Origin of the sequence: Chryseobacterium sp. MA9 (assembly GCF_024399315.1) — a bacterium.
Lineage (GTDB): Bacteria > Bacteroidota > Bacteroidia > Flavobacteriales > Weeksellaceae > Chryseobacterium.
The window spans coordinates 3,979,334-4,037,004 of the sequence record NZ_CP075170.1 but is presented as its reverse complement, the minus strand read 5'-3'; the positions used below and the strand labels follow the sequence as shown (position 1 = coordinate 4,037,004).

General features: G+C 36.1%; 57 protein-coding genes (2 of these 57 running past the window's edge). 27 read left to right on the top strand and 30 right to left on the bottom strand.

The window, feature by feature from the left end; all coding sequences use genetic code 11:
- From KIK00_RS18430 to KIK00_RS18355, 16 genes are all read right to left on the bottom strand, one after another.
- Nucleotides 1-114: the beginning of a transferase hexapeptide repeat family protein gene (locus KIK00_RS18430; RefSeq protein WP_255813778.1), read on the bottom strand. 480 nt of this gene lie to the left of the window's left edge; 114 of the gene's 594 nt are visible here — the first part of the coding sequence; it begins with the start codon at nucleotides 112-114; its stop codon lies off the left edge, out of view.
- A gap of 159 nt (nucleotides 115-273) precedes the next feature.
- Nucleotides 274-1,479 (bottom strand): 3-oxoadipyl-CoA thiolase, encoded by a 1,206-nt coding sequence (pcaF, locus tag KIK00_RS18425; RefSeq protein ID WP_255813777.1) that lies wholly within the window; start codon nucleotides 1,477-1,479, stop codon nucleotides 274-276.
- A 51-nt stretch (nucleotides 1,480-1,530) separates the two neighbouring features.
- Nucleotides 1,531-2,226: a DUF6624 domain-containing protein gene (locus tag KIK00_RS18420; RefSeq protein ID WP_255813776.1), complete on the bottom strand. Its 696-nt coding sequence runs from the start codon at nucleotides 2,224-2,226 to the stop codon at nucleotides 1,531-1,533.
- A 30-nt stretch (nucleotides 2,227-2,256) separates the two neighbouring features.
- Complete coding sequence (locus tag KIK00_RS18415; protein ID WP_255813775.1) at nucleotides 2,257-2,670, bottom strand: PaaI family thioesterase; 414 nt, start codon at nucleotides 2,668-2,670, stop codon at nucleotides 2,257-2,259.
- A 9-nt stretch (nucleotides 2,671-2,679) separates the two neighbouring features.
- Entirely contained in the window at nucleotides 2,680-2,988 is a 309-nt protein-coding gene (locus KIK00_RS18410; protein WP_255813774.1) for a hypothetical protein, read from the bottom strand.
- A 64-nt stretch (nucleotides 2,989-3,052) separates the two neighbouring features.
- Nucleotides 3,053-4,186, bottom strand: coding sequence for a 3-hydroxyacyl-CoA dehydrogenase NAD-binding domain-containing protein (locus tag KIK00_RS18405; RefSeq protein WP_255813773.1), 1,134 nt, complete (start codon nucleotides 4,184-4,186; stop codon nucleotides 3,053-3,055).
- A gap of 189 nt (nucleotides 4,187-4,375) precedes the next feature.
- On the bottom strand, nucleotides 4,376-5,176 hold the full coding sequence (locus KIK00_RS18400) for an enoyl-CoA hydratase/isomerase family protein (protein ID WP_255813772.1): 801 nt from the start codon (nucleotides 5,174-5,176) through the stop codon (nucleotides 4,376-4,378).
- 142 nt (nucleotides 5,177-5,318) lie between these two features.
- Nucleotides 5,319-5,783, bottom strand: a complete 465-nt coding sequence (gene paaD / locus KIK00_RS18395) for a 1,2-phenylacetyl-CoA epoxidase subunit PaaD (RefSeq protein ID WP_047373936.1) — start codon at nucleotides 5,781-5,783, stop codon at nucleotides 5,319-5,321.
- 3 nt (nucleotides 5,784-5,786) lie between these two features.
- Nucleotides 5,787-6,596, bottom strand: coding sequence for an alpha/beta hydrolase (locus KIK00_RS18390; RefSeq protein WP_255813770.1), 810 nt, complete (start codon nucleotides 6,594-6,596; stop codon nucleotides 5,787-5,789).
- A 6-nt stretch (nucleotides 6,597-6,602) separates the two neighbouring features.
- The gene (gene paaC, locus KIK00_RS18385; protein ID WP_255813768.1) at nucleotides 6,603-7,352 is read right to left on the bottom strand and encodes a 1,2-phenylacetyl-CoA epoxidase subunit PaaC; all 750 of its coding nucleotides are present in this window, start codon (nucleotides 7,350-7,352) and stop codon (nucleotides 6,603-6,605) included.
- A 101-nt stretch (nucleotides 7,353-7,453) separates the two neighbouring features.
- The gene (paaB, locus tag KIK00_RS18380; protein WP_034712733.1) at nucleotides 7,454-7,735 is read right to left on the bottom strand and encodes a 1,2-phenylacetyl-CoA epoxidase subunit PaaB; all 282 of its coding nucleotides are present in this window, start codon (nucleotides 7,733-7,735) and stop codon (nucleotides 7,454-7,456) included.
- Between the two features lie 12 nt (nucleotides 7,736-7,747).
- The gene (locus KIK00_RS18375; protein WP_255813767.1) at nucleotides 7,748-8,350 is read right to left on the bottom strand and encodes a hypothetical protein; all 603 of its coding nucleotides are present in this window, start codon (nucleotides 8,348-8,350) and stop codon (nucleotides 7,748-7,750) included.
- A gap of 7 nt (nucleotides 8,351-8,357) precedes the next feature.
- Nucleotides 8,358-9,296, bottom strand: a complete 939-nt coding sequence (gene paaA, locus KIK00_RS18370) for a 1,2-phenylacetyl-CoA epoxidase subunit PaaA (RefSeq protein ID WP_255813766.1) — start codon at nucleotides 9,294-9,296, stop codon at nucleotides 8,358-8,360.
- 85 nt (nucleotides 9,297-9,381) lie between these two features.
- Nucleotides 9,382-10,467, bottom strand: a complete 1,086-nt coding sequence (locus KIK00_RS18365; protein WP_255813765.1) for a 2Fe-2S iron-sulfur cluster-binding protein — start codon at nucleotides 10,465-10,467, stop codon at nucleotides 9,382-9,384.
- Nucleotides 10,467-11,783: a phenylacetate--CoA ligase family protein gene (locus KIK00_RS18360; protein ID WP_255813764.1), complete on the bottom strand. Its 1,317-nt coding sequence runs from the start codon at nucleotides 11,781-11,783 to the stop codon at nucleotides 10,467-10,469. The genes KIK00_RS18365 and KIK00_RS18360 overlap by 1 nt, the downstream gene beginning before the upstream one ends.
- 173 nt (nucleotides 11,784-11,956) lie before the next feature.
- Nucleotides 11,957-12,535 carry a TetR/AcrR family transcriptional regulator gene (locus KIK00_RS18355; protein ID WP_255813763.1) on the bottom strand — a complete coding sequence of 193 codons (579 nt, stop codon included), beginning with the start codon at nucleotides 12,533-12,535 and terminating at the stop codon, nucleotides 11,957-11,959.
- A gap of 372 nt (nucleotides 12,536-12,907) precedes the next feature.
- Between KIK00_RS18355 and clpB the strand changes: the two genes are divergently transcribed.
- From clpB to KIK00_RS18310, 9 genes are all read left to right on the top strand, one after another.
- Nucleotides 12,908-15,502, top strand: a complete 2,595-nt coding sequence (gene clpB / locus KIK00_RS18350; RefSeq protein ID WP_255813761.1) for an ATP-dependent chaperone ClpB — start codon at nucleotides 12,908-12,910, stop codon at nucleotides 15,500-15,502.
- Between the two features lie 136 nt (nucleotides 15,503-15,638).
- Entirely contained in the window at nucleotides 15,639-15,791 is a 153-nt protein-coding gene (locus KIK00_RS18345) for a hypothetical protein (RefSeq protein WP_255813760.1), read from the top strand.
- 210 nt (nucleotides 15,792-16,001) lie between these two features.
- Complete coding sequence (locus KIK00_RS18340; RefSeq protein WP_255813759.1) at nucleotides 16,002-16,559, top strand: hypothetical protein; 558 nt, start codon at nucleotides 16,002-16,004, stop codon at nucleotides 16,557-16,559.
- A 25-nt stretch (nucleotides 16,560-16,584) separates the two neighbouring features.
- Nucleotides 16,585-17,229, top strand: a complete 645-nt coding sequence (locus KIK00_RS18335; protein ID WP_255813758.1) for a hypothetical protein — start codon at nucleotides 16,585-16,587, stop codon at nucleotides 17,227-17,229.
- Nucleotides 17,230-17,261: 32 nt separating this feature from the next.
- Nucleotides 17,262-17,993 (top strand): sensor histidine kinase, encoded by a 732-nt coding sequence (locus KIK00_RS18330; protein ID WP_255813757.1) that lies wholly within the window; start codon nucleotides 17,262-17,264, stop codon nucleotides 17,991-17,993.
- Entirely contained in the window at nucleotides 17,990-18,631 is a 642-nt protein-coding gene (locus tag KIK00_RS18325; protein WP_255813756.1) for a response regulator transcription factor, read from the top strand. The genes KIK00_RS18330 and KIK00_RS18325 overlap by 4 nt, the downstream gene beginning before the upstream one ends.
- A 246-nt stretch (nucleotides 18,632-18,877) precedes the next feature.
- On the top strand, nucleotides 18,878-19,882 hold the full coding sequence (locus KIK00_RS18320) for a zinc metalloprotease (RefSeq protein ID WP_255813755.1): 1,005 nt from the start codon (nucleotides 18,878-18,880) through the stop codon (nucleotides 19,880-19,882).
- A gap of 523 nt (nucleotides 19,883-20,405) precedes the next feature.
- Complete coding sequence (locus KIK00_RS18315; protein WP_255813754.1) at nucleotides 20,406-21,419, top strand: zinc metalloprotease; 1,014 nt, start codon at nucleotides 20,406-20,408, stop codon at nucleotides 21,417-21,419.
- Between the two features lie 107 nt (nucleotides 21,420-21,526).
- A complete protein-coding gene (locus tag KIK00_RS18310) occupies nucleotides 21,527-22,936 on the top strand; it encodes a phosphatase PAP2 family protein (RefSeq protein WP_255813753.1) in 1,410 nt (469 codons plus the stop codon).
- Nucleotides 22,937-22,972: 36 nt separating this feature from the next.
- Here KIK00_RS18310 and KIK00_RS18305 read toward each other — a convergent pair whose 3' ends face one another.
- The 3 genes from KIK00_RS18305 to KIK00_RS18295 all read right to left on the bottom strand — a co-directional run bounded on the left by KIK00_RS18305 (nucleotide 22,973) and on the right by KIK00_RS18295 (nucleotide 28,322).
- Nucleotides 22,973-24,838 carry a M1 family metallopeptidase gene (locus KIK00_RS18305; protein ID WP_255813752.1) on the bottom strand — a complete coding sequence of 622 codons (1,866 nt, stop codon included), beginning with the start codon at nucleotides 24,836-24,838 and terminating at the stop codon, nucleotides 22,973-22,975.
- Between the two features lie 106 nt (nucleotides 24,839-24,944).
- The gene (locus KIK00_RS18300; RefSeq protein ID WP_255813751.1) at nucleotides 24,945-27,314 is read right to left on the bottom strand and encodes an outer membrane beta-barrel family protein; all 2,370 of its coding nucleotides are present in this window, start codon (nucleotides 27,312-27,314) and stop codon (nucleotides 24,945-24,947) included.
- A gap of 174 nt (nucleotides 27,315-27,488) precedes the next feature.
- Nucleotides 27,489-28,322, bottom strand: a complete 834-nt coding sequence (locus tag KIK00_RS18295; protein WP_255813750.1) for a GLPGLI family protein — start codon at nucleotides 28,320-28,322, stop codon at nucleotides 27,489-27,491.
- Between the two features lie 116 nt (nucleotides 28,323-28,438).
- Between KIK00_RS18295 and KIK00_RS18290 the strand changes: the two genes are divergently transcribed.
- A complete protein-coding gene (locus KIK00_RS18290; RefSeq protein WP_255813749.1) occupies nucleotides 28,439-29,761 on the top strand; it encodes a sensor histidine kinase KdpD in 1,323 nt (440 codons plus the stop codon).
- Nucleotides 29,751-30,437 (top strand): response regulator transcription factor, encoded by a 687-nt coding sequence (locus tag KIK00_RS18285; RefSeq protein ID WP_255813748.1) that lies wholly within the window; start codon nucleotides 29,751-29,753, stop codon nucleotides 30,435-30,437. The genes KIK00_RS18290 and KIK00_RS18285 overlap by 11 nt, the downstream gene beginning before the upstream one ends.
- A 4-nt stretch (nucleotides 30,438-30,441) precedes the next feature.
- Here the strand turns inward: KIK00_RS18285 and KIK00_RS18280 are convergent, their stop codons facing one another.
- The 9 genes from KIK00_RS18280 to KIK00_RS18240 form a co-directional block, all read right to left on the bottom strand.
- Nucleotides 30,442-31,269: an endonuclease/exonuclease/phosphatase family protein gene (locus KIK00_RS18280; protein ID WP_255813747.1), complete on the bottom strand. Its 828-nt coding sequence runs from the start codon at nucleotides 31,267-31,269 to the stop codon at nucleotides 30,442-30,444.
- A 66-nt stretch (nucleotides 31,270-31,335) separates the two neighbouring features.
- Entirely contained in the window at nucleotides 31,336-31,539 is a 204-nt protein-coding gene (locus tag KIK00_RS18275) for a hypothetical protein (protein ID WP_255813746.1), read from the bottom strand.
- On the bottom strand, nucleotides 31,536-32,798 hold the full coding sequence (locus KIK00_RS18270) for a S8 family serine peptidase (protein WP_255813745.1): 1,263 nt from the start codon (nucleotides 32,796-32,798) through the stop codon (nucleotides 31,536-31,538). Before KIK00_RS18270 ends, KIK00_RS18275 begins: the two co-directional genes overlap by 4 nt.
- Before the next feature lie 12 nt (nucleotides 32,799-32,810).
- On the bottom strand, nucleotides 32,811-33,389 hold the full coding sequence (locus tag KIK00_RS18265; RefSeq protein WP_255813744.1) for a hypothetical protein: 579 nt from the start codon (nucleotides 33,387-33,389) through the stop codon (nucleotides 32,811-32,813).
- Complete coding sequence (locus KIK00_RS18260; protein ID WP_255813743.1) at nucleotides 33,389-34,084, bottom strand: hypothetical protein; 696 nt, start codon at nucleotides 34,082-34,084, stop codon at nucleotides 33,389-33,391. The genes KIK00_RS18265 and KIK00_RS18260 overlap by 1 nt, the downstream gene beginning before the upstream one ends.
- A gap of 15 nt (nucleotides 34,085-34,099) precedes the next feature.
- Nucleotides 34,100-34,987 carry a DUF2589 domain-containing protein gene (locus KIK00_RS18255; RefSeq protein ID WP_255813742.1) on the bottom strand — a complete coding sequence of 296 codons (888 nt, stop codon included), beginning with the start codon at nucleotides 34,985-34,987 and terminating at the stop codon, nucleotides 34,100-34,102.
- A gap of 354 nt (nucleotides 34,988-35,341) precedes the next feature.
- Nucleotides 35,342-37,282, bottom strand: a complete 1,941-nt coding sequence (locus KIK00_RS18250) for a M1 family metallopeptidase (RefSeq protein WP_255813741.1) — start codon at nucleotides 37,280-37,282, stop codon at nucleotides 35,342-35,344.
- 82 nt (nucleotides 37,283-37,364) lie between these two features.
- Nucleotides 37,365-38,246, bottom strand: a complete 882-nt coding sequence (locus KIK00_RS18245; RefSeq protein WP_047373979.1) for an SDR family oxidoreductase — start codon at nucleotides 38,244-38,246, stop codon at nucleotides 37,365-37,367.
- Between the two features lie 176 nt (nucleotides 38,247-38,422).
- Entirely contained in the window at nucleotides 38,423-38,833 is a 411-nt protein-coding gene (locus KIK00_RS18240) for a DUF1573 domain-containing protein (protein ID WP_255813740.1), read from the bottom strand.
- A 158-nt stretch (nucleotides 38,834-38,991) separates the two neighbouring features.
- On the opposite strand from KIK00_RS18240, the gene KIK00_RS18235 reads away from it, so the two are divergent.
- The 3 genes from KIK00_RS18235 to KIK00_RS18225 all read left to right on the top strand — a co-directional run bounded on the left by KIK00_RS18235 (nucleotide 38,992) and on the right by KIK00_RS18225 (nucleotide 43,315).
- Nucleotides 38,992-40,254 carry a sensor histidine kinase KdpD gene (locus KIK00_RS18235; protein WP_255813739.1) on the top strand — a complete coding sequence of 421 codons (1,263 nt, stop codon included), beginning with the start codon at nucleotides 38,992-38,994 and terminating at the stop codon, nucleotides 40,252-40,254.
- 2 nt (nucleotides 40,255-40,256) lie between these two features.
- Nucleotides 40,257-40,940 (top strand): response regulator transcription factor, encoded by a 684-nt coding sequence (locus KIK00_RS18230; protein ID WP_255813738.1) that lies wholly within the window; start codon nucleotides 40,257-40,259, stop codon nucleotides 40,938-40,940.
- A gap of 77 nt (nucleotides 40,941-41,017) precedes the next feature.
- Nucleotides 41,018-43,315: a GH92 family glycosyl hydrolase gene (locus KIK00_RS18225; protein WP_255813737.1), complete on the top strand. Its 2,298-nt coding sequence runs from the start codon at nucleotides 41,018-41,020 to the stop codon at nucleotides 43,313-43,315.
- 192 nt (nucleotides 43,316-43,507) lie between these two features.
- Here KIK00_RS18225 and KIK00_RS18220 read toward each other — a convergent pair whose 3' ends face one another.
- Nucleotides 43,508-44,845, bottom strand: coding sequence for a dihydroorotase (locus KIK00_RS18220; RefSeq protein ID WP_255813736.1), 1,338 nt, complete (start codon nucleotides 44,843-44,845; stop codon nucleotides 43,508-43,510).
- A gap of 100 nt (nucleotides 44,846-44,945) precedes the next feature.
- Here KIK00_RS18220 and KIK00_RS18215 point away from each other — a divergent pair, with 100 nt between their 5' ends.
- From KIK00_RS18215 to ribA, 8 genes are all read left to right on the top strand, one after another.
- Nucleotides 44,946-46,373 carry an oligosaccharide flippase family protein gene (locus tag KIK00_RS18215; RefSeq protein WP_255813735.1) on the top strand — a complete coding sequence of 476 codons (1,428 nt, stop codon included), beginning with the start codon at nucleotides 44,946-44,948 and terminating at the stop codon, nucleotides 46,371-46,373.
- A gap of 135 nt (nucleotides 46,374-46,508) precedes the next feature.
- Nucleotides 46,509-47,525, top strand: a complete 1,017-nt coding sequence (locus tag KIK00_RS18210; protein ID WP_142719680.1) for a sugar phosphate nucleotidyltransferase — start codon at nucleotides 46,509-46,511, stop codon at nucleotides 47,523-47,525.
- A gap of 107 nt (nucleotides 47,526-47,632) precedes the next feature.
- Entirely contained in the window at nucleotides 47,633-48,484 is an 852-nt protein-coding gene (locus KIK00_RS18205) for a DUF4292 domain-containing protein (RefSeq protein WP_255813734.1), read from the top strand.
- Complete coding sequence (locus KIK00_RS18200) at nucleotides 48,481-50,043, top strand: peptidoglycan DD-metalloendopeptidase family protein (protein WP_255813733.1); 1,563 nt, start codon at nucleotides 48,481-48,483, stop codon at nucleotides 50,041-50,043. The genes KIK00_RS18205 and KIK00_RS18200 overlap by 4 nt, the downstream gene beginning before the upstream one ends.
- 31 nt (nucleotides 50,044-50,074) lie before the next feature.
- Nucleotides 50,075-50,287: a twin-arginine translocase TatA/TatE family subunit gene (locus KIK00_RS18195; RefSeq protein ID WP_047373994.1), complete on the top strand. Its 213-nt coding sequence runs from the start codon at nucleotides 50,075-50,077 to the stop codon at nucleotides 50,285-50,287.
- A gap of 15 nt (nucleotides 50,288-50,302) precedes the next feature.
- Nucleotides 50,303-50,917 carry a DUF4254 domain-containing protein gene (locus tag KIK00_RS18190; RefSeq protein WP_255813732.1) on the top strand — a complete coding sequence of 205 codons (615 nt, stop codon included), beginning with the start codon at nucleotides 50,303-50,305 and terminating at the stop codon, nucleotides 50,915-50,917.
- A complete protein-coding gene (locus KIK00_RS18185) occupies nucleotides 50,914-51,372 on the top strand; it encodes a hypothetical protein (RefSeq protein ID WP_255813731.1) in 459 nt (152 codons plus the stop codon). The genes KIK00_RS18190 and KIK00_RS18185 overlap by 4 nt, the downstream gene beginning before the upstream one ends.
- Before the next feature lie 18 nt (nucleotides 51,373-51,390).
- Nucleotides 51,391-51,987 carry a GTP cyclohydrolase II gene (gene ribA / locus KIK00_RS18180; RefSeq protein WP_034695719.1) on the top strand — a complete coding sequence of 199 codons (597 nt, stop codon included), beginning with the start codon at nucleotides 51,391-51,393 and terminating at the stop codon, nucleotides 51,985-51,987.
- A 279-nt stretch (nucleotides 51,988-52,266) separates the two neighbouring features.
- On the opposite strand, the gene KIK00_RS18175 is transcribed toward ribA, so the two are convergent.
- Nucleotides 52,267-52,812, bottom strand: a complete 546-nt coding sequence (locus tag KIK00_RS18175; protein ID WP_255813730.1) for a hypothetical protein — start codon at nucleotides 52,810-52,812, stop codon at nucleotides 52,267-52,269.
- Between the two features lie 116 nt (nucleotides 52,813-52,928).
- Between KIK00_RS18175 and KIK00_RS18170 the strand changes: the two genes are divergently transcribed.
- From KIK00_RS18170 to KIK00_RS18150, 5 genes are all read left to right on the top strand, one after another.
- Nucleotides 52,929-54,647, top strand: coding sequence for a glycoside hydrolase family 3 protein (locus KIK00_RS18170; RefSeq protein ID WP_255813729.1), 1,719 nt, complete (start codon nucleotides 52,929-52,931; stop codon nucleotides 54,645-54,647).
- A gap of 4 nt (nucleotides 54,648-54,651) precedes the next feature.
- Complete coding sequence (gene bshA / locus KIK00_RS18165) at nucleotides 54,652-55,800, top strand: N-acetyl-alpha-D-glucosaminyl L-malate synthase BshA (protein WP_047374001.1); 1,149 nt, start codon at nucleotides 54,652-54,654, stop codon at nucleotides 55,798-55,800.
- Nucleotides 55,801-55,828: 28 nt separating this feature from the next.
- Nucleotides 55,829-57,085 (top strand): DUF2851 family protein, encoded by a 1,257-nt coding sequence (locus KIK00_RS18160; RefSeq protein ID WP_255813728.1) that lies wholly within the window; start codon nucleotides 55,829-55,831, stop codon nucleotides 57,083-57,085.
- Between the two features lie 92 nt (nucleotides 57,086-57,177).
- The gene (locus KIK00_RS18155) at nucleotides 57,178-57,399 is read left to right on the top strand and encodes a PspC family transcriptional regulator (RefSeq protein ID WP_255813727.1); all 222 of its coding nucleotides are present in this window, start codon (nucleotides 57,178-57,180) and stop codon (nucleotides 57,397-57,399) included.
- Between the two features lie 3 nt (nucleotides 57,400-57,402).
- On the top strand, nucleotides 57,403-57,671 hold the 5' portion of the coding sequence (locus KIK00_RS18150) for a GNAT family N-acetyltransferase (RefSeq protein ID WP_255813726.1). It continues 244 nt past the right edge of the window; 269 of the gene's 513 nt are visible here — the first part of the coding sequence; its start codon is at nucleotides 57,403-57,405; the stop codon falls past the right edge of the window.

The following is a 57,671-nucleotide window of genomic DNA, read 5'->3' as shown; positions in this document are numbered from 1 at the left end:
ACCAATATATACTTCTTCACCTATTTCTACATTCCCTATAATGACTGCCTGCGGATGAATGTAAGCAGAAGGTTTTATAACAGGACGAATCCCGTGGTATGAGTAGATGTTCATAAAATTTTTGTTAAAAATTTAATTTAACAATGTATCAATTTAACAGTTTACCAATGAGATTCTTCATGAACCATGTTCGTAAACCTACAGTGTATGTTCAGAATGACAAATCACAGAATTGTTACACTAATACATTGTTATATCATTACATTGAAAAAATTATACTTTTTCGATTACCATCGCATATCCCTGTCCGACACCGATACAAAGGGTACACAATGCATATTTTTTATCCTGTTTCTGAAGTTCCATTGCAGCAGAACCTACAATTCTTGCTCCGGAAACTCCCAGCGGGTGGCCAATCGCAATAGCACCTCCGTTCGGGTTTATTCTTGCGTCATCATCTTTTAAACCTAAACTTCTTGTTACAGCCAGCGCCTGCGCTGCGAATGCCTCATTTAATTCAATAATGTCCATATCTTCAAGAGAAAGGTTTAATCTCTTCAATAGTTTTTGAGCTGCTTCTACAGGCCCAATTCCCATAATTCTTGGCTCAACACCTGCTACGGAAGATCCCAGGATTTTTGCTTTTGGTTTTAAACCATATTTTTTAACGGCTTCTTCACTTGCTAAAATCAAAGCTGCGGCACCATCATTCATTCCTGAAGCGTTTCCTGCAGTTACCGTTCCTTCTTTTCTAAAAGCCGGACGAAGTTTTGCCAACCCTTCCATTGAAGAAGTAGGTTTAATGAATTCATCTTTTTCAAAAATGATTGGATCACCTTTTCTCTGAGGAATTTCAACTTTTACGATTTCTTCTGCCAGTCTTCCGTTTTCCTGAGCTTTTGTTGCTTTCTGCTGAGACCAAAGGGCAAATTTATCCTGATCTTCCCTATTGATCTGATGGATATCTGCTAAATTTTCTGCAGTTTCTCCCATTCCGTCAACCCCGTATAATTCTTTCATTTTAGGGTTAATGAAACGCCATCCGAAAGTAGTATCAAACATCTGGCTGTCTCTTCCGAAAGCAGCACTTGGTTTTGACATTACATAAGGGGAACGTGTCATATGCTCTACTCCTCCTGCAATATAAATTTCTCCTTCTCCTGCAGCAATGGAACGGAATGCATTTGCTACAGCAGACATCCCTGAAGCACATAGTCTGTTAACAGTCTCTCCACCGATTTTGTAAGGAAGACCTGCCAGTAAAAGTCCCATTCTTGCAACGTTTCTGTTATCTTCTCCCGCCTGATTGGCACATCCGAAAATAACATCTTCAATTTCCTCCACAGGAACTTCAGGATTCCTTGCTACTACTTCTTTGATTACAATAGCAGCCAAATCATCAGCTCTTACTTCTGATAATCCTCCCTGCAGTTTTGAGATGGGAGTTCTGACATAGTCTATGATGTATACGTTGTTCATAAATATTTTAATGTAATAATCCAGTAATGTAACCGTGTAACAATTCCAGATTTATTTGTTTTTATTTCTTAGTTCTAAAACCTGTTTTAAAGTATAGGGTTCATATTTGAAGTCCTTCCCATACATTCTTTGGATACTTTCTTCAAAGGTGGAATCAAACCCCGCTTCTTTTCTTCTTTTATTAACATTTTTAAGATCTTTTACAGGCCATACAAAATTGACAAAGATTTGTTTTCCGTCTTTATCTTTTGTCATTTCTCCTTTTCCCTGTGTTCCGTAGATCTGTTCTTTATTTTCATTCATCAGGTATCGGTCTTCCATCATAGCAACCAAAGTGAAGGGAATCTCTTTCTTTTTTCCGGCTTCTTTAATGAGTGGCAGATATTTTTTAATTTTGGTTGAATGCTGAATCACATACCAGGCAGCATGATTTGTAGGTTCTCCTACAAGTGTTTTTCCCGGATAGCCATATTCTGAAATAATACTTTCAATTGTCTGTATATTCAGACTATCGTGTTCTGCCACCAACTGCCAGCTTTTCTTTTTGAATTCTTCTTTGTCAATATTCAGATCTTTTAATAGCTGTTCTTTTTTCTCCGGAGTTATCTCGGTATCAAAAAGCATTCTGTATCCCTGATCCACCTTCATGATTTCATCAAGTTCTTTTTTCAAAGTTTCGTTCACTTTCTGCTGAGCATTGATCAGAAGAGTTGAAATCCCGAAAAACAGTGCAATTATTTTTCTCATTTTGTTTAATTTAGTATTTGGTTTTAGTTTTTATAGGTCGGTTACTTTTTTGCCGATTTTGTAGACTGTTCCGACAAATTTTGCAATCAGCTCCTGATTTTGATTGGTAATCTGAATGTCATAAACAGCTGTTTTTCTTGTATCATTTACCAACACACTTTCTGCTCTGAAAACATCGCCCTCTTTCCCTGCTTTGGTAAAATTGATGATACAATTCAATGCTACAGCAGCATCACCGGTATTGTTGGAAGAAAATGCCAGCGCTGAGTCTGCAAATGCAAAGGTAACTCCGCCATGAACCGTCTTAAGCCCGTTAATCATATCTTTCTTGATCGGCATTTCTATTAAACAGTAATTTTCTTTTACTTCAATCATCCTGATATTCATCCACTGGGAAAAATAATCCTGATTGAACATATAATCTGCTACTTGTCTTGGATTCATTTCTGTTAATTATATGTTTGTTATTTCCTCATACAGCTCATCTGATAATCTGTCGTAAACGCTCATCGTTTTCCCCAGAATGATTTGCTCGTATGAAAGGTTTTCTGAATCTGATGAATATTCAGAGGGATATGATTCGTTTAAATCAATTCCGTTTTCGTTGGCTAATCTTTTGATCAGCTCTTTATATTTTTCATTAAACTTTCCGAGTAACTCAAGTCTTTCCTGCTCATCAACTGAGGAAGCTTCCTCAGCTAAATACTGTTTCTCAATTAAAAGTCTGGTCTCCAGCTCAGCTCTAAATTCATCTATATTCATAATATTAATTTGAAAATAAAAATCTGTTATAATCTATTTTCAAATTGGTACATTTTCAAATTATCTAATTCATTTTACGAAGTAATGGACTTTGTCTGTATCTTTCTTCCTGATATTCTTCATAAAGATTCTGAAGGGTTTCGGAGATTTTTGCATACCCGATTTCTTTGCCCCAGCTTAATAATCCTTTCGGATAGTTTACACCTTTTTGCATTGCCAGCTCTAGATCTTCGTCATTCGCAATGCCTAATCTTTTGGCTTCAACGGCTTCGTTGATCAGCATGGAAATGATTCTTAAAAAGATCTGCTGATATAAGGCATCATCTTTCTGGGCAACAGGTTTTTCTGCTCCTTCACTGTAATTGTAGAACCCTTTTCCTGTTTTTCTGCCGTGAAGTTTTGCTTCAGACATTCTTTGCTGTAATAAAGATGGCTTGTATTTCGGATCGTAGAAATAATCTTTGTAAACTGTAGTTGTTACCGCAAAATTCACATCCACTCCGATAAGATCCATCAACTCGAAAGGTCCCATTTTGAAGTTCCCAAGTGTTTTCATTGCATCATCCACCTGTTCCGGTGTTGCGATGTTTTCTTCAACAATTCTTAGGCCTTCTCCATAATAAGGTCTGGCAATTCTGTTAACAATAAACCCGGGAATATCTTTCGCAATAACAGGAGTCTTTCCCCATTCTTTCATGAGGTTGTATATTTTTTCTGCTAGTGTATTTTCTGTTAATAAGGATGGAATAATCTCCACTAAAGGCATCAATGGAGCCGGATTGAAGAAGTGAATTCCAATGAAACGCTCCGGCTTCTTTAGTTCTGCACCCAGAGAGGTGATAGAAATAGATGAGGTATTGGAACTCAGAATACAGCTTTCTGAAACATAGTTTTCAAGTTCTGTAAACACTTTGGTTTTGATTTCTTTGTTTTCAATGATGGCTTCAATGATGAGTTCACAGTCTTTGAAATCCTTTAATTCTGTAGCAATGGAAATATTAGCTAAAATTTCAGTCATTTTCTCTGCCGAAATTTTTTGTTTATCAACCAATTTGGTTAATGTTTTTTCCAAACCTACAGTTGCCGTTTCTACTTGTTTTGCGTTGGCGTCATACACCCAAACTTTGCATCCGTTCGAAGCGGCTACTTGTGCAATGCCGATTCCCATCGTTCCGGCACCGATAATTCCTACATTCATATTTTAAATTTGAAAATTTGAAAATGAGTTAATTTGAAAATTTAATTTGCCAAAGGAAATTTTTTAGCTTCGTATAAATCTTCTGAAAATTCAATAATATGTAGTGCAAAATCAAAAGTCTTATTCACAATAATATTTTCTTTGCCATTTCTCATTTTCAAATTCTCAAATTAACTTATTTCAAATTAATTATTTTCCTTTATAATTAGGTTTTCTTTTCTGTAAAAAGGCATTTACTCCTTCAAAGAAGTCTTCTGTGCCTGCAGCTTCCTGCTGAAGATCTCCTTCCAGCTCAAGCTGTTCTTTCAATGTGTTGGTATAAGAACTGGCAAAAGCTTTTTTTGTAAGCTTAAGAGCTGCTGTCGGCATATTCGCCATTCTTTCAAGAATTTCCATTGACTTTGGAACGAATTCATCTTCAGTGAAAACTTCAGCTACAAGACCATGGGCTTTAGATTCTTCAGCAGATAATTTTTTACCTGTAAATGCTAAATAGTTGGCCAATTGTCTACCTAAAAGCTTCGGTAAGAAGTAAGTTCCTCCTGTATCAGGAATTAAACCGATATTTGAAAATGCCTGAGCAAAATATGCTTTCTCATTAGCCAAAACGAAGTCAGAGATTAAAGCCAACATCGCCCCAGCTCCTACTGCAGGACCGTTTACTAAAGCAATAACCGGTTTTTTGCAACGGGTAACTTCTAACACTAAAGGGTTATAATAGTCTACCACAATTTTTCTGATGATGTCATGATCATGGTGTTCTTTGCCTACCACAAAAGCTTCATCCAGATTCTGACCTGAGCAAAACGCTCTTCCTCTTCCGGAAATAGCAACACATCTTACCGTTTCGTCTTCGCTGCATTCTTTAACAAAATCTCTAAGGTCTGATAAAGCCGGCTTGGTAAGGGCGTTCATTGTTTCCGGCTGATTAAGATATGCGATTTTAAGCTTCCCGTCAAAATGCGTTTCAATATCAAGTTGTGTATACATAGTTTTTATTAATTTATTATTTAACAACGCACTAATTTAACAATATAAATTAATGTAACAGTCTAATAATTTAACATTCTAACAATTCCTTCGTTATGCTTTGCATAGCCGTAAAGTTTATTGCAGATTGCCAGATAACTCATCAATGACATTTAAAATAATCAAATGGCTCCAGGCAGTCTAAGCATTGATAAGAAGCCTTACACAAGGTAGATCCAAATCTGCTGATCTGCTTGGTATGTTCGGAACCGCAACGCGGACATTTTTTCGGTTTTCCGATGTGGTGTTCGTCTGCTCCTTTTTCGGGAGGTGTTATTCCGTAAACACGGAGTTTTTCTCTCGCTTCATCCGTTAACCAGTCTGTTGTCCAGATTGGAAACATCTTGGTCACTACTTTCGCATCCCATCCGTTTTCTTTCATCATTTTGATAATATCCTCTTCAATGGTAAACATAGCAGGACAGGCAGAATAAGTAGGTGTAATGATCACTTCACAGGTATTTTCACCCGTAACCTGTGCATCTCTTACAATTCCTAATTCCACAATATCAATAACCGGAATTTCCGGATCGGGAATTGTTTTTAATAAATCTAAAAGCTGATTCATATTTTATTTTTTATCAAAATCAAGAATTACTCTCATTCCGTTCTGATAATCCAAATTATCTGTTATTCCGTTGTGAGCCTGATTTTTTAATACAATCAGGCTATCACCTTTTTTTAAATTATTTTTAAGTTTTAAAGATGCTTTATAATGAATAACCTCATCTTTATTACCATGAAAAATAACTACTGGCGACTTAACGGTTTTTAAATATTCACCAGTTTCAAAATTATATTTCAGTAAAAACTTCGGAAGAAATGAAAATTTCTGGCTCATTTCATCTTCTATACTGTAATAAGGTGCCTGTAAAATCAATAATCTTGCGTTATGCATTGATGCTAATTTTGCAGCCAACCCTGTTCCTACAGAATATCCTAAAATAATAATTTTGTTCTCCGGATATCTTTTCAAAAGCTCTTTGTAAGCACTTTCAACGTCCGAAAAAAGCTGATCTTTACTATTAATTTTATCTTCACTTTTTCCGTAGCCCCGATAATCAAGTATAAATGTATCATAATTCATACTGCGATATAACTGTGCTACCTCTGCCCAGCCTTTTATTGATCCCCCATTGCCATGAAGGTAAAAGATGACTCCTTTCGGTTTTTGAGCTTTAAATAATACAGAGTTCAAATGCTTATCATCCTGTGTTCTGATTGTTACTTCTTCAAAATCACCATCAAATGTAAACTTATAGTTTTCCGGTAATTTTTCAGGATAAAAAATGATTTTCTCCTGATAGAAATAAATCCCAACACATAATATCACATATGCTGCAAGAAAAAAAGCCAATATCCGCAGAAGCATCTTCTTCATAACTTATTACCAGGTACACCCAGGATACGCTCTCTGCATATACTGAAGCTCACAAAGAATAAATCCGAAATACTCTGTATGATATCCCGTTCTTGATTTTGGCTGCATGAAAGGATTTACAGGATATTCTAAACCGAAATCTGCAAAATCTTTCTTGGTAATGGCAAGGAATTCTTCGTAAAGAGCATCTGCATTGGGAGCAATGTTCAAAGAAATAAGATCATCTTCGCCTTCTGTTTTAGCAAAAAGACCTTTTGTATATTCCCAGATGTCTTCAATTGCTTTTACGACACGTGATTTGCTTTCTTCTGTTCCCTGGGCGAAAATTTTCATCCATGATGCAGCATGAGTATAATGATATCTTACTTCTTTTAATGATTTCTGAGCAATAGCCGAAAGTTCTTCATCTGCAGAGTTTGACAATGCCTCGTACATCAGTTTCTGATACACAGCAAAAACGTACACTTTCAGAATGGTCTGAGCATAATCTTCGTTTGGAAGTTCTGTCCAGTGTGCATTTACATATTCATGCTCGTATCTTAAAAAGGCTAAATCATCTTCACTTTTACCGTTGTCTATTACTCTTGAAGCGTAAACATAAAAGTTATTAGCCTGGCCCAGCTCATCCAGCGCAATGTTTGTCAATGCAATATCTTCCTCTAAATAAGGACCTTCACCGCACCATGCAGACAAACGCTGCCCCATAATGAAACTGTCGTCTGCTAGTTTTAATAAATAATTATATAATGGGTTCATTGTTTAATCAATTTAAAGACGGATAGATGATAGATGGATAGAAAATAGACAAGTAAACCTTAAGGTCTTTTATCTATCTGTCTATTATCTCAAAAGTCTTATTACATATTTTTTACATCGTTTGGAATGTCGTAGAAAGTTGGGTGACGGTATAATTTATCATCAGCCGGATCGAAGAATGCTTCCTTGTCAACTCCTTCTGAGGTCACAATATATTTGCTTGGAACTACCCAAACAGAAGTTCCTTCTTTTCTTCTTGTATAAACATCTCTTGCGTTCTGCAAAGCCATTTCTGCTGTTGGTGCCTGTACAATTCCAACGTGTTTGTGAGATAATCCCGGTTTAGTTTGAATAAACACTTCCCACATATCTAATTGACTCATTATCTTATTTTTTTAATCTAACTTAATATTGAAATTTGCTTCAATGTATTTTAAAATTATCATGAAACTTTCATATTCATCAATTCCTGGAGTATTTTCTAAATAACTTTCAGGATTAGAATAATGAAATTCATTCTCTTTATTATTTGACTTGTATTTTACTAAAAAATCGACACCGTCCGTAATACTGTGTTCCCGGGTAAACAATACATACCCTTTTTCATCATTATCATATACTGCCTTCGATTGGGACATTTTATATCTGAAAAGGTCTTCTTTAGGAAGATAACCGATATTCATGGCTTCTAAAGTTACAAAAGCTTTCTCAAGTACATCTTTAGATTTTAGTTGTGTAACTTTACCTGGTATCATTTTAGATTCACCTTTGCTTATATAGTAAGGTAAAAACCACTGTATCAATTCAGCTTTCCAATCCTTATCTTTTCCCTGATAAATTCTGAAAATTTTTCCTCCGATTGCAGTTCCGGGGCCTTGATAAATTCTTATTTCCTTCTTATTTTCTATTGTAAAAGGGATATTTGCAAGTCTGTCTATATCCTGTCCTTTCAAAACTGAAATAATAAAGAAAAATAATACCTGAAATAAGATCTTCATTAATCTTTTAGTTTACCTTTCCGTTTTGTTTCTCTGCAAAAGCTATCGCCGCTTCTTTCACCCAGGAATTTTCTCTTTGAGCTTTTCTCTTGGTTTCGATACGCTTTTTGTTGCAAGGACCATTTCCTTTTAAGATTTCCATAAACTCATCCCAAGGAAGCTCTCCGAAATCATAATGTTGTCTTTCCTCATTCCATTTCAGGTCTTTATCCGGGACAGTCAATCCTAAGAATTCAGCCTGAGAAACGGTAACATCAATAAATCTCTGGCGAAGGCTGTCATTACTTTCTCTTTTTACTCTGTAATTCATAGAGATCTTCGAGTTCGGTGAGCTGTCGTCATTGGGTCCGAACATCATTAAAGCCGGCCACCAGAAACGGTTCAATGAAGCCTGAGCCATTTCTTTCTGTTGTTTGGTACCACGGCAAAGCGCCATTAAAATCTCATATCCCTGTCTTTGGTGGAAAGATTCTTCTTTACAGATTTTCACCATTGCTCTGGAATAAGGGCCGTAAGAATTCCCCATCAGCATTACCTGGTTCATAATGGCTGCCCCATCTACCAGCCAACCGATAGCTCCTATATCTGCCCAGCTTAAGGTAGGATAGTTGAAAATACTTGAGTATTTTGCTTTTCCTTCCAGCATATCATCATAAGTAGCATCTCTGTCTGCTCTGATGCTTCCGTCTCCTAAAGTTTCTGTTGCAGAATAAAGATATAATCCGTGACCTGCTTCATCCTGAACTTTAGCTAAAAGGGCCATTTTTCTTCTCAATGAAGGTGCTCTGGAAATCCAGTTAGCTTCCGGCAGCATTCCTACAATTTCAGAATGGGCGTGCTGTGAAATCTGACGAACCAATAGCTTTCTGTAATCATCGGGCATTACATCTTTTGGTTCTACTTTATTTTCGTCATGTACGTATTGTACAAATTTTTCTAAGTCCATAATTTTTTCAATTTAGCAATGTATCAGTCTAGCAATGTACCAATGATTGTTACACTGGCAAATTGTTACATTGTTACATTAATTTTTAAACATCATAATTAAGCATCACCACATTTGTTGTCGGGTGACATTGACAGGTAAGAACGAAGCCTCTGGCTACTTCTTCTTCGGTAAGTGCGTAGTTTTTCTCCATGAAAACTTCTCCTTCCAAAACTTCCGCTTTACACGTACAGCACACTCCTCCTTTACATGCAAAAGGCACAGGAAGATTGTCTTTCAATGCTTTATCTAAGATACTCTCTTTTTTAGAATTAAGATGGAACGAATATTCATCATCATCAATGATTACCGTTACCATACTTTCAATATTGGCAATGGCCTTGAATTCATCGCTCATTTCCTCCGTATTTTCTTCATCAGGAGCAGTGAAATATTCAAATAACACCTGGATAGCAGGTACTTTTTTATCTTTTTTCAGGTAATCTGCGATTCCTTTGATCATATCTGCAGGTCCACAAATGAAATAAGTAGCTTCTCTTACATCAATATCTGTGTATCTTTCAAATAACTGCTCTAATTTTTCAGAAGAAATTCTTCCTTCAAAAACGGGATCTTCATGTTTTTCACGGCTTACCAGATAAATGACTTTCAATCTTCCATTGAAATGTTCTACCAGTTTATCTATTTCAGCTTTTCTTAAAATATGATTCATGCTTCTGTTACTATAGAACAGGTAAGCAGTACTTTTGGGTTCCTGATAAAGGCTTTCTTTAATATTGGATAAAACAGGAGTAATTCCGCTTCCTGCAGCCAAACCAACGTAAGTTTTTACGTTTGTAGGATGATAAGAAGTGTTAAAACCACCCATTGGAGGCATTACTTCCAGTACTTCATCCATGTGAAGATGCTCATTGAAATAGCCTGATACTTTGCCACCTTCAAGCAGCTTTACCAATACTTCCAGCGTATTGCTCTTTTCACTCGGAGCATTACAGATAGAGTAAGAACGTCTTTCTTCATTTCCGTTGATCATCATTCGGAAATTCAGATACTGTCCTTGTTTAAATCTGAATTTATCTTTCAGTTCTTCAGGAATTTCCACCGCCACACTGACTGCTTCGGAAGTGTCTTTCTGAACTTTAACTGTTTTAAGTTTATAAAATGAATTCATTATTTTTTAAGTATTCTATTAATTTTTCCACCTTCGCACTTCGGCAGGCTGTCCTGGGCATGAACTTTCACTTTCGTTGTGATTCCTACCCGCTTTTTTATTTCGTTTTCTATGTTTTTTCCAAAGTTCCCGACAAAATTAAAATAATCATCGGTATTTGCTTCTATTTTTTGCGTCTTTACCAGCTCATCATCAATTTCAATGTCAATATCCAAAGCGACACACATATGTTCTTTTTCAATAGGCGTAAGATAGTAATTGGGCACCACTCCTTCCACATAGGAAAAAGCATCTTCAATCTGGCTTGGATAGACATTTACTCCTCTTACGATCAGCATATCATCTGCTCTTCCGACAATGGGTTTCATTTTCACCATTGTTCTTTTAGCATTTTCATCATAGTAAAGGCTTGTAATATCATTGGTCCAGTAACGAAGAAGTGGCATTGCTTTCTTCGTTAATGTTGTAATCACCAATACACCTTCTTCTCCGAAAGGAACCGGCTGTTTGGTAACCGGATCTAAAATTTCAGGGTAAAAATGATCTTCCCAGATATAAGAACCTCCTTTTTCTTCGAAATCCTCCATCGAAACTCCGGGACCGATAATTTCGCTCAACCCATAAATATTAGTTGCATGAACACCTAATCTTTCTTCAATGTGGCCTCTGATAATTTCCGTCCATGGCTCTGAGCCCAGCACAGCATATTTAAGACTGATTTCATCTGCAGAAATTCCTCTTTTGGCAAATTCATCTGCAATAGTCAAAGCATATGATGGAGAGCAGCAGATCACTTCCGGCTTAAAATCTACAATCAGATCTACCTGTCTCGCCGTCATTCCTCCCGAAATAGGAAGAACACTCATCCCCAGTTTTTCTGCTCCGTAATGAAGTCCTAATCCTCCTGTAAAAATCCCATAACCATAAGCATTATGCAGCTGCATTCCCGGTTTCGCTCCTGCAGCATTTAAAGATCTTGCTACTACTTCGCTGAAAAGGTCTACATCTTCTTTGGTGTATCCTACCACCGTTGGTTTTCCTGTTGTTCCGCTTGAGCAGTGAATGCGCTGAAGCTCATTTTTAGGAACGGTAAATAAACCAAATGGATAGTTATCTCTTAAATCCTGTTTATAAGTAATAGGAAGTTTCCTGATATCTTCAATCGACCTTATATCCTGAGGAAATATTTGTAATTCATCAAATTTCTTTTTATAAAATTCCGACTTCTCCCCCAAATAGCTGATCAAACTCATCAACCGGTCGGATTGAAGCTGTCTCAACTGACCCAGCTCCAGATATTCAACTGCAAAATCCATAAAACTAACTAACATTTGTTAGGTGTAAATTTAAAAAGATTTTGCTATCTGACAAAATTTTTATGACTTTTGTCAGATTTTGAATGATTCTAAATAACAAAATATAAGCTGAGCTACTTAATTTTGTAAAAAGTATAATGTAAAATATACTAACGATTCCTTTCTATCAAAGGCTATGACCTTTGATTTCCCAATAAACCGAAAAGAATTTTTTCCCTGATTTCATCAGTAATTTTATCAGTAGAATCGCTGCTTCTTTTGAACCAGAAATAAGAATTATTTAAAGTATGAAGGATAAATCTTGTAGTAAATGATGGTGATTTCAGTTCCCAGTTTTCTGCACTGTAGATCTCAGAAATCAGTTTTTCAACTTCCTGCTGATAATTTTTTCTCAGCTCTACAAATTCGGGAAGCCTTTCTTCCAGATGTCTCCATTCATTGGAATAAATATGAGTGACATCACGGTTTTTAAGAACAACGGATAGGTGTTTATCCAGTAGCAAATTCAGTTTTTCCCTTGGAGCAATATCTGTATTTTTTACTTCCTGAAGTTCATCGAAAAACTCCTGAGCAATGCCGAAACAAATCCATTCCAGAATTTCTTCCTTTGAACGGATGTGTGCATACAGCGATGCCGCCTTGATATTGAGTTTCGTAGCCAGGTCTCTTACCGAGCTTCCCATATACCCTTTCTCTTTGAAAAGCTCTACTGCTACATCTAATATTTTTCTCTGTTTTTCTTTTAGTTCCATCTGGTAAAATGCAAAAGTAATTATTCTAAAATAAAAAGCTGAAATTTAACACTTGGATCAAGCAAATTCACCCGTTTTCAAATTTATCCCATAGAAGTTCCTTATCATGGTATGACTAATTGTTCATGGATTTCAAAGAAATTATTACGAAATCGGAAAATTTGTCAAGTTAAATTTCCGTTAAAAATACAATATCCGGAAAATTTGTCCTATTTTTTTGTAAATTTAATAATTGAACACTTTTTGCGATACAATCATCGAATAAATGATTAAATAATTGATGGCATTAAGAAACTGAGCCTCAAAATTTGGTTTCTTGATGTTTTTTAAAAACTAAACTTTGAACAAATCATTACCAAAAATCTATAAAATATGAACTTGAACCAATATACAGTAAAATCACAGGAAGCCATCCAGGCAGCACAACAGATTGCCATGGAATTGGGTAACCAAAGTATTGAACCTCAACATCTCCTTGAAGGAATCTTCCAGGTGGATGAAAATATATCGCCTTTCCTACTAAAGAAATCTGAAGCAGATGCCAATTTAGTAAGAGAGCGAAACCGTGAAAATCTAGAAAAACTTCCAAAAGTACAGGGAGGAAACATCTATCTTTCACAATCTGCCAATAAAGTATTGCTGGACGCACCCAACATCGCCAAAAAGATGGGTGATGAATATGTAACTATTGAGCATTTATGGCTATCTCTTTTAGAAACCAGCTCGGAAGTTTCCAAAATGCTGAAAGATATGGGAGTAACCAAAAATTTGTTGGAAGGCGCTATCAAAGAATTAAGAAAAGGAAGTAAAGCTACTTCTGCAAGTTCAGAAGAAACTTATCAGTCCTTAAATAAATATGCTAAAAACTTCAACGAATTAGCAGCAGAAGGCAAACTGGATCCAGTAATCGGACGTGATGAAGAAATCAGAAGGGTTTTACAGATCCTTTCCAGAAGAACAAAAAATAATCCAATCCTAATCGGGGAACCTGGTGTAGGTAAAACAGCCATTGCTGAGGGAATTGCCCACAGAATTATCAACGGTGACGTTCCAGAAAACCTGATGGATAAAACACTATTCTCATTGGATATGGGAGCTTTGATCGCCGGAGCCAAATACAAAGGTGAGTTTGAAGAGCGTTTGAAATCCGTTGTGAATGAAGTCATTAAATCTGACGGACAGATTATTCTTTTCATTGACGAAATCCATACTTTGGTAGGAGCCGGAGGTGGTGAAGGAGCCATGGACGCTGCGAACATCTTAAAACCAGCTTTGGCAAGAGGAGAGTTAAGAGCCATTGGAGCCACTACTTTGAATGAATATCAAAAATATTTTGAAAAAGACAAAGCATTGGAAAGACGTTTCCAGAAAGTAATGGTGGAAGAACCGGATACTGAATCTGCTATTTCCATCCTTCGTGGTATTAAAGATAAATATGAAGCTCACCATAAGGTAAGAATCAAAGATGAAGCAATTATTGCGGCTGTGGAAATGTCTCAAAGATATATTTCAGACCGTTTTCTGCCGGACAAAGCCATTGACCTTATTGATGAAGCTTCTGCTAAACTGAGAATGGAAATCAATTCCAAGCCGGAAGAACTGGATGTTCTGGACAGAAGACTGATGCAGCTGGAAATTGAATTGGCTGCCATTTCAAGAGAAGGCAATCAGACCAAAATTGATCATCTGAAGGAAGATATTGCAAAAATTTCCGAGCAGAGAAATGAGATCAATGCCAAATGGCTGAAAGAAAAACAAAAAAGTGAAGATCTTACCCAGATCAAAAAAGATATTGAATCTCTGAAACATGAGGCAGAAAGAGCTTCCAGATCCGGAGATTATGCAAAAGTAGCGGAAATCCAATACGGAAAACTTCGTGAAAAAGAGGATGAGCTTACCAAAATGGAGCTTGAAATGCAGAACCATCAGAATGAGCTGATCAAAGAAGAAGTTACTGCAGAAAATATCTCTGAAGTGATTGGTAAATGGACAGGTATTCCTGTAACCAAATTACTGCAATCTGAAAGAGATAAGTTATTGAATCTGGAATCTGAACTGCATCACAGAGTGGTAGGACAGGATGAAGCCATCCAAGCAGTTGCAGATGCTATCAGAAGAAACAGAGCCGGATTGAGTGATGATAAAAAGCCTATTGGTTCATTCTTATTCTTAGGAACAACCGGAGTGGGTAAAACCGAGCTGGCAAAAGCATTGGCTGAGTTCTTATTCGATGATGAAAACAACATGACCAGAATTGATATGAGTGAATATCAGGAACGCCACAGTGTTTCGAGATTGGTAGGAGCTCCTCCGGGATATGTAGGATACGATGAGGGCGGACAATTGACTGAGGCGGTAAGAAGAAGACCTTATTCCGTAGTGCTTCTGGACGAAATTGAAAAAGCACACCCTGATGTTTTCAACACATTGCTTCAGGTTCTGGATGATGGGCGTCTGACAGACAATAAAGGACGTGTGGTTAATTTTAAAAATTCAATCATCATTATGACCTCGAATTTAGGCTCACACCTGATTCAGGAGAATTTTGAAAATCTTACTGAGGAAAACCAGGATGAAATTGTGGATAAAACGAAAGATGAAGTTTTTGATCTTTTGAAACAGACTCTGCGTCCGGAATTCCTGAACAGAATTGATGAGATCGTACTCTTCCAGCCTTTAAGAAAAAAAGAAATCGGAAAAATCGTTCAGTATCAGTTGAGAGGCTTCAATGAAATGTTGTCTAAACGAAACATCATTATGACTTTCACTCAGGATGCGGTAGATTATTTGATGGAGAAAGGCTACGATCCTGCTTTCGGAGCAAGACCGTTGAAAAGAGTTATCCAACAGGAGGTATTAAACAAACTTTCCAAAGAAATTCTTGCAGGAAATGTAAATGACGGAGACAGAATTACTCTGGATTACTTTGTAGAAACAGGTTTGGTTTTCAGGCCTACTGAACAATAAAATAGTTTTTTTTCATATACATTATTTTTGTGAATAAGTGCTGTAGAACAATCTGCAGCACTTATTTTTTTATATTTTTCCTTATTAAGTGAAATAATGGTATATTTACTCTACTAATAACTAAAATAAAATCAGTATGAAAAAGCTTAAGAGAAAAGATTTAAAGAATATCGACGGCGGAATTATTGCCGCCATCATCATGTGTGACGAAAATATGAACTGTCCTCCTAATCTCTGCTGTACAACCGGAAACATTTGCAAGGACCGGAGAAGATATCCATGCATTTAAAAAAGCGGAGAAATATACTTTCTCCGCTTTTTTATGGAGTAAAACTGCGTTTGATTTACCTTAAATTGTTACACTTTACATGCAATCCGTAAAAACACGGTAAAAATAACAGTATAATTCCCAATTCGCTAATACATTTTCTAGCATATTTTTTCCGAAATTTGCATATTACATATTAATTGAATTTCATCCGTAAAATATTGCTAAGCTATGAATACAGAATCAAACAATCCGCTACAACCTGGAATAATGTCAAATAGTCTTATCCAGGCTCTGATTGACAATTACCGTCAAAATCATTTAAATGTTATCAATGCCGCTTTAGGAATAGAAGACGCATATTCCATTTGGTTTGACCTTCCGAAATTAAAAAATTTTATAGCAAAAATTGAAGAGGAAGCTGCAAAAGTAAATCCTGATACCTCTGCAGAAGATCTGGGAATCAGATTTTATTATGCTACTTATCCGAAGCAGGAAAACTGGTCTATAATGGACTCCCACCCTGTACCAGTAGAATATGCCGGAAGACATACTTTAGTGATGATTCCAACAGTGAAAAAAGCCAGTGAAACAGGAGAGCTTGCTGACTTTGATTTTAACCCTTTCCAAGCTAATGGTGAGAATTCAAATTTAGCATTAAACTCGCGCAATTTCACTCCATCTGGTAATGATGATGGTGACGGAGGACCTCTTGGCGATGACACCGGTCTTGGAGAGAACAATGGAGTGCTTGTTCCACCAAAAGCTCCTATAGGCCAGTCTTATTAATTGTAATATATATACTTAACACTGTATGACAGAGTTCCAGGAATTTGCACAAAAAAGTCTACTTTGGGCTGAAGGACTTACTGCAGTCATAGCACTCATCCATTATAACCGTTTAAAAGAACAACATTGGAAACTTTTTGTGTTTTATCTGGTATTTATTTTTCTTGGGGAAGCTTACGGTAAATGGGGAAGCTTTGTCCATTTTACCAAAGCTCAGTATTATAACTACCTTTTAATGCCAATCCAGTTTATATTTTTTTACTGGTTATATGCTGCAAAATCTTTAGGAAAACTCAGATTATTTTGGATATTATCCATTTTATATCTGCTTTCATTTATCCCCAACGAATTATATTTTTCCAAAAGTAAAATTGTATTTGCTTTCAATTATACTTTTGGCTGCCTTATTTTGATGCTTTTGGTAATAATGGAGTATTACAAACAAATTACTTCACAAGAGATTCTCAATTTCAATAAAAACAAAATGTTTTACATTAATCTTGGTATTACACTATCATATATAGGAACCTTACCTTTCATGGCATTTCTATCACTTCTGGTAAAATACAAGGAAATCTGGGATATATATTTTAGTTATTTTCTGATCTCAGTTTCAGTAATGTATATCTTATTTGCAAGTTCATTTATATGGGGAAAACAGAGCTCTTAACAGTTATCATTCTATTTAACATACTCTTTGTTATGTTTGTAACGGCAGTACTAATCTATATCCGAAGCTACAGACAGCGCAAAAAAGAATATCTGAGTGAAATTGAGATGAAAAATGAAATTCATCAGAGAGAGCTCTTGGCCACTCAACTGGAAATCCAGCAGGCCACCATGCAGCAGATCGGCCGGGAACTGCATGATAATATCGGACAGAAACTAACCCTTGTCAGCCTGTATGTACAGCAGATGCTGTATGAAAACAAAGTTTCTGAAGCAAGTGAAAGAATAGATCAGGTTTCACAAATCATTAACCAGTCTCTTCAGGATCTTCGGAGCTTATCAAAAACATTGACGGATGACAACATCAACCAGAAGGAAATTGTAACTTTGATACAGGAAGAAGTGGACAATACCAATTCTTTCAAAAAGTGTATTGTCAGCTTTGAACATAATTTTAAACAACTTGATTTAGGCTTTGTTCATAAAAATATGCTGCTCAGAATCACTCAGGAGTTCATTCAAAACAGCATAAAACATTCCCGTTGTAAAAATATTTTTATTGGCCTGAATACTTCAGAAGACGTCCTTTGGGAACTTGATATCCGTGATGACGGAATTGGGTTTGATACTTCACAGATTAAATCCAACGGAATAGGTCTTACGAATATGAAAAACAGAGCTGAAATCATAGGAGCAAATTTTCATATGGAAAGCCAGAAAAATACAGGAACCCACATCAATATTATCTTAAAAAAGCAGTCATGAAGAAATCTATTGTAATTGTTGACGACCATATACTTATTGCAAAAGCCCTGGAAGGCATTATTGGTAATTTCAACGAGTTTGAAGTGATCTATGTATGCGAAAACGGAAAAGACCTCATCCAAAAAATTGAAGAAGGAAATACCATTCCGGACATCATTCTTTTGGATATCAGTATGCCCATTATGGACGGCTTTGAAACCGCTGCCTGGCTTACAAAAAATCATCCTGCCATTAAGATTATGGCGCTTAGTATGCAGGGCGACGACAACAGTGTGATCAAGATGATCAAAAGCGGAGCAAAAGGTTACCTTCTAAAAAATACCCACCCAAAAGATCTGGAAACAGCACTTACCCGATTGAGCAGTGATGGCTTCTTTTATCCGGACTGGGCTTCTAAAATTATTTTCTCTAATCTTAATAAAGAAACAGAAGCTGAAATAGCCATACGAATTTCCGACAGAGAAAAAGAATTTCTTAAATACACCGTAACAGAACTCAGCTATAAGGAAATTGCGGACAGAATGTGCTGCAGCCCAAGAACAGTGGAAAGCTATCGCGATCAGCTTTGTGAAAAGTTGGATTTGAAAACCCGTGTCGGGCTCGCTGTTTTTGCTATTAAAAATGGCTTTGCAAACTAAAATTCATCATAAAAAAAATCTTTTAAAAATAAATTTAAACGAAAAGTATTCATAAAAATCAATCAAAAACAAAAAAAAATAACACATTTTATAATATTGATTAAAATTCAACAACTTGCAAATAATATTAAACTATAACCAACTAAACAACAAAATAATTATACATTTTACAAAGAAATAAGAAAAACATTTGCATATCAATTTTAAATAATATAATTTCACATCCTCAACCTAAATGATTTTGATATGAAAAAACTATTATTTGGAGCTCTTATGCTCAGTTTAATGGCTGCATGTAACAATGACAGCATTACCAATCAAAACGAAAACACAACCGACGAAGCAGCAACTACTGCAGGGCTAGCCCAAAGAGGCTGTGCTTCTGAAGAAATTAGACAGGAAGCATTGAAAAAAAGTCCTGAACTTCAACAAAGGTTTTCCGCGTTGGAAACCAATACAGAAAAATTCGCAAATGATCTGAAAGTTGGAAAAGTTCTTGCCGATGGGACGGTAGAAATCCCTGTCATTGTAAATGTAGTATACAAAACTACAGCAGAAAATGTTTCTGATGCAAGAATCGCTGAACAGATTGCAGTATTGAATGCTGACTATTCTGGCACCAACAGTGATGCAAACAAAATACCCACCGAATTTCAACCTGTAAGTTCTGGTGATACAAAAGTAAAATTCAGACTGGTAAATACCATTAGAAAATCCACCACAAAAACAAGCTGGGCTACTAATGATGATATGAAAAAAGCATCCAAAGGAGGAATTGATGCTACTAATCCTACCAATTACCTAAATATTTGGATCGTAGGGAAAATGACAAGCCAAGGCCGTACAATTCTTGGATATGCTACTTTCCCGGAATCTGCTGGATTATGGAATGACGGTGTTGTAATTGGTGCTCCTTATTTTGGAAAAACCGGTGCATCTTCACCTTTCAATCTTGGAAGAACCGCAACACATGAAGTAGGCCACTATTTAAACTTAAGACACATCTGGGGAGATGCTAATTGCGGAAACGACCTGGTAAGCGATACTCCTACACAAACTACAGCGAATTACGGAAAACCTTCTTACCCTCTATACAATACTTGCAGTGGTGTACAAAGATCTGTAATGTTTATGAACTACATGGATTATGTAGATGATGCAGCTATGTTTATGTTCTCTTCAGGGCAAAAAACAAGAATGCAGTCTGTAGTAGCCTCTTCTGGCGCAAGATCAGGATTAAGAGTTTATTAATACATATTTTTAAATTATATAAAAAAATCTATCCCAAATTTGGGATAGATTTTTTTATACCTATTCCCGTTCGGTTTTTAGGAACAAACGATAAAAATGAGTGTTAAAATAAGAAAACCATTACATTTAACTTGGGCCCTTTTCAAAACATAAGTATTCAGGTTTTTGTAAGCTTTCATTCAGAACATATTATTAGGGAAAAAGCATAAAAAAGAAATCGAACAGAAAATCCGCATCTTATCCCTCGCATTTAAGATTGTATTACAGATTGATTTATTATAAAAAATATTCTACAAATCATAAGAAAATATAAAATTATTTACTTTTAAAAATACACTTAAACGTGAAATATAAAACAATTAATTAAAATTAATTAAAATTCAAAATAAACGCAATTGTTTTACGACAACACTAATCAAAATACTTATTACGTAAGCATTTGTCAATTATTTTATAAAATAACTTGCATATCAATTTTAAATACTATAATTTCACCTCCACAACCAAATTATATTATAACGATATGAAAAAATTCCTATTTGGAGCCCTTGTTCTGGGCTTTATGTCGGCATGTAACACCGACAACTTATCCAATCAAAATGAAACGCCTCTGGATCAGGAATCGTCTGTTCCAAGCGCTCTTAAAAGAAGCTGTCCTTCGGAAGGAATAAGACAAGCAATGCTTCTGAAAAATCCTGCACTAAAACAAAAAATGGCAGACATTGAATTCGGTACTGAAAAATTTGCAGAAAACCTTAAATTAGGAAAAGTTCTGGCAGATGGAACCGTTGAAATTCCAGTAGTTTTTAACGTAATTTATAACACTTCCGCTCAAAATGTTTCCGATGCAAGAATCGCAGAACAAATTGCTGTATTGAATGCTGATTATGGTGCTACCAATTCTGACATTAATAAAATTCCTTCGGCATTTCAACCTTCAGCAGCGGGAGATGTAAAAATCCGTTTCAAATTAGTAGCTACCAACCGTAAACAGAGTACAAAAACAGGCTGGAGATCTGATCTTGAACAAATGAAAAAAGCGAGCACAGGTGGTATTGATGCAACTGATGTGACTAAAAATATGAATATATGGGTTGTCAATTCAATTCTTGACGAAAACAACCAGCCTGGAACTTTAGGCTATGCTTATTACCCGGAAAATGCAGGACAGTGGTATGATGGTCTTGTAATAGGATACCAATATATAGGAAAAACCGGTGCTTCTGCTCCGTTCAACTTAGGAAGAACAGTAACCCATGAAGTAGGGCATTACCTAAACCTTCCACACCTATGGGGATCTTCCGATACAGGCTGTCAGACAGATTACTCTAATGATACACCAGTGTCTCCAGGCCCTAACTATGGGAATCCTACCTATCCTCTGAACAGAGTTTGTGGCGGGGTAAGCCGTTCTCAGATGTTTATGAACTATATGGATTATGTGGATGACAAATCTATGGTAATGTTCTCTGCTAACCAAAAAACAAGAATGCAGGCTGTAGTAGCAGCATCCGGACCAAGATCTGGCTTAAGATAATCAACAACATAGTTGAAATATTATAAAAACATTAAAATAGTCTATCTCAATTTTTGGGATAGATTTTTTTAATATTTTTACGTGACTTAAATTTCAGCACCATTACGATGAAAAAATTCGCATTAGCATCAGGAATACTATTGCATTTATATTGTATTAAAGCTCAGGATACAATCAAAATTAAAACACAGGATACTATCCAGGTCAGGAATCTCAAGGAAGATCTCACATTAATAAATTCCGGTTATGCTATTCAGGAGAAGACTCCTTTTTTCAAAAAAGAATGGGTGAAAAAATCAGTGGCTCCGGCCATTCTTTTTACTGCCGCTGCTGCAACATGGGGAGAGAAAGAGAATATCCGCGAGGTAAGAAACCGATACCTTCCCAATTTCAAAGTCAAATTTGATGATTATCTTCAGTATGCTCCGGCAGCAACTGTTTACGGATTAAAACTGGCAGGTGTAAAGGGCCGGAATAATATTGGAAGAGCAACCTTATCTTATGGTACAAGTTTAGCCATCATGGCTATTTTAGTGAATTCTATTAAATATACGACAAAAGTTGAACGTCCAGATGGATCCAAAAATAATTCATTTCCATCAGGACATGCTGCAATGGCTTTTACCAATGCAAGTTTTCTACATAAAGAATATGGTATGGTAAACCCAGCCTACAGTATTGCAGGGTATGGTTCTGCCGCCATTACCGGACTTGGCCGAAATTTAAATAACAGACACTGGGTTCCGGATATTCTTGCCGGGGCTGGTATCGGAATTATATCAACCGAACTGGGGTATTTTTTTATTGATAAAATTTATAAAAATAAGGGAGATAATCTAAGCATCTTATCCAGAATACAAGGAAACGATTATCCTTCTTTTCTCGCCCTGAAGATGGGTACTGCACTAGGTACAACCAATTTCCTGAGAGAATCTGAATTGGATGATAAAAAACAGATAGGTTTTGAAGGCGGATTGGAGGGAGCTTATTTTTTTTCAAAAAAATGGGGTGTAGGTGCTGATATAGCCTTCAGCAGCTTCCCTATTAAATCCCAAAGAATAACCTTTGATGACGAGCAGGATTTTGGAGACCATGAAATTAAAACACAATCCATGGGTTTCCTGGCTGCAGGCATTGGGCCTTATTTTTCCCATGAATTCTCAGATAAATGGCAACTTACTTTAAAGCTTACCGGAGGATATGCTGCTACTGCCAGTGGAAAAGTATTTGTAAAAGGAAATGATATTGACGCTCCTAATCACGAGCTTCAGATAGCCCGGTATAAGCCCAAACCTGCTTTCCGCTGGAACACAGGAGCTGCTATGACCTACAAGTTCAATCCGGGATTGGGACTTACTTTCTATACAGATTACAATCAGATCAACTCTACGATCCGTTATTACTTCAGTGATGAGATTAAGGAAAGTGCGGAGCTGGATCAGGAACTTAACAACTTGATTGCTAAAGAAAAAATCAATTATATTACGTTAGGTTTAAGATTAACCGCCTATTTTTAAAAATACAAAAGCCTTCAGGATCTGAAGGCTTTTACTTTATAAGTTTTTCTGGTTATTTTCCGGGGTATAATCCATAAACAGATCTCCATCCAGCTTTACAGATTTTACTTTCTTCTTAATAGGAATCACAAGATCGGTAAGTTTCTGATCTTTTTCCCAAACAGAAGGAGAGAAATGCAGTTTTTCTGTAGTACCATCTTCATAAGATAATAGAGCATCAAACGGAATTGCAAATCCGCCTACATTTGCTATGTTTACAGTAAGCATATCATTAATCTGCGATGCACCTGTTACTTTTAAATCAATATAATTATTGGTATAAAACCAATTTTGGAAGAACCAGTTCAGATTTTTCCCAGACCCGGTATTCATAGAGTTAAAATAATCCCATGGAACCGGATGCTTTCCGTTCCAGTTATCCATATAATGATGTAATGATTTTTTGAACAGTTCGTCTCCTAAATAATCTTTCAAGGCCAGGTAAGACAAAGAGGCTTTCACATAAGAATTGTTTCCATATCCTGAACCGCTCACCTGTGTACTCATCGTAATCACCGGCTGATCCTGTTCTGCTGAAGGATCATTGATCCATCTTTTAACACGGAAGTTTTTATAAAATTCTTTGGCTGCATCTTCTCCGTTTTCATCAATTCCTATAAGATATTCTAGGGTGGTAGCCCAGCCTTCATCCATAAATGCATACCTTGTTTCATTGATTCCCATATAAAAAGGGAAATAGGTATGGGCAATTTCATGGTCTGCTGTAAGCCTTGCATCTTTAAGATCATCAGGAATACTGGTATCATTAATCATCATAGGATATTCCATATCTGCATAACCCTGGATAGCCGTCATTACGTTGTAAGGATATTCTACTCCAGGCCAGTTTTTCGAGAACCAATCAAGGTTATAACGCATCCAGTCTACATAGTGCTCAAAATCTTTCGCACCATTTTTATATCCTGCCTGAATGCTTGCTCTTTTTGATTTTAACTGAACACTTGCCGCATCCCACACATAATGGTTACTCATTGCAAAACAAAAATCTGTGATGTGGCTGGCTTTAAACTTCCAGATATTCCACTTATTCTGCTTTGTTACTTTTCCAGACATCATTTCCTGCTCTGTAGCAATATGCATCAGCTTATCACTTTTCAAGGAAGCTTTATATCTTTTTAAATATTCCGGCTGAAGCACTGCTTCCGGGTTCAGGAAATCTCCTGTTGCCCAAACTACAAAATTCTTTGGTGCGGTGATGGCAAAACTATAATCATTGAAGTCGTTATAAAACTCCTGTCTGTCTGAGTGTGGAAGCATATCCCACCCGTTGTAATCATCATATACAGAAATTCTTGGAAAAGAATAGGCTACATAGAATGTTTCAGGATCTATCTGCCCTTCTCTCCCACTTTGTACTGAAAGCGGATATTCCCATTCAATTTTTACTTCAGCTTTTGATTTAGACTTTAAAGCTGTTTTTAATTTTACTTTTTCAACGGTACTCCAATCGTCACTGTTGATCTCATATTTTACACTGTTTACAGTAAAAGACTTAATTTTCAGTCCGGATGAAAGGAAATCTTTAGACACAAATCCTGATCTTGGCGACTGTGGTTTATGAAGGTTATTCACAAAACGTATAGCCAGTTCATTCAGACTATCCGGGCTGTTGTTCGTATAGACAATTGTTTCTTTTCCGGAAACCATTTTTGTATTGGCATCCACCTTCACATCCACATTATATGTTCCTTTATTCTGCCAATAGTTTTTACCTGGCGCTCCGGAGATATCACGGGTCCCATTTTCATATGCTTTTTTTATATTCCTCGGCATATACAATTCCTGAGCTGACAATTGCAGTAAAGAAACTGCTATCAGCATCCCGGAAAAAATTTTCTTCATAACGACCTTTTTAAAGATAGGTATCAAAAATAGCGAAAATGTGACATCAAGGAATCATTTCTTTTGTAATAATATTTTATTGTAATTAGTTTTATAGTAAATTATTTTACAATCTGTCTTGTTCTGCAGTCTTCTTAATTGTTTTGGCATTTTTTACAGACTGATTTCCAAAGTTGAATTTCAATGAAAAGGAAATGCCTTGCGCATCCGTATAATCGAGAAAATAATTATCCTGATTCGCATATTTTGTACTTACTTTCTGACCTGTTGTTCTGAAAATATCAGTGAATATAAGACTTGCTTCCAGTTTTTTATTAAAGAACTTTCTGTTCATTACAAAATATGCAGACCAGACAGCAGAAATCTTAAAAGTCCCTTGTATTCCCGGAGAATAGTAGCGATGTCCCATTTCCATTTTCCAATCATTGTTTTTATCCAGAGTAAAGCTTGTTGAGATATTGGAGACCCAGTTCCAGACTTTATTTTTATACAGCATTCCGTCAGTTCCCTTGAAATAATTTTCGTTGTGTTCAAGGTTTTCAGACATGATGATATTCCACCATGGTTTGACCTGAAAGTTTTTGTACAGACTAAGTCCGAAAGCTTCTCCTTTTTCAATATTGGTAAAATAATAAATGAGACTATTGGTGCTCGGTTCCTGATAGGAGATTTCCATAGACGGATATATTTCTTTCCGGTAATACAGATCCAGATTCCAGTCTTTCCAGGAATAGGTAAGATTGAGATTATGGGTGATTGTTGCTTTTAACTTCGGATCTCCCTGATAATATGAAAACAGATTATAATAAGATTTCGCAGGATTCAACCATGAATAGGAAGGTCTGCTGATTCTTTTCCCATAAGAAAAACCAAATTCCTGCTTATTTTCTGTGGTATATTGTACATAAAAAGTGGGGAAAAATTTCCAGTAATTGCTTTTATTCAATTCATAAGGTTCAGAAACTACTCCTTCAAGATCTGTCATTTCCGCCCGAAGCCCTCCTTTAAAATTCCATTTTCCAATGTTATAGGCTAATGAAGAATACAGTGCAAAATTGCGTTCTTTATAATCAAAGATACTACTCTTTTCTGGTCGGTATTGCAGTACTCCATTTTCATTATCAGAGAAATCAAGTTTACTGTTTGTTTTTACAAAACTATATTTTGCTCCGGATTCAAGCTCCAGCTTATCATCTTTCCATTGATAATCGAATTGCGTGGAATATAGCTGAACATCCGCTTTGTTTTTTGTAAGGAAGTTATCTTCTTTTGGAAGCTGGCCTGCAAAGTTCAGATTGGTGATTACATTCTGGTATTTATCGGCGTTGTTTCCGGTAAAATAACTGATCCATGAGAGACTGCTTTTCTTATTGAATTTCCGATCTATCTGAAAACTTACAGAATTATTAATGGAGCGTGAGCGGTGATCGTTGATCGTGGTATAATTAGATTCTACAATATCCTGATTATTATAGATCAGTGTAGGAACATTGTAAGTCCCGAAGGATTTTGGAGAAAAATACCCTGAGTAGTTGAGGCTTGCATTGGTCAAACTGTCCAATTCATATTCCACATTAAAATTCAGGGTATTCTGGTTATTGTTTTTATCCTTCCTGTTCATTGTACTTACCCATCGGGTTTGGCTTTCCGGATAGTTCACATAATCTGTTCCTTCCCGGTAGTACGTTCCCAGCCCTTTATAATAGCTTCCCATAATGGAAAGTTTATCTTTTTTATAATATTGAGAAAGACCAAAAACACCTTTCGCATATTGTGTCTGCACATATTTGGATGAGAGAATTCCGCGGTAGCCTTCAATTTTATTCTTTTTCAGAACGATATTCAGGACTGCGCTTCCAGAGGCTTCATATTTTGCGGGCGGATTGGTAATCACTTCTACTGATTTTACATCATCTCCCTGTGTGTTCTCCAGAAGGTTTTTAAGCTCATCTCCCGTCAGCATTACCTTTTTATCATTAATGGTCACTAAAATCCCGGTACTTCCCTTTACACCGAGTACATCATTATTTATTGTGACACTCGGTGTATTTTTTAAAATTTCCCAGGCATTGAGTGATGAAATATTACTGTTTTCCACATTAAATTCCAGGCGGTCAACCTTTCTTTTCACCAAAGGTTTTCGTTTCGTCATTACCACTCCTTCTATTTCCTGGGATTCCTTTTTAAGAACGATATTCAGAGGCTTAGGTTCTTTCAAATCCAGTTTTTCCTCAAATAAAGAATATGCCTGATTTTTAACAACCAGTTTTACATCCTGCTCTGCTATGTTCTCCAGTACAAACTTCCCATTCTCATCCGTTTTTAATTCTTTGATTAATTCATTTTGAGCATTGTACACTTCCACCTTTACAGATGAAAGCTTTTCGTTTTCGGTGTTCACAACTGTTCCTCCTATTTTTTGTTTCTGGGCAAGAATCAAAACTGGAAAACACAGAAAAAAAAGAATTTTATACATGGCTAATTTTTTATCCTTTCAAACAAAACCTATGTTCTGTTCTGAGGGTACAAAATTCTATATTGAAAGGGAGAATTTCGGTTAACGGTGGGTTAATGATAGGTTAATATCTTTTCTTTAAAATAAGAAAACCTGAATTCGGAAATTCAGGTTTTTAAAATCAATACAATATTTTTATGGATAAGGAATTATTTTATCCAGTTCTATTGGATTATAATATTTTTTTATGTTGATCTGCGTTTGCTTGGTCAACCCTGCAAACTCTTCTTTACTTTTGATTTGCTGTCCATTAATGCGTACATTCCAGTCCGGCTGAAATTCGGTTCTCATTCTGGCATAAGGATCATTATAAAACTCCAGATTCAGCTTCACCCATTTCTTAAAGTCAATGACAATAGGAGCCAATGAATAATGCTTTTCGAGAAAGCGTGTTGTATCATATGTTTTGGAGAGATTACTATTTCGCGAGAAAGAATATATAAAATCTTTCTTATCATCTTCCACATACAGAACCAATCCTGGAAGTCCTCTAAATTTATACGGCCCTTCAGGAATGTTGATATCCGGAGTAAACCATGCAGTCCAGTTTCTTCCTCCAAATATGGCAGTTGCTTTTTGCAAATTATAATTGTTGATCTTTTTAGTATCAGCCTCTATTTTCCACTGAACATTATCCTCCGTTTCAAAAACATAATAATAGGGCATCATCATAATCTGAACAAAGTTTTTGTTTTTATTGGAATTTCTTTTTCGTAGAATGGTCTGTCCGGACTGGCTGGTATGCTGAGAAGTCATTCCTCCATGAAGAATATTCAGAGAATCGTTTGTTAAAAATTCAAATTCATAAAATTTCACTTCTCCAGGATTGATATCCAGTACCATTTCTTCTTTATCATAACTTGTATCTTTAGGATCAGGCCTGTATTGAAGCTCATATATAAAACGATGGGTTTGGGCATTGATGACCATCCCAATCAACAGAATAAAAAAAATAAATATCTTTTTCATTAAATAGGCTTTTAATTTTCTAAAATTACCAAAAATCATATTAATCATCAGGTTAATAAAAGGTTAATGATAAAAATACTATTTCAGTAAAATGTTAAAACTTTATCTTTGTTTCGATGATAGCCAAGAGTAAAATTCTGATTTCGGTTTTTGCCGCTCTGTTCCTGCTTTTACTTGGGATCCAGGTTTACTTTATGTACAAAACCTATCAGGTAAAAGAGAGGGACATCTACAGATCCGTGAATGACGGGCTTACCAACTATACAGATAACTTGGAAGACATACATGAAGCCAAAGAGAGAAATGATGACTCTTTTCAGGAAATCATCATCAGATATCATAATAAAGAGATCAACAAAAAAAAATTTCTGAATTATTTCATAGAAAACAGGAAATCTGCCAGAGAAAGACTGATCCATTATATTGACAGCCGCTACCAGAAAGACGGTTATGAGATTTCTGCAAGAATAAGATACCTTTCTATTATACACCTTCCGGACAGCGCAAAAGTAATTACTGAACCTATTGTCATTTTTGAAACCCAGGATAAGCTCAAGCATCCACGTATTGCCAGCAACGGAAGCTGGGAAACCTCAACCACCAAAAGAGATGATTCGGATAAAGATCAAGTTGAAAAAAGAAATACTTTTCTTGTCAAAACCCAGACAGATTTTGAGATTAAAAATATAAAGAGTATTGTTTTTAAGGAGCTTACTTTATTGATCATTTGTTGTGTTATACTGCTTTCCGGTGTTCTTTTGCTTTATATTTTCACGATTAGAAACTTGATCCAGCAGCAGAAGCAGGTAGAAGTTCTCCACACCATTGTGGATAACATTTCACATGAGTTTAAAACTCCAATTGCTACTTTAAAAATAGCTTCAAAAGCATTAAAAAAAGAATGGAATCCGGAAACACTTCCTCTTATCGACAGACAGATTTCCCGGCTTGAAAGTCTGATGTTTCAGCTTCATAAAGACGAAATTCAGAATGAAATGACACCCATACAGCCTGAGGACTGGAACTTTTTCATTCAGGATCTTACAGTTACTTATCCTGACATTGATTTTAAACTTGAAAACAAAATTTCACAAAAACTTCCTTTTGATAAAAATCTGATGGAAACGGTCATTAAAAATCTTTGTGAAAACAGCGTAAAATATGGGGCATTTGTTGTGAAAATAAATATCCAAAACAGTTCTCAACAATTAGAAATCGAAGTTTCTGATAACGGTCAGGGCATGGAAACGAAAGAGCTCAACAACATTTTTGAAAAATTCTACAGAATACAGAATAACAATATCCATAACAGTAAAGGGCTTGGACTGGGGCTTTATTTCGTGAAGAAAATCATTACCAACTATGGTGGCAAAACAGAGGTATCCAGCCGGCTTAATTGGGGTAGTACTTTTAAAATATCAATTCCTTATGAAAACTAAAATCCTTCTGGCAGAAGACGATCCGGATTTCGGAATGATTCTTAAGCAGTATCTTGAATTGGAAGATTTTGAAGTCAGCTGGTTTCAGAACCCGGAAGATATAGTACCATTGCTTCAGGCTGATTTTCCTTTTCAGATAGGAATTCTGGATGTGATGATGCCTAATATAGATGGCTTCTCGCTGGCTAAAATGATTATTAAGGAAAGAAGTAGTTTTCCATTGTTATTTTTAACGGCTAAAAACCAAAAAATAGACCGCCTTACCGGATTAAAAATAGGTGCTGACGATTATATCCCAAAACCCTGCGATCCTGAAGAACTTGTTCTACGAATTAAAAATATTCTGAAGAGAACACTTCCCGCTGTTACGGAAAGTCAAATAAAAATCGGAGCGTTTTCATTAGACACCGCCAAACTTCTGTTGTCACATCCTAACGGAAACAACCGTCTGACAATACGGGAACAGGAACTTCTGCTATATCTTCTGAAGCATAATCGTACTATTATTACACGAGATAATATTCTGGATAATCTCTGGGAAACCAATGATTATTTTACCGGAAGAAGTCTTGATGTGTTCATCAGCAGGCTCCGTAAATATTTCAACAGTGATCCTCAAATAAAAATCCAATCCCTGAGAGGAATTGGATTTGAAGTCGATTTTCCAACCAATTGATTTTTTATAGGGAAAGATTCACGATCACCGGGAAATGGTCTGACGGATATAAAAGATTTTCTCTTCTGTCATTGATATGTCGGTGAGATCTTATTTTAAAGCCTTGTGTAAAAATATAATCGATTCTGTCTTTTGGAACTTCATTAACGTTGAAACCTGTGAAAGTTCCTACCGGACCATAATGTTTGGTTTCGGAATGGTAGAAAGTATCTTTCATATTCTGGGAAAGAATTTTAATTGGTTCAGAATCATCCGTCAGGTTAAAGTCTCCACTCAGCGCTACCGGAAGATTTTTTGGATTCAGTTCTTTTATTTTTTTCAGGATCAGTTCGGAAGATTTTACCCTTGCTACATTTCCTACGTGATCAAAATGAAGATTCATAGCGAGGAATTCTTTCTTTGATTTTTTATCTTTAAATACAGCATAGGTACAGATTCTGTTTAATGCTGCATCCCAGCCTTTTGAAGGCTTTTCCGGAGTTTCAGATAACCAGAATGTTCCTGATTTTACGACTTCAAGCTTGTTCGTATCATAAAAAATAGCAGAAAACTCTCCTTTTTCTTTACCGTCATCTCTTCCTACTCCTATGTAGTCATAGTTCTTTAAACCTGTTTTAATATCTTTCATCTGTTCCGGAAGCGCTTCCTGTACTCCGAAATAATCAGGATGATAATAGGTAAGCAAATCTGCAACGTCCTGTTTCCTTTTTGGCCATGCATTATCTTTATCCGACTCTACATTCAGTCTGATATTAAAACTCATTACGGTAAGGTCCTGTGAAAATCCTAATGCAAAAAACATCAGAAACACCATTGAAAGTCTGAAATTCATATATTATTTTATCAGTAAGAGACAAAAATAAAACTTCTCCGCGACAGAAAAGCTTTATTGATGTGATTATATTGTTAAATTATCTTTTTCTTCTTCTATAGATATAAAATACTCCTGAAATTCAGTTTCTGAAACCGGCAGCGAGCTTTCAAGCTTTACAACTCCTATGGTTTTGTAGTGAGAGGCCAGTTTTATGCCTTTATTTTTGAGAAGAGTTTCAAGCTTTTTAAAATTTATATCTTTCTTTAAAACTGCGAGGTAAGTGATCATAAGTATACCTGTATTAAACCGTTTCCAATATCTCTGTATTTTATGCCTTCAATAGGCCTTGCCTTTTTTTCAATCAGTTCCCAGATCTCTTTTGCTGATTTATCCGGAAACTGTTCCATATACAAAGCGGCAAGTCCGGAAACATGCGGCGCTGCCATGCTTGTACCACTCATACTGTAATATAAATTATTTTTGTTCTTTGCGTTTTTAGGATAGGCACTTATAATATCTACTCCGGGAGCACAGACATTGATATTTCCTCCTGTAGAAGGATTGATTCCTGCGTTTGAAAATCTGGCTATCTTCATTTGACTGTCAATAGCTCCAACAGCCATTATAGATTTTGAATTGGCCGGCATTGAAACAGGTTGCGGAATCTGTGGCCTATTGCTGTCATTTCCTGCGGCCGCTATAATAAGGCAGTTATTTTCCAGTGCTCTTTCTCCTATTGTTTCAAAAAGGACGGAAGGCTGATCATCAAGTTTTACAGGAGATGCCAGCGAAAGAGACAGTATTCTGAATTTTTTAGTAATTGCCCAGTCTATGGCGTCTATCACACTACTGGTAGTACCTCTTCCGTTATCTGCCAATACTTTTGCAATCTTCAAATTGCAGCCTCTGGCAATTCCGTAGCGTTTTCCGGTATCATTCCTTGTATTTCCTGTAGCCACGCCAGCACAGTGTGTACCATGTCCGTTGGGATCTCGGTTCCAGTCTTCACCATCTATGAAAGATTTCCCCTCAACTTCTTCAGAGGAAAAATCGGGGTGGGAGGTTTCAAGACCTGTATCCAGAATACAGATGTCAATACCTTTTCCTGTATAATTGGCATTTTCCAGTCCTATCGCTTTTAATCCCCATTCCATCTCAACGAATGATTTTTGAGGTAAAGGCTTATTGGTGATATATTTTTCAAGTTCTGAAATTTTTTCTGCGAGTCCGGCAGACTGTTTTTTAAGTTCTTTGATCAGCTGCAATTCATCTGCAGGAAAAAATTCTCTTTCTTTTTCATAATAAATGATAGAATTAGATTCATTTTTCACGGCACTTTTCAACTGCTCTTCATCCATGTTATCCACCACAAGAATGCCCAGGTTTTTGTAAAGCACGCCGTTGTCCTGATCAATGATTTCATATGAACGGTTTTCTTTAGAGAGAAATTCTGAAGAAGTAATATTCACTTCCAGCTCTTTCTCTATTTTTTTGAGTGCATTTTTCTGCTGATCCTGCAGCAAAACGATATATCTTCCGGTTTCCATAATGATCTTTTTTTAAATTAATTTCAGAAATACCTTTTCCAGAATGAGAAAAATATCCTCCGGAATAATGGTTAATCTGAGCTTTTTATTAATTCCGGATATGGCTGTATTCTGCTCAACCAGAGAAGTCCAGAAACGTTCAATTTTGGGAACGGAATTCATGTCTTTCAGCTTTTCATCATCCAGAATACCATTCTGATATAATGAGACAATGATGCCTGAAATAAGTTCTTCCGCATCGTCAAGCTTTTTATTTTCCTTGGTATATATTTCCATCAGAATATCATACATACTTTCCATTCCGTTGAATGAAAATCCTCCGAGAAGTTCTCGTCTTCCAGTCGTTATTTTCTCCATTTTAATAGGATTAAAACCTCTTTTAACGGTGGAAATCATATTCATAATCTTTAAAACTTCAGATTCGTGGCTGGTGTTACCTTTGGTACGGAAATATTCCAGAACTTCGTTGAGAAATACATCAAACCGGGCATCAAAGTCAAATGATTTTGACAGGTATAGAGCCTGGACTTCATTGAAATGCTCCAAAAGCTCCTTAATTTTCTGTACCGTAAAGTGAATAAGTTCCTGCATTACTCAAAAGTTATCTGTTCTATTTCATTACCGTCTTTATCTTTGTAAGACACAATCCTGATTCCTTCCTCCTCCATTTCCACATGAAGGTTGATGAATAGTTTATCTTTATCTTCCGCTGCACTGGTATTGGGATCTATGTAAATGTTGTTCAGCTTTGCATTGACCAACGTATATTTATTCAGCAGAACCTTTGAAAAAATTTCTTTCAGCTCATCAGTTTCTTCATCTGTTCCTTCCTGGGGTCTGAAGATTCCTGAGTTGAGAAGCTGTACTTTATTTCTGAGATCCAGCTTAAGGACTTCATTGGCAGGAAGCTTACCGAATTTCTGATCATTTTTTTCCAGTTTACTAAAGAGCGTTTTGAACTCTTCGGTCTGGAGTTGTCTTTTACTGATTTCAGGAATATTCAGTCTTTTCTCTTTATTCACCAGACGGATTCTTTCATTTATTTCAGTAACAAACTGATCCTGATTCAGTTTAAAATTATATTTGGAGTCTGAGTCTATATCTGTAATCTTGATCGGAATATCCATCTTTACACTGGGCAGCGCATATCTTGGAACCTTAAAATATTTAAGGTATTCATGACGGGCATATTCTTTTGCAATAAGAACTGCGTTTTCGTCTGCTTTTTTACGAGCCTGAATTATCTCATTGTTGAGATAATCCAGGTAATCTGATAGTTTTATCATCTTTCGTAAAATCTATTATTGTGAAAGAAGTCCAAGCACTTTTTCAAGTCCGGCAGGCATTTCGTCATTGGTTGCACGTACTTTTACACCAAGAGAATATTCTTTTTCCACTTTGATTCCTGTACTGGAAGTTCTTTTATAAGATACATCCACTTTGAACTTTACAGGTCCCCATCCTCCGGACACTCCTGCATTAATACCGAACTCATCACTTACGTCTTTCGTATAAGTAGAATTAAGTTTAACATTAAAGTCAACTTCACAGGTTTCAATTCTGAAGCTTGGAACATTCAGCAGCGCAATAAAAGGCACTGAAATTTCTACATCATTCGGAATCGTTTTAGGGTTGGTAGCACTTACTGGCTCATCTTCTTTAAAATCCGGATTCGGGATATTTTTTTTGTATTTGAATTCTGCCATTCTCAGTTTTTTAGGACTGGCAGCATTGGCAGGATCTGTAAGTTCAAAACCAACTTCATTGATGAAATTAACGGTTGCAATAGAGGCATTAGACTGTGCTTTTACACAAGCGTCCAAAGGCCCGCCAATGATAGTCGCAAAGTCGATACTTCCCAATTCTGCTGCAAAATCTGCACTGGCAGCGTCTGAAGTTCTGAAAATCTCTTCATCGGCAGTCATTTTACCAGCAATAAGCTTCATGATCTCTGAAGAAACTCCGGAAAAGGATTTTTCCCACTTTGCATCATAATTCTTTTTGAAATCTTCTACAATGTTTAGAAGTTCTTTATTGGTCAATGTACTTAATTCTGAAATCTCGATTCCTGATACCTTTTCATAGACTGCAGGAGTAAGCACTTTTTCTACTCCCGATAAAAGATCAATTAACTCATTTTTTGTTTTTTTGGCGTGGCTTGCTTCAAGCACTGATTTTAATGTTTCCATGTTTTTTGTTTTTGATTAAAATTGTAGGACAAAATTATATCACTGACCACCAAAACATTGCAGGAGAATACCTTCACTTGCCCCGGAAAAACACCCTAAAAAATAAAAGCCTGAACTTACGACTGTAAGCTCAGGCTTTTGTAATGTATAATGCGGATATTTAATTTTATAAAACGCAAAGGTTATATGAATTCTTCTTATCCTAAAGTAAGCTAAGAAAGCAACAAGTTGCTGATGAAGCTGTATAATTAGCGTTCGCATAGAAAGAATCAACTTCACTGATTCTTTATTTACCCCTTAAAAATTCAACATCAGATACTTAATCTTTGTGTTAAATTTAACTGATCTACATTTCTATGCCGGCTTTTTGCTGTTGTTTTCCAGATTGACATCAGGGACAACAGAATTCGGATCCAGCTTCACCTCATCTATTTCCTTGTTAGAATCCACCTTGAATGTCCATTCTGTATTTCTTTTCCAAACTTCCACAGGGATTTTCACCGTTTGTGCCGTTCCATCTTTGAATTTCAACTGTACTGTTGTAGGCATTGGCAGCTGGCCAATATTTTCAACAGTGATCTGAGCTCCGTTTTTAAAGTCTCCGTTGATGTATTTTACATTTTTAACGGCCTGATCAATTTTCCATTTATTAAAGAACCATCCTCTCCAGAACCAGTTCAGTTCTTCTCCGGAAACGTTTTCCATGGTATGGAAGAAATCCCACGGTGTCGGATGTTTAAAAGCCCAGCGATCTATATACGTTCTGAATGCTTTGTCAAATTTTTCAGGTCCGAGAATGGTTTCTCTTAAAACATCCAATCCTGTTCCCGGTTTATAGTAAGCCAAGGCCCCGATACTTCTTTCTTTCATATTATCTGGTCCTACCATTACGGGTTCCAGACTATCCGTTAACAGATAAACTCCTGATCTTGCCAAATTCGGTTTACGATAATATTCACCTTTATTAAAAGCTTCAGTTGAAAGTCCGTTAATGAATGTATTAAATCCTTCATCCATCCAGGCAAATAATCTCTCATTAGATCCCACGATCATAGGAAACCAATTATGCCCAAACTCGTGATCTGTAACACCCCAAAGATCTCCTCCCTTAGAATCCATATGACAAAATACAATTCCCGGGTATTCCATACCGCCTTCATTTCCTGCTACATTGGTGGCAGCCGGATAGGTATACTCATACCATTTCTTTGAATAATGTTCTATGGCAGCTTTGGTATATTCTGTAGATCTTCCCCATGCTTTCTCCCCGGCACTTTCTGCTGGATAAGCCGAAATAGCCAAGGATTTTTTTCCGCTAGGCAGGTTAATTTTTGCTGCATCTAAAATAAATCCGGCAGAAGACGCCCAAGCAAAATCTCTGGACTGTGTAATTTTGAATTTCCAGGTTTTTGTACCGGATGCTTTATTTTTACTGATTTCAGACTCAGGACGGATCATTACCGTTTTATCACTGTTTCTTGCCTCATTCCATCTGTTGATTTCTTCTTTACTATACACTTCTTTCTCATTCAGAAGCTCTCCGGATGCTACTACATAATGATTGGCAGGAACCGTAATATTAGCGGTAATATTCCCATATTCTAAATAAAATTCCGAAGCTCCAAGGTATGGAAGAGTATTCCATCCCAAAACATCATCATACACACACATTCTTGGGTACCATTGTGCCATGGTAAATATCTTACCGTTTTTGGTGTCTTGTATTCCCATTCTGTCTGAACCATAATCCGGAGAGACAAAAGAATATTCAATTTCTATTTTGACAACCCCTCCATTGGCTTTAAGTTCCTTTGGAAGATCAATCTGCATTCTTGTATCAGTAATGGTATATTTTACCTCTCTTTTTCCGTCAAGCTTTACTGATTTAATTTTATATCCGCCATTAAATTCTTCGCCATGAGCTCCATTTCTGCTTCCCGAAAGCGGAACTACACCGTTTCCTCTGGAATCTTTTGCAAAAAGATTCTGATCCAGCTGCAGCCAAAGAAAACCTAATTTATCCGGGCTGTTATTGGTATAAGTAATTTCTGCTGTACCTGTAATCTCTTTTTTATCTTCATTCAGGCTTACATTCAAATGATAATCTGCTGAATTCTGCCAATAAGCATGTCCCGGCTGTCCGCTTGCAGAACGGGTTGCTGTACCTGTCTGCGGATAGAAAAACGGCTTAAAGGCTTCTACATAATCATATTTTGGGGCTTCCTGTGCGTGTAAAGGTCCTGAAAACAGCAGTACTGCAACGGTGGAAATAAGGGTTGGAAGTTTAAAATTCATTTGAAAAATATTATTTACTGTATAGGTAAAAAAAACTCCCGGATTTGTTACACATCCGGGAGTTTTTTTAATATAAGTTTAATTAATTTGATTTTTTTGCTTTAATCATCGCTTCTAAAGCATCCCACATTTCCTGAGGAATTGCTTCAAGCATATTAAATTCTCCTGCTCCCTGAAGCCATTCTCCACCATCAATCGTTACCACTTCCCCATTCATATACGCTGAATAATCGGAAACCAGATAAGCTGCAAGGTTCGCAAGCTCCTGATGTTCTCCTACTCTTCTCAACGGAACTTTTTTCTTCATATCAAATTTCTCCTGAAGGTCTCCAGGAAGAAGTCTGTCCCAAGCTCCTTTTGTAGGGAAAGGTCCCGGCGCAATGGCATTGAAACGGATTCCGTATTTTGCCCATTCCACAGCCAATGATCTGGTCATCGCCAAAACTCCCGCTTTTGCACAGGCTGATGGTACTACATAGGCAGAGCCTGTCCATGCATATGTTGTTACAATATTCAGTACAGTTCCCGGGGTTTTGGAATCTATCCAGTGTTTTCCTATAGAAAGGGTACAGTTTTTTGTTCCTTTTAAGACAATATCAAGGATAGAGTCAAAAGCAGAATGAGTCAGTTTTTCCGTTGGAGAGATAAAGTTTCCTGCAGCATTATTTAATAAGATATCAATCTTGCCGAATTCTTTTAAGGTAGCTTCTTTCATAGCCTCTACTTCATCCCAATTTCTTACATCGCAAGCCACACAAAGAACTTTACCGCCTGTTTCATCTTCCAGTTCCTTAGCTGTTGTCTGTAGCTTCTCCAGATTTCTGGAAGTAATCACTACTTTGGCGCCCAGTTCAAGAAAGTATTTGGTCATCGCTTTTCCAAGACCGCTTCCGCCTCCTGTTACAATTGCTACTTTATCTTTTAGTGCACCTTCGCGCAGCATAGGTTGGGTATATAGACTCATAAAATATTTTTTCTTAAAAATACTAAATATTGAAATGCAATCCTTTAAAATAGGTTGATAAATAATGCTACAAATAATTATTCTCTACCTTTTTTTAAACTGGTAAAATATTTTTTTAAATAAAATAGCCTGATAATTACTTACCAGGCTACTTTTATCTTTTAAAAAACAATGTATTAAGCTGTAACCACTCCTTTGAATGAAAGTGTTTTAGGAGTTTTACTGTCACTTGTTGTAACGTTCACAGTCTTCATAAACGGACCTGCTGCCGCTGCGTTGTAGCTAGCTTCTACAAATCCTTTTTTTCCTGGCTGGATAGGAGTTTTTGTGTAATCTGCTGTAGTACATCCGCAAGAAGGAGCTACATTTTGTATAATAATTGGTTTTGAGCTTGTATTGGTAAATTCAAATCTGATCAATTTGGGTTTTCCCTGAGGAATGTTTCCTACATCTATAGATTCTGATTTCCACTTAATAGCATCAGCTACCATTTTTACAATGGATGGAGCATCTGCAGTAATTACATTAGCATAAAAAGGAGAGAATGCCAAAACGGCTAAAAGAGCTGTGATTTTTAATTTTTTCATGAGTATAAATTTTAATAGTTAGAAACTAATTATTTTTTCGATATAACAAATGTAAAGCAGACTGTGATTACAACTTGTTAACCACTGTCAAACATTTGTTAACGAGTTGTTAATAATAAAAGATAAATAGATATTTTTGGATAATATTGTTTCAGGAAATGAAAATAAAAAAACTCAATATTATAATAACGCTGGGATTTGTAGCTATTATCGGAATTTTAATAGCTCAGCTGATGTGGACCCGCCAGGCATATAATCTTGAAGATAAAAAGTTCAATCAAAAAGTAAATATTGCCTTAATGGAGGTTGCGGAGAAATTGTCCGGAGGTAAAACTTCCTACACTGAAAACCCTGTACAGAATATTGCCAATGACTATTATGTAGTTAATATTAATAATGAGTTTCATCCCGTAGTTCTGGAATATTATCTGAAGACAGAATTTACCCGTTTTCAAATCAACACAGATTATGTATATGCGTTATACAACTGTCACAGTGATAAAATGGTGTACGGAAAGTATATGACTTCACACCAGGAAAGCCCCAGTAATAAGGTGATCAATTTTCCAAAGCACAAAAATCTGATCTATTACTTTTCTATACGTTTTCCTGATAAAACAACTTATCTTATCAGCTCATTAAGATTCTGGTATCTTCTTACATTTGCCCTTATCATCATTCTTCTGGTGTATGTATATTCTATTTATACCATTATTCAGCAGAAGAAGTTTTCGGAACTGCAGCGTGATTTTATCAACAATATGACTCACGAGTTTAAGACTCCTCTATCTTCGATACTTTTAGCTTCGGAAGCGCTCAATAAGCAGGAAATGGTGATGGGAAACTCCAAACTGCAGACCTATACCTCCATTATCATCAACCAAAGTCACAAGCTCAACAATCATATTGAGAAAATATTGAATATTGCCAAGAACGATGCGGCAGGGCTTTCATTAAAACCTCAAAAAATACTACTCCTCCCCTTTATTCAGGAGATTGCAGACAGTATACAGCACAAAAATAAAGACCTCAACATCGAAATTGACATTGGAAACAGTACTTCAGTAATAGCTGATGAATTTCACTTTACCAACATCATTTATAATCTTTTGGATAATTCCATCAAGTATTGTGAAACAAAACCTGTGATTAAAATTTCAGCCTATAAAGATTCAAAAGGCTTATATTTAAAGTTCAAAGACAACGGTATGGGTATTCCTGCTAAAAATATTCCTCATATTTTTGAAAAATTTTACCGGGTACAAACCAAAAGAAGTGAAGAAGTGAATGGTTTTGGATTAGGATTATTTTATGTAAAAAAAGTAGTCCAGCAGCATCACTGGAAAATTTCTGTGGAAAATAATGAAGATAAAGGAATTACTACTACCCTATTTTTTCCGTTTTCAAATAATTATGTGTAAGTATGGAGAAATCTAAAATTTTATATGCCGAAGATGACAAAACAATAGCTTTTCTGGTGGAAGACAGTCTGGAAAGTTATTATGATATCAGCTGTTATTCGGATGGTGAATCTGCATTGGAAGCATTTAACAGTCAAAATTTTGATATTTGCCTGCTCGATATTATGATGCCCGGCATGAACGGATTTGAGGTAGCCCAGCAGATCCGTAATAAAAATTCTGAAATTCCAATTATTTTCATTTCTGCAAAAGCTCTGAAAGAAGACAGAATCAAAGGGCTCAAAATAGGCGCTGATGATTATCTGGTAAAACCATTCAGTATTGAGGAACTGATGCTGAAAATTGAAGTCTTCCTGAAACGCACCAAGAAAACAGATACTTCTCCTCTAAAATACAAAGTCGGGAAGTATGATTTTGATCCCAAAAACTATACGCTGCAAGGCATAGAAAACAGCATTACTCTTACCCAAAGAGAATCTGACCTGCTTTTGTATTTTATCTGTCACAAGAATCTGGTTGTTAAAAGACAGGACATTCTGAAGGCAATCTGGGGTGATGATGATTATTTTATGGGACGAAGCCTCGATGTATTTATTTCCCGATTGCGAAAGGTACTTGCCGAAGAGCGGAATGTTTTAATAGAAAACCTTCACGGAATAGGTTTTCGTTTTTCTGAAAAAGAATAAATAGTATTCAAACTTATCTAAAACACAACAGCAAATGATGATTTTAATTAATTTTAACCTTTGAAAAATTGTCATTAATGAAAAATCACAGACCCATTGTTTTTCTTTTTCTATTATTTTTAAGTGCAAACCTTAATGCTCAAAAATTTGAAAAATTAATACAATATGTCAATCCGCTGATCGGCACTGAAAAGATGGGCCATACTTATCCCGGAGCTACAGTTCCCTTTGGTGCAGTACAGCTAAGTCCTGAGACAGATACCATTTCTTATGAGCTTAACGGAAAATACAATGGAGAGGTTTATAAATACTGCGCCGGTTACCGCTATGAAGATAAAACCATTGTAGGGTTCAGTTCTACCCACTTCAGTGGAACGGGACATTCCGATCTCGGAGATTTTCTGATCATGCCTACTGTTGGGAAACTTCAACTGAATCCCGGAACAGCATCCAATCCTGAAAATGGGTACAGAAGCAGCTTTTCTCATCAAAATGAAACTGCAGAAGCCGGATATTATAAAGTAAAACTGGATGACCATAATATTCTGGCAGAGCTGACAGCAACACCAAGAGTGGGAGTTCACCGCTATACTTTCCCGAAGTCTGACCAGGCTCATATTATTCTTGATCTGATGGCCGGTATTTATAATTATGACGGAAAAAATGTCTGGACATACATTCGTGTAGAAAACGGAAATACCATCACCGGATATCGCCAGACGAATGGCTGGGCAAGAACCAGAACTGTTTATTTTGCAGTGAAGTTTTCAAAACCATTTAAATCCTATGGCCAGAAAAATTATGATGAAAAGCAAGTCTATAAAGGATTTTGGAGAAAATTTGACCAAAATCAGAATTTCCCTGAGATTGCAGGAAAGAATATGAAAATGTTTTTTGATTTTGACACCAATGAAAACGAAGCGATTGAAGTAAAACTTGCCATTTCTCCTGTAAGCCAGACCAACGCTTTGGAAAACCTTGAAAAGGAGGCCGGAAATATCACTTTTGATCAGGCTAAAATTCAAGCCCAGAACAGCTGGAATAAGGAATTAAATAAAATAATCATCAAAGGTTTCGATACCGAAAAGACAAATTTTTATACAGCAATGTACCATACTTTTATCAATCCTACCACTTATATGGATGTCAATGGAGAATATAAAGGGCTGGATCAAAATGTTCATAAAGCAGAAGGTTTTACCAATTATACTACATTCTCTCTATGGGATACTTACCGTACTCTTCACCCATTTTTTAATATCATCCAGCCTAAACGGAATGGTGACATGGTAAAATCTATGATGGCCCATTATAATCAGTTTTCGATGAAAATGCTCCCTATCTGGTCACATTATGCCAATGACAATTGGTGTATGAGTGGTTATCACAGCGTAAGTGTAGTAGCCGATGCTATTATTAAAGGAAATTATGAAGGTGATCCCGAAGAAGCATTAAAAGCATGTATAGAAACGGCTAACAAAAGAAATTACGAAGGCATCGGACAGTATATTGATCTTGGCTACATTCCGGCTGAGAAAAGCGGAACCTCAGTTTCCAATACCCTGGAATATGCCTATGATGATTGGGCTATTGCTCAGCTGGCAAAACATTTGAATAAAACAGAAATCTACAATCAGTTTATCAAGAGGTCTGAAAACTGGAAAAATAATTTTGATCCTACCATTGGTTTTATGCGCCCGCGTATGGCAGATGGAAGTTTTAAGAAAGATTTCGATGTATTAAGTACTCATGGGCAAGGCTTTATTGAAGGAAATTCACGGAACTACAGTTTCTTTGTTCCACAAAATCCGGATGAACTGATCAGCCTAATGGGTGGAAAGAAAAAATTTGCGACAAAACTTGACGAATTGTTCACCATGCATTTACCTGATGAATTCTTTGCAGACACTGAAGATATTACACGTGAAGGAATTATTGGTGGATATGTTCACGGAAATGAACCAGCCCACCACGTTGCTTATTTTTATAACTGGGCAGGACAGCCATGGAAAGCACAGGCACAGATCCGCCGTATTTTGGAAATGCAGTATAAAGCAACACCGGACGGATTGGGAGGAAATGATGATGCGGGGCAAATGAGTGCATGGTATATTTTAAGTTCATTAGGTTTTTATCCCGTAGCTCCCGGTTCAGAAGATTATTCTATCGGAAGCCCGGCTATTGATCATGCTGTACTGAATCTGGAAAATGGAAAAACTTTTGAAATTGAAGCCAGCAACCAAAGTCCGAAAAATGTATATGTTCAGAAAGTTCTTTTGAATGGAAAGGAAATCAGGAATTTCACATTGAAACATTCTGAGATTATGAATGGAGGGAAACTCACATTTTATATGGGAAGTAAACCGAAGAAATAAAAAGATGAAGTAAAAGATAAGCCCTATTGAAATAAAATATTCTCGCGGATTGAGCAGATGATTGGGGTTTAAAATCTGCGTGATCCGCGAAAAGTAAAATAAGTTTTGGCTAAAGCCTATGGAAGATCAAAAAATAAAAGAGCGGGCTAAAACCCGCTCCTATTAAATTTATAATTTTTAAATATTTTCCTATTAATCTCTAGGCTCAAAAAGCAATCTCTCTCCAAATTTCTCCTCAGCAATTTTACCATTATCATACACCAGATGCCCATTGACAAATGTATGGGTAACTTTGGAATGGAAATTCATTCCTTCTAAGGGACTCCAGCCGCATTTGTACAGTAAATTATCTTTGGAAACCGTCCAGTTTTCATTTAAATCAACTAAAACCAAATCTGCTTTATATCCTTCTCTCACAAAACCTCTTTTTTCAACTTTGAAAAGGATGGCAGGATTGTGAGACATCTTTTCAACGATTTTCTCAAGAGAGATTTTACCGTTTTTATAGTTTTCAAGCATCACAACTAATGAATGTTGTACCAAAGGTGCCCCTGAAGGACATTTTGTATACACATTATTTTTTTCTTCTGCAGTATGTGGAGCATGGTCTGTAGCAATAACATCAATTCTGTCATCTAACAACGCTTCCCAAAGGGCATCCTTATCTTTTTGAGTTTTTACAGCCGGATTCCATTTTATGAGTCCGCCTTTTGTTTCATAATCCTCATTGGTAAAAGTCAGGTGGTGCACACACACCTCAGCAGTGATCTTTTTATCTTTTAAAGGAATATCATTTCTGAAAAGTTCCATTTCCTTTGCAGTCGAGAGGTGGAAAACGTGAAGTCTGGCTCCTGTTTTTTTCGCAAGCTCAATAGCTTTAGATGAAGATTTATAACACGCTTCTTCGCTTCTAATCAAGTGATGGAACTTTACAGGAATATCATCCCCATATTCATCCATGTATTTTTGAGTATTGGCTCTGATCGTAGCTTCATCTTCACAGTGAACCGCAATCAGCATTTTGGTATTGCTGAAAATATTTTCCAGTGTTTCCGGATTATCCACCAGCATATTTCCTGTGGATGAACCTAAGAATAATTTGATCCCGGGAACATTTCTAGGATTTGTTTTCAAAACCTCCTCCAGATTATCATTCGTTCCTCCCATCATAAAACCATAGTTGGCATAAGCTTTTTGGGAAGCAAGCTCATATTTATCTGCTAACAGCTCCTGGGTAACAGCATTCGGGACTGTATTGGGCTGATCAATAAAGCTGGTTACTCCACCTGCAATAGCAGCCCTTGATTCACTTTCGATATCTCCTTTATGGGTAAGTCCCGGATCACGAAAATGCACCTGATCGTCAATCACTCCCGGAAGAAGATACTTTCCTGAACCGTCAATGATCTGATCTGCATCTTCAGAAATACCCGCAGCTATAATGGAGATTAAGTCATTTTCTATTAGGATATCGCTTTCAAAGACTTTTCCTTCGTTGACGATATTTACATTTTTTATAAGAACTTTCATTTCAATTTATTTCCCCGTAAAATTAAGATTTTATGTTTTAATTCACCTCAAAATCACCAAACGAATGCTTAAAGTTTTACATTTGTAAAAAATTTCGACTTTGTATAAGAAACTATTAGGGCAGACAATCATCTATGGAGCGGGGGCTATAGCACCCAGAATTATTTTATTCATCCTGAATCCACTTTTGATCTATAAAATTCCCAATGAAGGTTTTGCGATTTTCACCCAGCTTTACGCATGGATTTCGTTTGTTAATATTATACTTTCTTTCGGTTTTGAAACGGCGTATTTCCGGTTTTCTGCTGAAGAGGATAATGAGAAAAAGACCTTCAATACTTCGTTCTGGTTTTTATTTTCAACCTCAACTATTTTCCTTGCATTCTGTTATTTATTCAATCAGCCTATTGCAGATTATTTAGGCTATCATGATAACCCGGAATATATCAGATGGTTTGCTTTAATTGGTTTTTTTGACAATTTATTAGTGATCCCATTTGCTTGGCTTCGTTTTCATAATAAGCCCATCAAATATTCTGCAGTAAGAGTTGTTCAGGCTATATTTCAGGCCGTTTTTACAGCGGCATTATTCTTCTGGATTCCGGAAAGTATATCCAAAAGTTTTGGATTGGACCAAAATGTAGACTATCCGTTCTTCAGTAATTTGGCGGGAAGTGCTCTAGGGGTTTTATTACTGCTTCCTATTATATTAAAAGTAAGATTTCAGTTTGTGACCTCTTTGTTCGGGCGTATGATTAAGTATTCCTTTCCGCTCATGCTGGCAGGTCTAGCTTTTATGGTCAATGAAAACTTTGATAAATCTATCCAGAGAAATCATATTTCAGACGAAGAAGCTGGTGCGTATGGTGGCTGCTATAAACTTGCTGTACTAATGACCTTATTTGTTACTGCATACCGAATGGGTATTGAGCCTTTCTTTTTTAAACAAATGGATAAAGGTGATGCTAAAAAGACTTATGCCAAAGTAGCAGAATACTTTTCCTTTTTTGCCTGTGCCGTAGCTTTAGGAATCATCGCCAATATATCCTGGCTGAAAGAAGTTTTCATTCCCAACAAATCTTATTGGATCGCCATAGATATCATTCCGATTATTGTTATTGCCAATCTATGCTTCGGAATATATTATAACTTTTCCACCTGGTATAAAGTAACGGACAGAACCAGTGTGGGAACTGTTATTTCATGGCTTGGAGCAGGAATAAACATTTCCCTCAACCTTTTAGCCTTAAACTATTATCACAGCATGATCGGTTCTGCATGGGCTACATTCGGCGCCTATGTTATTATGATGATTGTATCTTATCTTCTCGGCCAGAAATATTATCCTATTCCTTACAGAATGAAGAAAATGTCCTTCTTCCTTATATTACTTGGAATCTTTAGTTTCATTATTGTAAAATATCTCAACTATAATATTTTAACAAGTAATGTACTATTTTTAATCTTCACCGGAATTTTGATTTATTCCGAAAAAGACTTGATTTTATCAAGAATCAGAAAGAATTAAACTTTGGTCTTTATTTTGATAGTAAACAAACCTATTCAAATATTAAAAAGATATAAATCATATCCCAACAAAGGTTTTAATTATTATCTTTAACCAAATTATTAAAATAACTATAAAAAATTTTTTATATAATTTATGAAAATTATTGTTCCTATGGCTGGACGTGGTTCCAGATTACGTCCCCATACACTGACAGTTCCAAAACCGCTTATTCCTATTGCAGGAAAACCTATCGTACAGAGATTGGTGGAAGATATTGCTAAAGTTGCAGGAGAAAATATTGAAGAGGTAGCCTTTATCATCGGAGATTTTGGCCCTGAGATCGAAAGATCCCTTATTCAGATTGCTGAAAAGCTGGGAGCAAAAGGAAGCATATATTATCAGAATGACCCTCTTGGTACCGCTCATGCAATCAAATGTGCTGAGCAATCTATGCAGGGAGATATCGTTATTGCTTTTGCAGATACCCTTTTCCGTGCAGACTTCCAATTAGACAAAAATTCTGATGGAGTGATCTGGGTAAAAAGCGTGGAAGATCCATCTGCTTTCGGAGTTGTAAAGTTAGACAACTATGGATTCATCACAGATTTTGTTGAAAAACCGACTACTTATGTTTCAGATCTTGCCATCATTGGTATTTATTATTTCAACAGTGCTGAAAAACTGATGGAAGAGATCAACTATATCATGGACAATGATATTAAAAACGGAGGTGAGTATCAATTGACAACAGCACTTGAAAACCTTAGATCTAAAGGAGCCAAGTTTACCCTTGGAAAAGTAAACGACTGGATGGACTGCGGTAACAAAAATGCCACTGTAGAAACCAACAGCAAAATCCTTGAATATGAAAGAGAAGAAATGAAGAATCACCCTGCTTCTGCCGTGATTGAAAATTCTTTGATTATTCAGCCGTGCTTTATTGGTGAAAATGTAAAAATCTCCAATTCAAAAGTAGGACCTGGAGTTTCATTAGGAAACAATACAACAGTTGTTAATTCTAATATTGAAAACTCCTTGATTCAGGAAAATACCAGAATCAATCATGGAAACCTTTCCAATTCTATGATCGGTAATTCTGCACAATATTTCGGAGTAGCCAGAGAAATTTCTTTGGGAGACTATTCCGTTTTAGATTTTCTATCTAAATAAAAGAATAGAAATTATTTAACTTAAACAAGATATCACCAGGCCACACAAAATGTTTTGTGTGGTTTGGCGTTAATATTGCACCGTATTTTTTAACTAAAGATAAATACATGAAAAATTGGATTCCCCTTCTTTTATTACTTCTTGCCTTATCATCCTGTAAGACCCGTACCAAAGTTCAAAATGATACAGATCAGACACGGGACAGTATTACTACAACAGTAGATAAAGACAATGGAGATCCAAAAGATGTAAACCAACCGGTGAGAGACAAACTCACTTTTTACGAACATGTATTGATTCCACCCAAATTTGAGCAGATCAAGATCGACAGTAAAGTTCGGGTAGAAACAGGAAGTTTTGTACCCACACTGGATGCTACCATTTATATTGAAAATGATAAAAAGGTGTGGATGAATCTCAGAGCATTATTCATCAATGCAGCAAGAGGTATTGCTACTCCTGAAGGAATAAAAGGTCAGGATAAGATCAATAAAACCTATATAGATTCTGATTTTGATTATCTTAATAATTTACTGAATGTTAATTTCATTGATTATAAATCTTTGGAAAAAATCCTGTTAGGAAGAACTTTTGTCAAAATAAATGACAGACAATTTGATCTGACGCAGAATGCACAAGGCTTCAAAATGGTTTCTAACATCAATCAGAAAATTACGACGGATGAAAAAAACAGAGAATATAAAATAGCACTTCAATATGACACAAATTACGATTTATTGTCTGTCAACTTAAAAGATATTTTGTCTTCAGACGAGCTTGATGTTTCTTATAGTGACTGGAATGAATACGAAGGAATCCGTCTTCCAAAAAATGTTAAAATAATTATAAAAGGCTCAAAATCTAGTCAGATTTTAATGGAAAACACGAAATTTGACTTTTCGAGGATGGAAACACCTTATTCTGTACCATCCAGTTATAAGAAAATTGAGATTAAATGATTAAAAAATTTAGCTTTTTAATAGGTGTTTTGATGTTTGGACTGCACCAGGGACAGCAGAACAAAGAACAGCTGCAGAAGCAGAATGCCGAACTTAAAAAACAAATTGCACAAATAAATTCCGATTTAGCCAAAACCAGAAGTGAATCTAAGCTTTCTATAGCCTATCTTTCTAATGTGAACCAAAAGTTGATTTTAAGAGAGAAGGTTTATAATAATACCCAGAAAGAAAAAAGATTCATTGAGGATGATATCTATTTACGTCAGCTGGAAATCAACCGTCAGAACAAAGAACTGGCTGTGTTGAGAAAAAACTATGCTGAGGTTTTGGTGAATGCTTATAAAAATAAAGGCGTACAGAACAAAGTAACTTTTATTCTTTCTGCCAAAAATTTGGGAGAAGGTATACGCAGAGTACAGTACCTGAAACAATACTCAGATTATCAGGATAAAAAAGCCGCTGAAATTACAAATGCTGCCAACCTGATCAAGAAAACAATTGCACAAAGACAAAACTCTGTAAAAGAGAAAGCGAACCTTTTGGCAAACCAACAAAAGGATTTAGCAACGATCAATGCTGAAAGAGCCCAAAAAGAGCAATTAGTAACTGATTTTAAGAAAAACGAATCCAAACTAACAGCTGAACTTAAGCAAAAACAAGTTCAGTCTAAAGCATTGGAAGGACAGATCAGAGCTATTATTGCTGAGGAAATCAGAATTGCTAAAGCAGAGGAAGAAGCAAGAAGAAAAGCAGAAGCAGAAAAAATACGTTTGGCAAAAATAGCTGCTGAAAGAGAAAAAGCAAGGATTGAAGCGGAAGCTAAAGCAAGAGCAGAAGCCCTTGAAAGAGAAAGAAGACTTGCTGAAGCAGAAGCTAAGAGAGCTGCAGATCTGGCGGCTAAGAGAGCCGAAGAAGAAAGAAAACGTAGTGAAGATGCTGCCAAAGCTGAAGCTAATGCAAGAGATGAATCAAGAAGAATAGCAGCTAAAAAAGCTTCTGACGAAGCCAATGCAAGAGCTAAAGAAGCTGCAGATAAATTGACGGCAGCAAGAGCAGCAGAAGCAGCCCTTACGAAGAGAAAAGAAGAAGAGAAAAAAGCTGCTGAAACGAAGGCAATGACAAGCTACGGAGTTTCCACTGCTACCGGAAACAGCTTTGCAGACAACAGAGGAAGACTTGGTTATCCTGCTGACAGAGCCGGACAGATCACTCACCGTTTCGGAAGACAGCAGCACCCGGTTTTCAAAAATATATCTGAAGACAATACCGGTATTAAAATTTCCGTGCCTTCAGGTACACGTGCTAAATCTGTATTCCCGGGGACTGTATCTTCGGTTGTAGCAAGCAGTGATGGTACCAAGACTGTTATTATCAAACACGGTGGATATTTTACCATTTATTCCAACTTATCCAATGCAAATGTTTCCAAAGGACAGCAGGTTTCATCAGGAACAGCAATAGGTACTATTGCCCAGGATTTTGATGGCGCTTATACACTTGATTTTCAAGTATGGAACGGAAGTACACCAGTTGATCCATTAGGTTGGATTTCATATTAAAAAAAGTGTAACTTTGCAAAAATTTTAAGAGATGAATACACTAACAATACTTGCCTTATCTTGGCAACATATCCTTATCGTAGCAATACTTTTAGTATTACTTTTTGGAGGAAAGAAAATTCCGGAATTAATGAGAGGAGTAGGTTCAGGAATCAAGGAATTTAAAGATGCAGTAAAAGAAGAAGACAAGCCAGGTTCTGAAAAGAAACCAACTTCGAACGATAATAATTCTCCAAGTAACTAAAATTCCTTAGAATTAATGAAATTTACTGAGACTGCATGGAAAGTCTTCAATCAAGCTATTGAAGACTATCACGTGTCTGATGACGTTAACACTCTAATTAATAACCCGTTCGAAGAAAATAGTTTGGAACGGATTTTGTATGCAAAGAACTGGATTGATACCGTTCAATGGCATCTGGAAGATATAATTAGAGATGAAAATATTGATCCGGCTGAAGCTCTTCAACTCAAGAGAACAATAGACGCTTCCAATCAGAAAAGAACTGATCTGGTAGAATATATTGACGGCTGGTTCCTTACTAAGTTTGAAAATATAACTCCTAAATCTGAAGCAAAAATAAATACAGAAACTCCCGCTTGGGCAGTAGACAGATTATCAATTCTTGCATTAAAGGTTTATCATATGTCGTTAGAAGCGAATAGAGAATCTGCTTCTGAAGAACACAGAAACAACTGCCAGGCTAAACTGGATGTTCTGCTTACTCAGAAAGAGGATCTGTCTACTTCTATAAATCAGTTGCTTGCTGATATTGAGAACGGTAACGTTAAGATGAAAGTATACAAACAAATGAAAATGTATAACGATGAAAGTCTTAACCCAATCCTTTATCAAAAAGGGCAACAGAAATGAAACGATTAATTTTTCTTGGAGTACTTATCATATTAACATCTTCCTGCGCAACGGAAAAGCTAAATCTTTCCCCGTTGTCAAATAATTTTTATAGTGATACCAAAGGTTCTGATTCCGACAGAGGCTCAAAGAAGAATTTTAATATCAATATTAAAGAAAATATAAATGCTTCTGAAATTTCAAATATGATCTCCACTTTTCCCAAGTTTAAAAACAATGGGTTGAATGATGAGGTTACCAGTTTGAAATACAGCCTTCAGAATTATTTATATGCTATTGATGCCAGTAATTCTGCCGGTAAGAGCAGAGCCCTTAAAAGCTTCGAAAAATCATACAAAAAAATTCAAAAGCTAAGACAGAATCTTGACAGAGATGACGATGAAGTTCTCAACAGATATCTGGTTCGTTTAAAAACCAATATCTCTGTTATTGAAGATGCTTTGCCAGGAAGTTAAAAACTAATTGAACTATCAATGATTAAAATTCAGGCGGAAGCCAATGTTCCTACAGAGCACGGTACTTTCCGAATGATAGCTTTCTCCGAAAACGAAAACGACTGGATGCCTCATATGGCCATTGTTGCTGAAAATACAGATTTTTCAAAGCCTGTCAATGTTCGTTTCCATTCAGAATGTATTACCGGAGAAGTTTTCCATTCAAAAAAATGTGAATGCGGCCAACAATTGGATGCTGCAATGAAATATATCCATGAAAACGGTGGAATTATCATCTACCTTCGCCAGGAAGGAAGAAACATCGGGATCATCAACAAGCTGAAGGCATATTCTCTACAGGAAAAAGGGTTGGACACCGTACAGGCCAATCTTGAGCTGGGACTTCCTGCAGATGACAGAAACTTTGGAGTAGCCATTGAAATTCTTAATCTGCTGGATGTAAAAGATATTAACCTTCTGACCAATAACCCTGAAAAGGTAAAATATGTGGTAGACAGCAATATTCACCTTAATTCAAGAGTACCGCTACAGATTCCTGCAAACGAAATAAGCAAAGGATATCTGCAAACAAAAAAAGACTTCTTTGGACATCTTCTGGATGACAATGATAACTAAATAAAAACAAAAGCTTCAGAAAATCTGAAGCTTTTGTTTTTATTAATATTCCTGAAGAAATTCTCATTTTAATTCAGATCACAGATTTCACACGTAAAATGCTCAAATAGACCTAAAATTTAGCAGGCTCTTACCTTTACCTTCACCTTCCATCCTTTTATAGACGATACTTGAAATTATGGTGCCTAAAATCATTAAAATCGGTCATTGATAAATCAAAAGCCCCGAGATTTCTCCCGGAGCTTTTTTAATTATAAAAAACTGAAAAGATATTCTAAATTATTTAGTCTTGATTTTAGACTCGTCAATATTGTAATATTTAATTACACTCTTGTAATCGTTATAATCTACTACATTACCTTTGGCTGCTTTTGCGCCACCTGTTCCCGTTCCGTTAGCAGGAAGAATAAGAACTCTGAAATTTTTATTCTGGTAGTATGACGGATTAGCTGTTAAACTAAATGCAGCAGTAGAATTAATATTAATGGTAGCAGCAAATTTACTGAATTCATAAATATAATCTACAGCATCATTATTTGCATTACCTACATAACGAGTATATGGAAGAAGCTTCCAGATAGGAGAACCTCCATCAGTTCCAACCTGCATATAAATAAGTACCATATCGGACTGTACTAATGGGCTGTTAAAATCATCACTCCATCTGTAAAGATTATCATCGATTTTAGTAAAACTAGGACTTATATCAAACGACTGGTTAATAGTATCATAATCTTTTGATACCACAACATCATCACTATTGTCACAGCTATAAGCGGTAAAACCTACAGCACCCAGGAATAAAAAGAGAAGTATTTTTTTCATTTCTTATTAAAGTTTAGTTATTATTTATATTGCGTATTCAAATCATATACCAAAAATCTCAAAAACTTTGTTTTCCTCATTTTTTTAATTGTATTTTTGTTCTTATTCAAAAAGTCATGAAGAAATTATTATATACTTCACTCTTTATTGTCGCATTGATAAGTCCTAAGGTGAACGCCCAATATCAGCCTAAAAATGCTTCTAAGGAAGATTTGAAAAAGGCTAAGCAATGGGTTGACAAAACCTATAAAAATCTTTCTCAGGATGAAAAACTAGGACAGCTTTTTATTGTTGCGCTTTATACCAATAAAGGAGAAGATTATATCAGCCAGATAAGAAACATTGTTACTAATGATAAAATAGGCGGCCTGATCTTAATGCAGGATGATGCCGCAAAGGAAATCGACCTGGTCAATGAATTTCAGCAGAAATCTAAAATTCCTTTGATGATTGGTATGGATGCCGAATGGGGCCTGTACCAGAGAATAGCCACTGCTCACAAATTTCCATGGGCAATGACATTAGGTGCTATCCAGGATAAAAATCTTGTATATCAGATGGCCGCAAAAATTGCTGAGGATTGTCACAGAATGGGAATCAACTGGGATTTTGCACCTGTAGTGGATGTCAATACCAATCCTAATAATCCTATCATTGGGAACAGAAGTTTTGGTTCTGAAGTAGATAATGTAATCAGCTCTGCCCTGTCCTACTCTAATGGTCTTCAGGATAACAATATATTAGCAGCGATTAAACATTTCCCGGGGCACGGAGATACCAGTACAGACTCACACCTTGACCTTCCTGTGGTTTCCCACTCTATGGACAGGCTTAATACAATAGAACTGGCACCATTCAAAGCTTTGATGAATAAAGGAATTGGTGGTGTAATGGTTGCTCATTTATATGTTCCAAGCTTAGAATCAGGAAAAGGAATTCCCGCGTCTGTTTCTAAAAATATCATTACCGGATTACTGAAAGACAAGCTGGGTTATAAAGGTTTAATCATTACCGATGCATTAAATATGGGTGCTGTAGCGAATAAATACAAGCCAGGAGAACTGGATGCTATGGCGTTTAAAGCTGGAAATGACATTATGCTTTTCTCACAAGGTGTTTCTGAAGGTAAAAAACTGATTCAGAAAGCTATTGATAAAGGGGAAATTCCTCAGTCCAGAGTAGAAGAAAGTGTGAAAAAAATCTTATTGACTAAGTATTTCCTTGGTCTGACTCAATACACACCAAAAAATCCGGAAAATATCAATACTGATTTAAATAATAATTCTCATATCCAGCTGATACAGAATCTTTATTCTAATGCACTGACTTTATTAAAGGATGAAAAGAAATTACTGCCTCTTACAGGAAAGCAAATCTACTATGTTCCTTTGGAAGAAGCTCCTTATCAGACTTTCGCCAGCAGATTAGGTAACAATGTAATCATCAAAAAAGCGGGTGAAATAAATACTATTCCAGCAGGATCAACGGTAATTATCGGTATTCATAAAGATAATTCAACGGCTTACAAACCTTATAAAGTTTCAGCAGAATCTAAGCAGGTGCTTTCTAATCTTACCAAAAATCAAAATATAATTCTGAATATATTTGGAAGTGCTTATGCATTAAAGGATATTGATATTTCAAAAGTTTCAACGGTTCTTGTTTCTTATGAAAATAACGATGATTCAATGAATGCTGCTGCAGATGCTTTAAACGGAAAAACAAAAATATGGGGAAAACTTCCTGTACTGGTTAATGATCAGCTGAAACCAGGAATGGGTATTGATCTTAATGTAATTACCCCAACAAATAATACAACATCAAAACAACAATAATCTAATGAAAATAGGCATACTTTGCTATCCCACATATGGAGGAAGCGGAATTGTAGCAACAGAATTAGGAATGTCCCTTGCCAATAAAGGATATGAAGTACATTTCATCAGTTCTGCACTTCCTGCAAGATTAGACATTACCAACCCGAATATTTTCTTCCATAGGGTAAATGTTCAGACCTATCCTCTTTTCCAGTATCAGCCTTATGATATTGCGTTAAGCTCGATGATCTATAGGGTTGTCAATCTTTATAAACTGGATCTTCTTCATGCACATTATGCCATTCCGTATGCTTATGCAGCTTTTACAGCAAAGCAAATGCTTCAGGAAGACAATAATGATATTCCACTGGTGACTACCCTGCACGGTACAGATATTACCCTTGTAGGCCAGCACCCAAGTTATAAACATGCTGTAGAATTTTCCATCAACCAATCAGATGCTATTACTTCAGTTTCTGAAAGTCTGAAAAAAGATACCCTTCAGTTTTTCAACATCAAAAAAGAAATTCAGGTGATTACCAATTTCATTGACAATTCTGAATTTGATGACTGCTCTGAATGCCAGAGAACACAGTTTGCCAATCCTGATGAAAAGATTCTGATCCACGTATCCAACCTTCGTCCTGTAAAACGTGTAGACGAAGTACTTCAGATCTTTAAGAATGTGGAGAAAAAGGTAAAATCCAAACTGATCATCATTGGTGAAGGTCCTGATATGGAAAAGGTCAATCAGTTTTTAGAAGAAAACCCAGATCTTATCTCTAAAATCCGTCTTTTAGGAAAGGTGAATGATCTGTATAAAATTTTACAGCTTTCGGACGTATTTCTTCTTCCTTCGGAACAGGAAAGTTTCGGTTTGGCAGCTTTGGAAGCCATGGCAGCTTATACTCCGGTAATCAGTTCCAATGCAGGAGGAATTCCTGAGGTGAATATTCAGGGTGAAACAGGATATCTGGCTGAAATCGGAAATGTAGAGGCCATGAGCAACTATACCATTAAGCTATTGAGCAATGATGAACTTTTAACCAAAATGAAGCAAAACGCGAAAGATCAGGCTATAAAATTCGATTTGAAAAACATTCTTCCTATCTATGAGAAAATGTATAGAACGACTATAGAAAACTTTAATAAGAAGTTGACGAAAGTATAATATTTCTATTATATTTATCGTCACACTTATGACGGAAAAACTACTTCAATATCTTTGGAACTATAAGGTTTTCAAAAATTTTAACTTCAAGGATATTGAAGGAAATTCCGTTGAAATTATCCATTTCGGAAAATGGAATAAAAATGCCGGCCCTGATTTTCTGGATGCTAAAATTAAAATCAACGGCTTACTTCTCGCAGGAAATATAGAACTGCATGTTCGTTCCTCAGATTGGATTTTTCACAATCATTCGCAGGATCCCAATTACCAGAATATCATTCTGCATGTTGTACTTCAGCATGATATAGAAATTCAAGAACTTACCGGAAAGCATATTCCAACTTTGGAATTGAAAAATCATATTGATGAAAATATCATATTGAAATATGAGAAGCTCATTACCGGAAATGAATTTATTGCCTGTGAAAATATCTTTAATCCGAAAAAAGTACCTGTTAACTTCCATGAAGAGAATATTCTGAAAAAACTGGACGAAAAATCTGAAGAACTTGAACAGAGTTTAATCCGGTATAAAAATAATTTTGAAGCCGTTTTATTTCACAGTTTTGCTTATTCATTCGGATTAAAAGTCAATGCTCATATTTTCCGGCAAATTGCTGAAAGTCTGGACTACAGCATTATTAACAAAATCCGCCAGAATCCTCTTCAGCTTGAAGCTTTACTGTTCGGAATTTCAGGATGGCTTGAGACACCCCAGGACGGACAGATGAAAATATGGAAAAGAGAATTTGATTTCATTAAAGCCAAATTTTCAATTTCGGATCTGAAGTTTCATCCTAAATTTTTAAGATTAAGGCCCCAAAACTTTCCTACAATCCGATTGTCTCAGTTGGCAGACCTTTACAAACATCAGCATCTATTCTCTAAGATTATGGAAGCAAAGAATGCCAATCAGCTATATAACATATTTAGAGCTATAAAAGCCTCTGAATACTGGGATTTCCATTTTAATTTCGGAAATATTTCAAAAGTACAGCCTAAAACATTAAGTAAGGATTTCATTAATCTTCTTATTTTAAATACTGTTCTTCCTTTAAAGTATACTTATCACAAATACCATCGCGAAGAGATTGCAGATGAAATTATTGAACTGTACAAAACGGTTTCAGCTGAAAAAAACACCATCATTAAAAGCTGGGAAAAACTTGGTCTGAACATTACCAATGCATTGGAAAGCCAAAGCATGATCTATCATCACAAAACCCGTTGTGAAGTAAAAAACTGTTTAGCGTGTAGTATTGGATTTAAACTTTTAAAAGAATAGTTCTCTTAATAGATATCACCATACAAAGACCTTATCAAAAAAATTCCTTAACTTGCAGTATTGGATTTAAACTTTTAAATAACAATCTGGAAATGCTGAGTAATATCCGTCATAAAATGGAAAGAGAATGGTTTGGTGTACTGACAAGAACAGGTGCCAAGCTGGGGATTCCTGTATCAAAATTGAGAATTTTCTTCATTTACTCTACTTTTGCCACAGCCGGTTTTTTCTTTCTGATCTATGTAGGATTGGCATTCACGCTTTGGATTAAAGATATTTTCATCACCAGAAGACCTAGCGTCTTTGATTTATAAACTATGGAATTTTTACCGATCACATCTGCTGAGGATCATAGAATTAAGGAAATCTATGATTCTTACACAACTACTTTTCCTGTAGACGAACAAAGAGACAAAGAACAGTTTGAGGGTTTATTTTCAAATCCTTATGTAAAGTTCATGTCTGTTATTCATGAATCTGAAGCTATTGGCTACCTCATCTTGTGGGAACTTAGCAATTTTGTTTTTGTAGAACATTTTGAAGTATTTGAAGCGTTCAGAAGTAAGAAACTGGGTTCTCATATCAT

Excerpts from the sequence above, each read along its gene's own strand:
- pcaF (WP_255813777.1), bottom strand. The coding sequence starts at position 1,479 with ATGAACAACGTATACATCATAGACTATGTCAGAACTCCCATCTCAAAA.
- KIK00_RS18420 (WP_255813776.1), bottom strand. The coding sequence starts at position 2,226 with ATGAGAAAAATAATTGCACTGTTTTTCGGGATTTCAACTCTTCTGATC.
- KIK00_RS18415 (WP_255813775.1), bottom strand. The coding sequence starts at position 2,670 with ATGAATCCAAGACAAGTAGCAGATTATATGTTCAATCAGGATTATTTT.
- KIK00_RS18410 (WP_255813774.1), bottom strand. The coding sequence starts at position 2,988 with ATGAATATAGATGAATTTAGAGCTGAGCTGGAGACCAGACTTTTAATT.
- KIK00_RS18405 (WP_255813773.1), bottom strand. The coding sequence starts at position 4,186 with ATGAATGTAGGAATTATCGGTGCCGGAACGATGGGAATCGGCATTGCA.
- KIK00_RS18400 (WP_255813772.1), bottom strand. The coding sequence starts at position 5,176 with ATGTATACACAACTTGATATTGAAACGCATTTTGACGGGAAGCTTAAA.
- paaD (WP_047373936.1), bottom strand. The coding sequence starts at position 5,783 with ATGAATCAGCTTTTAGATTTATTAAAAACAATTCCCGATCCGGAAATT.
- KIK00_RS18390 (WP_255813770.1), bottom strand. The coding sequence starts at position 6,596 with ATGAAGAAGATGCTTCTGCGGATATTGGCTTTTTTTCTTGCAGCATAT.
- paaC (WP_255813768.1), bottom strand. The coding sequence starts at position 7,352 with ATGAACCCATTATATAATTATTTATTAAAACTAGCAGACGACAGTTTC.
- paaB (WP_034712733.1), bottom strand. The coding sequence starts at position 7,735 with ATGAGTCAATTAGATATGTGGGAAGTGTTTATTCAAACTAAACCGGGA.
- KIK00_RS18375 (WP_255813767.1), bottom strand. The coding sequence starts at position 8,350 with ATGAAGATCTTATTTCAGGTATTATTTTTCTTTATTATTTCAGTTTTG.
- paaA (WP_255813766.1), bottom strand. The coding sequence starts at position 9,296 with ATGGACTTAGAAAAATTTGTACAATACGTACATGACGAAAATAAAGTA.
- KIK00_RS18365 (WP_255813765.1), bottom strand. The coding sequence starts at position 10,467 with ATGAATTCATTTTATAAACTTAAAACAGTTAAAGTTCAGAAAGACACT.
- KIK00_RS18360 (WP_255813764.1), bottom strand. The coding sequence starts at position 11,783 with ATGGATTTTGCAGTTGAATATCTGGAGCTGGGTCAGTTGAGACAGCTT.
- KIK00_RS18355 (WP_255813763.1), bottom strand. The coding sequence starts at position 12,535 with ATGGAACTAAAAGAAAAACAGAGAAAAATATTAGATGTAGCAGTAGAG.
- clpB (WP_255813761.1), top strand. The coding sequence starts at position 12,908 with ATGAACTTGAACCAATATACAGTAAAATCACAGGAAGCCATCCAGGCA.
- KIK00_RS18345 (WP_255813760.1), top strand. The coding sequence starts at position 15,639 with ATGAAAAAGCTTAAGAGAAAAGATTTAAAGAATATCGACGGCGGAATT.
- KIK00_RS18340 (WP_255813759.1), top strand. The coding sequence starts at position 16,002 with ATGAATACAGAATCAAACAATCCGCTACAACCTGGAATAATGTCAAAT.
- KIK00_RS18335 (WP_255813758.1), top strand. The coding sequence starts at position 16,585 with ATGACAGAGTTCCAGGAATTTGCACAAAAAAGTCTACTTTGGGCTGAA.
- KIK00_RS18330 (WP_255813757.1), top strand. The coding sequence starts at position 17,262 with ATGTTTGTAACGGCAGTACTAATCTATATCCGAAGCTACAGACAGCGC.
- KIK00_RS18325 (WP_255813756.1), top strand. The coding sequence starts at position 17,990 with ATGAAGAAATCTATTGTAATTGTTGACGACCATATACTTATTGCAAAA.
- KIK00_RS18320 (WP_255813755.1), top strand. The coding sequence starts at position 18,878 with ATGAAAAAACTATTATTTGGAGCTCTTATGCTCAGTTTAATGGCTGCA.
- KIK00_RS18315 (WP_255813754.1), top strand. The coding sequence starts at position 20,406 with ATGAAAAAATTCCTATTTGGAGCCCTTGTTCTGGGCTTTATGTCGGCA.
- KIK00_RS18310 (WP_255813753.1), top strand. The coding sequence starts at position 21,527 with ATGAAAAAATTCGCATTAGCATCAGGAATACTATTGCATTTATATTGT.
- KIK00_RS18305 (WP_255813752.1), bottom strand. The coding sequence starts at position 24,838 with ATGAAGAAAATTTTTTCCGGGATGCTGATAGCAGTTTCTTTACTGCAA.
- KIK00_RS18300 (WP_255813751.1), bottom strand. The coding sequence starts at position 27,314 with ATGTATAAAATTCTTTTTTTTCTGTGTTTTCCAGTTTTGATTCTTGCC.
- KIK00_RS18295 (WP_255813750.1), bottom strand. The coding sequence starts at position 28,322 with ATGAAAAAGATATTTATTTTTTTTATTCTGTTGATTGGGATGGTCATC.
- KIK00_RS18290 (WP_255813749.1), top strand. The coding sequence starts at position 28,439 with ATGATAGCCAAGAGTAAAATTCTGATTTCGGTTTTTGCCGCTCTGTTC.
- KIK00_RS18285 (WP_255813748.1), top strand. The coding sequence starts at position 29,751 with ATGAAAACTAAAATCCTTCTGGCAGAAGACGATCCGGATTTCGGAATG.
- KIK00_RS18280 (WP_255813747.1), bottom strand. The coding sequence starts at position 31,269 with ATGAATTTCAGACTTTCAATGGTGTTTCTGATGTTTTTTGCATTAGGA.
- KIK00_RS18275 (WP_255813746.1), bottom strand. The coding sequence starts at position 31,539 with ATGATCACTTACCTCGCAGTTTTAAAGAAAGATATAAATTTTAAAAAG.
- KIK00_RS18270 (WP_255813745.1), bottom strand. The coding sequence starts at position 32,798 with ATGGAAACCGGAAGATATATCGTTTTGCTGCAGGATCAGCAGAAAAAT.
- KIK00_RS18265 (WP_255813744.1), bottom strand. The coding sequence starts at position 33,389 with ATGCAGGAACTTATTCACTTTACGGTACAGAAAATTAAGGAGCTTTTG.
- KIK00_RS18260 (WP_255813743.1), bottom strand. The coding sequence starts at position 34,084 with ATGATAAAACTATCAGATTACCTGGATTATCTCAACAATGAGATAATT.
- KIK00_RS18255 (WP_255813742.1), bottom strand. The coding sequence starts at position 34,987 with ATGGAAACATTAAAATCAGTGCTTGAAGCAAGCCACGCCAAAAAAACA.
- KIK00_RS18250 (WP_255813741.1), bottom strand. The coding sequence starts at position 37,282 with ATGAATTTTAAACTTCCAACCCTTATTTCCACCGTTGCAGTACTGCTG.
- KIK00_RS18245 (WP_047373979.1), bottom strand. The coding sequence starts at position 38,246 with ATGAGTCTATATACCCAACCTATGCTGCGCGAAGGTGCACTAAAAGAT.
- KIK00_RS18240 (WP_255813740.1), bottom strand. The coding sequence starts at position 38,833 with ATGAAAAAATTAAAAATCACAGCTCTTTTAGCCGTTTTGGCATTCTCT.
- KIK00_RS18235 (WP_255813739.1), top strand. The coding sequence starts at position 38,992 with ATGAAAATAAAAAAACTCAATATTATAATAACGCTGGGATTTGTAGCT.
- KIK00_RS18230 (WP_255813738.1), top strand. The coding sequence starts at position 40,257 with ATGGAGAAATCTAAAATTTTATATGCCGAAGATGACAAAACAATAGCT.
- KIK00_RS18225 (WP_255813737.1), top strand. The coding sequence starts at position 41,018 with ATGAAAAATCACAGACCCATTGTTTTTCTTTTTCTATTATTTTTAAGT.
- KIK00_RS18220 (WP_255813736.1), bottom strand. The coding sequence starts at position 44,845 with ATGAAAGTTCTTATAAAAAATGTAAATATCGTCAACGAAGGAAAAGTC.
- KIK00_RS18210 (WP_142719680.1), top strand. The coding sequence starts at position 46,509 with ATGAAAATTATTGTTCCTATGGCTGGACGTGGTTCCAGATTACGTCCC.
- KIK00_RS18205 (WP_255813734.1), top strand. The coding sequence starts at position 47,633 with ATGAAAAATTGGATTCCCCTTCTTTTATTACTTCTTGCCTTATCATCC.
- KIK00_RS18200 (WP_255813733.1), top strand. The coding sequence starts at position 48,481 with ATGATTAAAAAATTTAGCTTTTTAATAGGTGTTTTGATGTTTGGACTG.
- KIK00_RS18195 (WP_047373994.1), top strand. The coding sequence starts at position 50,075 with ATGAATACACTAACAATACTTGCCTTATCTTGGCAACATATCCTTATC.
- KIK00_RS18190 (WP_255813732.1), top strand. The coding sequence starts at position 50,303 with ATGAAATTTACTGAGACTGCATGGAAAGTCTTCAATCAAGCTATTGAA.
- KIK00_RS18185 (WP_255813731.1), top strand. The coding sequence starts at position 50,914 with ATGAAACGATTAATTTTTCTTGGAGTACTTATCATATTAACATCTTCC.
- ribA (WP_034695719.1), top strand. The coding sequence starts at position 51,391 with ATGATTAAAATTCAGGCGGAAGCCAATGTTCCTACAGAGCACGGTACT.
- KIK00_RS18175 (WP_255813730.1), bottom strand. The coding sequence starts at position 52,812 with ATGAAAAAAATACTTCTCTTTTTATTCCTGGGTGCTGTAGGTTTTACC.
- KIK00_RS18170 (WP_255813729.1), top strand. The coding sequence starts at position 52,929 with ATGAAGAAATTATTATATACTTCACTCTTTATTGTCGCATTGATAAGT.
- bshA (WP_047374001.1), top strand. The coding sequence starts at position 54,652 with ATGAAAATAGGCATACTTTGCTATCCCACATATGGAGGAAGCGGAATT.
- KIK00_RS18160 (WP_255813728.1), top strand. The coding sequence starts at position 55,829 with ATGACGGAAAAACTACTTCAATATCTTTGGAACTATAAGGTTTTCAAA.
- KIK00_RS18155 (WP_255813727.1), top strand. The coding sequence starts at position 57,178 with ATGCTGAGTAATATCCGTCATAAAATGGAAAGAGAATGGTTTGGTGTA.